The 56,495-nt window shown below is 65.8% G+C and carries 57 protein-coding genes (1 of these 57 running past the window's edge); 13 read left to right on the top strand and 44 right to left on the bottom strand.

Translation table 11 applies throughout. The annotated features are described in order from the left end of the window. From UC32_RS17960 to UC32_RS17905, 12 genes are all read right to left on the bottom strand, one after another. A protein-coding gene (locus UC32_RS17960; protein ID WP_045732543.1) for a tetratricopeptide repeat protein crosses the window boundary here: on the bottom strand, positions 1–189 show its 5' portion. 330 nt of this gene lie to the left of the window's left edge; the window shows 189 of its 519 coding nt (coding positions 1–189); it begins with the start codon at positions 187–189; its stop codon lies beyond the left edge, outside the window. Next, the gene (gene aroB / locus UC32_RS17955; protein WP_045732542.1) at positions 189–1,280 is read right to left on the bottom strand and encodes a 3-dehydroquinate synthase; all 1,092 of its coding nucleotides are present in this window, start codon (positions 1,278–1,280) and stop codon (positions 189–191) included. Before aroB ends, UC32_RS17960 begins: the two co-directional genes overlap by 1 nt. Continuing rightward, positions 1,277–1,786 (bottom strand): shikimate kinase, encoded by a 510-nt coding sequence (locus UC32_RS17950; RefSeq protein WP_045732549.1) that lies wholly within the window; start codon positions 1,784–1,786, stop codon positions 1,277–1,279. The genes aroB and UC32_RS17950 overlap by 4 nt, the downstream gene beginning before the upstream one ends. 59 nt (positions 1,787–1,845) lie before the next feature. Continuing rightward, entirely contained in the window at positions 1,846–3,045 is a 1,200-nt protein-coding gene (gene aroC / locus UC32_RS17945; RefSeq protein ID WP_015937203.1) for a chorismate synthase, read from the bottom strand. A gap of 26 nt (positions 3,046–3,071) precedes the next feature. After that, positions 3,072–3,932 (bottom strand): shikimate dehydrogenase, encoded by an 861-nt coding sequence (locus tag UC32_RS17940; protein ID WP_045732548.1) that lies wholly within the window; start codon positions 3,930–3,932, stop codon positions 3,072–3,074. Continuing rightward, positions 3,929–5,710 (bottom strand): endolytic transglycosylase MltG, encoded by a 1,782-nt coding sequence (gene mltG, locus UC32_RS17935; RefSeq protein WP_045732541.1) that lies wholly within the window; start codon positions 5,708–5,710, stop codon positions 3,929–3,931. The genes UC32_RS17940 and mltG overlap by 4 nt, the downstream gene beginning before the upstream one ends. Further along, on the bottom strand, positions 5,707–6,303 hold the full coding sequence (gene ruvX / locus UC32_RS17930; RefSeq protein ID WP_045732540.1) for a Holliday junction resolvase RuvX: 597 nt from the start codon (positions 6,301–6,303) through the stop codon (positions 5,707–5,709). Before ruvX ends, mltG begins: the two co-directional genes overlap by 4 nt. Before the next feature lies 1 nt (position 6,304). After that, positions 6,305–8,989, bottom strand: coding sequence for an alanine--tRNA ligase (alaS, locus tag UC32_RS17925; RefSeq protein ID WP_045732547.1), 2,685 nt, complete (start codon positions 8,987–8,989; stop codon positions 6,305–6,307). Between the two features lie 112 nt (positions 8,990–9,101). Beyond that, entirely contained in the window at positions 9,102–9,332 is a 231-nt protein-coding gene (locus tag UC32_RS17920; RefSeq protein ID WP_015937208.1) for a DUF6167 family protein, read from the bottom strand. Positions 9,333–9,348: 16 nt separating this feature from the next. After that, on the bottom strand, positions 9,349–9,723 hold the full coding sequence (locus tag UC32_RS17915) for a DUF948 domain-containing protein (protein WP_015937209.1): 375 nt from the start codon (positions 9,721–9,723) through the stop codon (positions 9,349–9,351). 144 nt (positions 9,724–9,867) lie between these two features. Further along, positions 9,868–10,494: a 30S ribosomal protein S4 gene (gene rpsD, locus UC32_RS17910; protein WP_015937210.1), complete on the bottom strand. Its 627-nt coding sequence runs from the start codon at positions 10,492–10,494 to the stop codon at positions 9,868–9,870. 171 nt (positions 10,495–10,665) lie between these two features. After that, positions 10,666–12,066 (bottom strand): replication-associated recombination protein A, encoded by a 1,401-nt coding sequence (locus tag UC32_RS17905; RefSeq protein ID WP_045732539.1) that lies wholly within the window; start codon positions 12,064–12,066, stop codon positions 10,666–10,668. Between the two features lie 67 nt (positions 12,067–12,133). Between UC32_RS17905 and UC32_RS17900 the strand changes: the two genes are divergently transcribed. Next, positions 12,134–12,808, top strand: a complete 675-nt coding sequence (locus UC32_RS17900; protein WP_045732538.1) for an acVLRF1 family peptidyl-tRNA hydrolase — start codon at positions 12,134–12,136, stop codon at positions 12,806–12,808. A 55-nt stretch (positions 12,809–12,863) separates the two neighbouring features. On the opposite strand, the gene UC32_RS17895 is transcribed toward UC32_RS17900, so the two are convergent. From UC32_RS17895 to hisS, 4 genes are all read right to left on the bottom strand, one after another. Continuing rightward, the gene (locus UC32_RS17895; protein WP_327077629.1) at positions 12,864–13,448 is read right to left on the bottom strand and encodes a GNAT family N-acetyltransferase; all 585 of its coding nucleotides are present in this window, start codon (positions 13,446–13,448) and stop codon (positions 12,864–12,866) included. Continuing rightward, positions 13,439–13,681, bottom strand: coding sequence for a GNAT family N-acetyltransferase, cg3035/Rv0428c family (locus tag UC32_RS21125; RefSeq protein WP_327077628.1), 243 nt, complete (start codon positions 13,679–13,681; stop codon positions 13,439–13,441). The genes UC32_RS17895 and UC32_RS21125 overlap by 10 nt, the downstream gene beginning before the upstream one ends. A gap of 84 nt (positions 13,682–13,765) precedes the next feature. Further along, on the bottom strand, positions 13,766–15,565 hold the full coding sequence (gene aspS / locus UC32_RS17890) for an aspartate--tRNA ligase (protein WP_045732537.1): 1,800 nt from the start codon (positions 15,563–15,565) through the stop codon (positions 13,766–13,768). A gap of 146 nt (positions 15,566–15,711) precedes the next feature. Further along, positions 15,712–17,085, bottom strand: a complete 1,374-nt coding sequence (gene hisS / locus UC32_RS17885; RefSeq protein ID WP_045732536.1) for a histidine--tRNA ligase — start codon at positions 17,083–17,085, stop codon at positions 15,712–15,714. Positions 17,086–17,331: 246 nt separating this feature from the next. On the opposite strand from hisS, the gene UC32_RS17880 reads away from it, so the two are divergent. From UC32_RS17880 to UC32_RS20435, 3 genes are all read left to right on the top strand, one after another. Continuing rightward, entirely contained in the window at positions 17,332–18,138 is an 807-nt protein-coding gene (locus UC32_RS17880; RefSeq protein ID WP_045732535.1) for a peptidylprolyl isomerase, read from the top strand. A gap of 67 nt (positions 18,139–18,205) precedes the next feature. Then, complete coding sequence (locus tag UC32_RS17875) at positions 18,206–19,771, top strand: DUF349 domain-containing protein (RefSeq protein ID WP_045732534.1); 1,566 nt, start codon at positions 18,206–18,208, stop codon at positions 19,769–19,771. Positions 19,772–19,872: 101 nt separating this feature from the next. Then, positions 19,873–20,610 carry a type IV toxin-antitoxin system AbiEi family antitoxin gene (locus UC32_RS20435; protein ID WP_152642659.1) on the top strand — a complete coding sequence of 246 codons (738 nt, stop codon included), beginning with the start codon at positions 19,873–19,875 and terminating at the stop codon, positions 20,608–20,610. Here the strand turns inward: UC32_RS20435 and UC32_RS17870 are convergent. The 9 genes from UC32_RS17870 to pdxT form a co-directional block, all read right to left on the bottom strand. Continuing rightward, positions 20,491–22,881, bottom strand: a complete 2,391-nt coding sequence (locus UC32_RS17870; protein ID WP_045732533.1) for a RelA/SpoT family protein — start codon at positions 22,879–22,881, stop codon at positions 20,491–20,493. The genes UC32_RS20435 and UC32_RS17870 overlap by 120 nt on opposite strands. 161 nt (positions 22,882–23,042) lie before the next feature. Continuing rightward, positions 23,043–24,059 carry a protein translocase subunit SecF gene (secF, locus tag UC32_RS17865; protein ID WP_045732532.1) on the bottom strand — a complete coding sequence of 339 codons (1,017 nt, stop codon included), beginning with the start codon at positions 24,057–24,059 and terminating at the stop codon, positions 23,043–23,045. Continuing rightward, a complete protein-coding gene (gene secD, locus UC32_RS17860) occupies positions 24,059–25,816 on the bottom strand; it encodes a protein translocase subunit SecD (protein ID WP_045732531.1) in 1,758 nt (585 codons plus the stop codon). Before secD ends, secF begins: the two co-directional genes overlap by 1 nt. A 93-nt stretch (positions 25,817–25,909) precedes the next feature. After that, the gene (gene yajC, locus UC32_RS17855; protein ID WP_045732530.1) at positions 25,910–26,365 is read right to left on the bottom strand and encodes a preprotein translocase subunit YajC; all 456 of its coding nucleotides are present in this window, start codon (positions 26,363–26,365) and stop codon (positions 25,910–25,912) included. Positions 26,366–26,573: 208 nt separating this feature from the next. Then, positions 26,574–27,659 carry a Holliday junction branch migration DNA helicase RuvB gene (gene ruvB, locus UC32_RS17850; protein WP_045732529.1) on the bottom strand — a complete coding sequence of 362 codons (1,086 nt, stop codon included), beginning with the start codon at positions 27,657–27,659 and terminating at the stop codon, positions 26,574–26,576. After that, positions 27,652–28,293, bottom strand: coding sequence for a Holliday junction branch migration protein RuvA (gene ruvA, locus UC32_RS17845; RefSeq protein ID WP_045732528.1), 642 nt, complete (start codon positions 28,291–28,293; stop codon positions 27,652–27,654). The genes ruvB and ruvA overlap by 8 nt, the downstream gene beginning before the upstream one ends. Positions 28,294–28,393: 100 nt before the next feature. After that, positions 28,394–28,972, bottom strand: a complete 579-nt coding sequence (ruvC, locus tag UC32_RS17840) for a crossover junction endodeoxyribonuclease RuvC (protein WP_045732527.1) — start codon at positions 28,970–28,972, stop codon at positions 28,394–28,396. A 68-nt stretch (positions 28,973–29,040) separates the two neighbouring features. Continuing rightward, a complete protein-coding gene (locus UC32_RS17835; protein ID WP_045732526.1) occupies positions 29,041–29,796 on the bottom strand; it encodes a YebC/PmpR family DNA-binding transcriptional regulator in 756 nt (251 codons plus the stop codon). 3 nt (positions 29,797–29,799) lie between these two features. Then, positions 29,800–30,510 (bottom strand): pyridoxal 5'-phosphate synthase glutaminase subunit PdxT, encoded by a 711-nt coding sequence (pdxT, locus tag UC32_RS17830; RefSeq protein ID WP_045732525.1) that lies wholly within the window; start codon positions 30,508–30,510, stop codon positions 29,800–29,802. 90 nt (positions 30,511–30,600) lie between these two features. Here pdxT and UC32_RS17825 point away from each other — a divergent pair, with 90 nt between their 5' ends. Next, complete coding sequence (locus UC32_RS17825) at positions 30,601–31,893, top strand: Mur ligase family protein (RefSeq protein WP_200896411.1); 1,293 nt, start codon at positions 30,601–30,603, stop codon at positions 31,891–31,893. Further along, positions 31,890–32,654, top strand: coding sequence for a type 1 glutamine amidotransferase (locus UC32_RS17820; RefSeq protein WP_045732523.1), 765 nt, complete (start codon positions 31,890–31,892; stop codon positions 32,652–32,654). Before UC32_RS17825 ends, UC32_RS17820 begins: the two co-directional genes overlap by 4 nt. A 60-nt stretch (positions 32,655–32,714) precedes the next feature. Here UC32_RS17820 and UC32_RS17815 read toward each other — a convergent pair whose 3' ends face one another. Beyond that, positions 32,715–34,040, bottom strand: coding sequence for a CapA family protein (locus UC32_RS17815; RefSeq protein WP_235423697.1), 1,326 nt, complete (start codon positions 34,038–34,040; stop codon positions 32,715–32,717). Positions 34,041–34,124: 84 nt separating this feature from the next. On the opposite strand from UC32_RS17815, the gene UC32_RS17810 reads away from it, so the two are divergent. After that, positions 34,125–36,137: a M3 family metallopeptidase gene (locus UC32_RS17810; RefSeq protein WP_045732521.1), complete on the top strand. Its 2,013-nt coding sequence runs from the start codon at positions 34,125–34,127 to the stop codon at positions 36,135–36,137. A gap of 289 nt (positions 36,138–36,426) precedes the next feature. On the opposite strand, the gene pdxS is transcribed toward UC32_RS17810, so the two are convergent. The 6 genes from pdxS to UC32_RS17780 form a co-directional block, all read right to left on the bottom strand. Then, positions 36,427–37,353, bottom strand: coding sequence for a pyridoxal 5'-phosphate synthase lyase subunit PdxS (pdxS, locus tag UC32_RS17805; protein ID WP_045732520.1), 927 nt, complete (start codon positions 37,351–37,353; stop codon positions 36,427–36,429). Positions 37,354–37,492: 139 nt separating this feature from the next. Continuing rightward, the gene (pgsA, locus tag UC32_RS17800; RefSeq protein WP_045732519.1) at positions 37,493–38,122 is read right to left on the bottom strand and encodes a phosphatidylinositol phosphate synthase; all 630 of its coding nucleotides are present in this window, start codon (positions 38,120–38,122) and stop codon (positions 37,493–37,495) included. Further along, positions 38,112–38,699 carry an HIT family protein gene (locus UC32_RS17795; protein WP_045732518.1) on the bottom strand — a complete coding sequence of 196 codons (588 nt, stop codon included), beginning with the start codon at positions 38,697–38,699 and terminating at the stop codon, positions 38,112–38,114. Before UC32_RS17795 ends, pgsA begins: the two co-directional genes overlap by 11 nt. Positions 38,700–38,715: 16 nt before the next feature. After that, a complete protein-coding gene (thrS, locus tag UC32_RS17790; RefSeq protein ID WP_045732517.1) occupies positions 38,716–40,725 on the bottom strand; it encodes a threonine--tRNA ligase in 2,010 nt (669 codons plus the stop codon). Positions 40,726–40,853: 128 nt separating this feature from the next. Next, entirely contained in the window at positions 40,854–44,339 is a 3,486-nt protein-coding gene (locus tag UC32_RS17785; RefSeq protein ID WP_045732516.1) for a DNA polymerase III subunit alpha, read from the bottom strand. Beyond that, entirely contained in the window at positions 44,336–44,683 is a 348-nt protein-coding gene (locus UC32_RS17780) for a DUF6504 family protein (protein ID WP_045732515.1), read from the bottom strand. Before UC32_RS17780 ends, UC32_RS17785 begins: the two co-directional genes overlap by 4 nt. A gap of 150 nt (positions 44,684–44,833) precedes the next feature. Between UC32_RS17780 and UC32_RS17775 the strand changes: the two genes are divergently transcribed. Further along, complete coding sequence (locus UC32_RS17775) at positions 44,834–45,223, top strand: hypothetical protein (protein ID WP_045732514.1); 390 nt, start codon at positions 44,834–44,836, stop codon at positions 45,221–45,223. 49 nt (positions 45,224–45,272) lie between these two features. On the opposite strand, the gene UC32_RS17770 is transcribed toward UC32_RS17775, so the two are convergent. Beyond that, positions 45,273–45,596 (bottom strand): chorismate mutase, encoded by a 324-nt coding sequence (locus UC32_RS17770; protein ID WP_015937239.1) that lies wholly within the window; start codon positions 45,594–45,596, stop codon positions 45,273–45,275. Positions 45,597–45,615: 19 nt separating this feature from the next. Here UC32_RS17770 and UC32_RS17765 point away from each other — a divergent pair, with 19 nt between their 5' ends. Beyond that, complete coding sequence (locus UC32_RS17765) at positions 45,616–46,038, top strand: VOC family protein (RefSeq protein ID WP_045732513.1); 423 nt, start codon at positions 45,616–45,618, stop codon at positions 46,036–46,038. A 25-nt stretch (positions 46,039–46,063) separates the two neighbouring features. Here UC32_RS17765 and UC32_RS17760 read toward each other — a convergent pair whose 3' ends face one another. Next, the gene (locus UC32_RS17760; protein ID WP_082072209.1) at positions 46,064–46,825 is read right to left on the bottom strand and encodes an SOS response-associated peptidase; all 762 of its coding nucleotides are present in this window, start codon (positions 46,823–46,825) and stop codon (positions 46,064–46,066) included. A 131-nt stretch (positions 46,826–46,956) separates the two neighbouring features. Here UC32_RS17760 and UC32_RS17755 point away from each other — a divergent pair, with 131 nt between their 5' ends. Next, the gene (locus UC32_RS17755) at positions 46,957–47,214 is read left to right on the top strand and encodes a mycoredoxin (RefSeq protein ID WP_015937242.1); all 258 of its coding nucleotides are present in this window, start codon (positions 46,957–46,959) and stop codon (positions 47,212–47,214) included. A gap of 75 nt (positions 47,215–47,289) precedes the next feature. Here UC32_RS17755 and UC32_RS17750 read toward each other — a convergent pair whose 3' ends face one another. From UC32_RS17750 to UC32_RS17735, 4 genes are all read right to left on the bottom strand, one after another. After that, positions 47,290–48,033 (bottom strand): lipoate--protein ligase family protein, encoded by a 744-nt coding sequence (locus UC32_RS17750; RefSeq protein WP_045732511.1) that lies wholly within the window; start codon positions 48,031–48,033, stop codon positions 47,290–47,292. A 126-nt stretch (positions 48,034–48,159) separates the two neighbouring features. Next, positions 48,160–49,872 (bottom strand): ABC1 kinase family protein, encoded by a 1,713-nt coding sequence (locus tag UC32_RS17745; RefSeq protein WP_045732510.1) that lies wholly within the window; start codon positions 49,870–49,872, stop codon positions 48,160–48,162. A 4-nt stretch (positions 49,873–49,876) separates the two neighbouring features. Then, on the bottom strand, positions 49,877–50,419 hold the full coding sequence (locus UC32_RS17740; RefSeq protein WP_045732509.1) for a PadR family transcriptional regulator: 543 nt from the start codon (positions 50,417–50,419) through the stop codon (positions 49,877–49,879). A gap of 87 nt (positions 50,420–50,506) precedes the next feature. After that, positions 50,507–51,310 carry a thioesterase family protein gene (locus tag UC32_RS17735; protein ID WP_045732508.1) on the bottom strand — a complete coding sequence of 268 codons (804 nt, stop codon included), beginning with the start codon at positions 51,308–51,310 and terminating at the stop codon, positions 50,507–50,509. 159 nt (positions 51,311–51,469) lie between these two features. Between UC32_RS17735 and UC32_RS17730 the strand changes: the two genes are divergently transcribed. Continuing rightward, a complete protein-coding gene (locus tag UC32_RS17730) occupies positions 51,470–52,147 on the top strand; it encodes an endonuclease/exonuclease/phosphatase family protein (RefSeq protein WP_045732507.1) in 678 nt (225 codons plus the stop codon). On the opposite strand, the gene UC32_RS17725 is transcribed toward UC32_RS17730, so the two are convergent. Both UC32_RS17725 and UC32_RS17720 read right to left on the bottom strand, forming a co-directional pair. After that, positions 52,144–52,641, bottom strand: a complete 498-nt coding sequence (locus UC32_RS17725; protein ID WP_045732506.1) for an NUDIX domain-containing protein — start codon at positions 52,639–52,641, stop codon at positions 52,144–52,146. The two genes, UC32_RS17730 and UC32_RS17725, sit on opposite strands and share 4 nt — an antisense overlap. Before the next feature lie 47 nt (positions 52,642–52,688). Then, positions 52,689–52,880, bottom strand: a complete 192-nt coding sequence (locus tag UC32_RS17720) for a DUF1918 domain-containing protein (protein WP_045732505.1) — start codon at positions 52,878–52,880, stop codon at positions 52,689–52,691. Between the two features lie 73 nt (positions 52,881–52,953). Between UC32_RS17720 and UC32_RS17715 the strand changes: the two genes are divergently transcribed. Further along, the gene (locus tag UC32_RS17715) at positions 52,954–53,460 is read left to right on the top strand and encodes a metallophosphoesterase family protein (RefSeq protein ID WP_152642658.1); all 507 of its coding nucleotides are present in this window, start codon (positions 52,954–52,956) and stop codon (positions 53,458–53,460) included. A 91-nt stretch (positions 53,461–53,551) separates the two neighbouring features. Further along, entirely contained in the window at positions 53,552–54,445 is an 894-nt protein-coding gene (locus UC32_RS17710; protein ID WP_045732504.1) for a glucose 1-dehydrogenase, read from the top strand. Positions 54,446–54,448: 3 nt separating this feature from the next. On the opposite strand, the gene UC32_RS17705 is transcribed toward UC32_RS17710, so the two are convergent. The 4 genes from UC32_RS17705 to UC32_RS17690 all read right to left on the bottom strand — a co-directional run. Further along, the gene (locus UC32_RS17705; RefSeq protein ID WP_045732503.1) at positions 54,449–54,889 is read right to left on the bottom strand and encodes a DUF1810 domain-containing protein; all 441 of its coding nucleotides are present in this window, start codon (positions 54,887–54,889) and stop codon (positions 54,449–54,451) included. Next, a complete protein-coding gene (locus UC32_RS17700) occupies positions 54,873–55,421 on the bottom strand; it encodes a DNA alkylation repair protein (protein WP_045732502.1) in 549 nt (182 codons plus the stop codon). Before UC32_RS17700 ends, UC32_RS17705 begins: the two co-directional genes overlap by 17 nt. After that, on the bottom strand, positions 55,418–55,774 hold the full coding sequence (locus UC32_RS17695; RefSeq protein ID WP_045732501.1) for a TraR/DksA family transcriptional regulator: 357 nt from the start codon (positions 55,772–55,774) through the stop codon (positions 55,418–55,420). The genes UC32_RS17700 and UC32_RS17695 overlap by 4 nt, the downstream gene beginning before the upstream one ends. A 20-nt stretch (positions 55,775–55,794) precedes the next feature. Beyond that, on the bottom strand, positions 55,795–56,495 hold a 701-nt coding region (locus UC32_RS17690), incomplete at its 5' end, for an aggregation-promoting factor C-terminal-like domain-containing protein (protein ID WP_045732500.1).

Raw genomic sequence — 56,495 nt, 5'->3', positions numbered from 1 at the left:
GGCAGCTTCTGCCCCGTGGCCCTCCACCAGCAGCACGAAGACGTGGTCTGCGGGATCACTGGACGCTGCAAGCGCTTCCCGGCACGCATCATCGTTGACGATTTGGGGCAGCAGGGTTTCAGGGTTGATCCGGATACCCGGGAAACCTGCCTCGGGCCATTCGGCGGTGCCTTCCATGTCGCCCTGCATCAGGAAGCGACTTCCTGGTAGGCGGCGAACAAGAGGGACGTGTCGGGGACGTCCAGGATGCCCGGCTTGGCCACACCGTCCAGCACGACGAACCGCAGCAGGTCGCCGCGGGACTTCTTGTCCCGGCGCATGCCGTCCAGCAGGCCCTGCCAACGGTCCCGCCGGTAGGTGACCGGAAGCCCCAGGCCTTCGAGGATGCTCCGGTGCCTGTCGGCGTCGGCATCGCTCAGCCGGCCCACGCTGCGGGCGAGTTCCGCAGCGAACATCATGCCAACGGATACAGCGGCGCCGTGCCGCCACGAGTAGCGTTCCACCAGTTCGATGGCGTGGCCCAGGGTGTGGCCGTAGTTGAGGATTTCGCGCAGCCCGGATTCCTTCAGGTCTTCCGAAACCACTTTGGCTTTGACGGCGATGGCACGTTCAATGAGCTCGCGGAGCGTCTCTGACCGCGGATCGGTGACGGCTTCAAAGTCCTTCTCGACAAGCTCAAGGATGGCGGGGTCCGCGATGAAGCCGCATTTGACGACTTCGGCCATGCCCGAGATGAGTTCGTTCCTGGGCAGGGTATCCAGGGTGTCCAGGTCCGCCAGGACAGCTGCCGGCGGGTGGAAGGCGCCTACCAGGTTCTTGCCTTCGGCGGTATTGATGCCGGTCTTGCCGCCTACGGACGCGTCCACCATGCCCAGCAGGCTGGTGGGCATGTGGATAACCTTGACGCCGCGGAGCCAGGTGGCGGCCACGAAGCCCGCCAGGTCGGTGACCGCTCCCCCGCCGACAGCCACGATGGCGTCAGACCTGGTGAAGTCGTTCTGGCCCAGGACCTGCCAGCAGAAGGCAGCGACCTGGATGTGCTTGCCTTCTTCGGCGTCCGGGATTTCCGCGGTCAGCGCGGTGAAGCCTGCGGCCTCGAGGTCATCGCGGACAGTGTCGCCGGTGAGGCGCAGGGCCCGTGGGTGGATGACCAGCACGCGCCGCACCCGCTCCCCCAGGATTTCCGGAAGGGTACCAAGCAGGCCCCGCCCCACCACAACGTCGTAGTTGTTGGCGGCGGATTCACCGGTGACCTTGATGACTGTTGATGAGGTGTTCACTTTTCAACTTCCTGTTTGGCAGCTGCGTAGTCGCGCAGTGCTGCTTCCAGCCGGTTGCCGAGCTCGGATATCGAGCCCTGGCGCACGTCCAGGGTGATGTCTGCAAGCCTCTCGTAGACCGGCTTGCGGGTGGCGAACATTTCTGTCCAGCGTCCCATGGCGTCCCCTGCCAGGAGGGGGCGCCCGGAGTTGCGGGCAATGCGGGCAGCGACGGTATTCGCGTCGCATTCGAGGTAGACCACTGTGCAGCGGCCAATCAGCTGCTGCGTTCCCGAGTCCAAGACAGCTCCCCCGCCGAGGGAGATGACCGTGGCTGTGCCTTCGGCCGCTTCAACGGCGGAGGCAACAGCACGGGCCTCAATCTCGCGGAAGGCGCGTTCGCCCCGGCCGGCGAAGATTTCGGCGATGGAGCCGTGGCCCGCCACGATCACGGCGTCCGTGTCAACGAAGGGTGCACCGAGCTGTTGGGCCAGTTGTTGTCCGATGGCGGACTTGCCCACGGCCATGGGGCCGATCAGGACGATCGGCCGGTTACCGGCGGGCCCGGTGGTGCTTTGGGCGGGCACTACTGGCCGATCGAGTCCAGGGACGCCGGAATGTTGTCCAGGTAACCCTTGATGTTGCGGGCGGTCTCCGCCACGGAGTCCCCGCCAAATTTCTCGGTCACGGCTTCGGCCAGGACCAGCGCCACCATGGCTTCGGCAACCACGCCTGCGGCCGGAACGGCACAGACGTCGGAGCGCTGGTGGTGGGCTTTTGCCGGTTCGCCGGTGCTCACGTCAATCGTTTTCAGGGCGCGGGGCACCGTGGCGATCGGCTTCATGGCGGCGCGGACACGCAGGACGTCTCCGATGCTCATGCCGCCTTCGATGCCGCCTGCGCGGTTGCTGGCGCGGACAATCCGGCCGTCTTCATCCCGGACGATTTCGTCGTGGGCCGCAGAGCCGCGGCGTGCGGCAGTCCGGAATCCGTCGCCCACTTCGACGCCCTTGATGGCCTGGATACCCATGAGGGCGGCAGCCAGGCGGGAATCAAGGCGGCGGTCCCAGTGGACGTAGCTGCCCAGTCCGGGCGGCAGGCCGTACGCCAGGACCTCCACTACGCCACCGAGGGTTTCGCCTTCTTTGTGGGCGGCGTCAACCTCGGCGACCATGGCGTCCGAGGTTTCCCGGTCGAAGCAGCGCAGCGGATCAGCGTCCAGGGCGATGACGTCTGCGGGCTCAGGGAGCGGGCGGCCGTCGGGAACGGAAACGCTGGCGATCGACACCGTGTGGCTGACGAGTTCGATGCCGAGGTGCTTGAGGAACTGCGCGGCGACAGTACCCATGGCCACCCGGGTGGCGGTCTCGCGGGCGCTGGCACGTTCCAGCACGGGGCGGGCTTCATCGAAGCCGTATTTCTGCATGCCGGTAAAGTCGGCATGGCCCGGACGCGGGCGTGTCAGGGGCGCGTTGCGCGCCTGGTCGGCGAGGAGTTCCGGATCCACGGGATCCGGCGCCATGATCTGCTCCCACTTGGGCCATTCGGTGTTTCCCACCTGGACAGCCACGGGACCGCCCTGGGTCACACCGTGCCGGACGCCGCCAAGGATGGTGACAACGTCCTGTTCGAACTTCATCCGGGCGCCGCGGCCATATCCGAGGCGGCGGCGGGCCAGGGAGTCTGCGATGTGCCCGCTGGTGATTTCAACACCGGCGGGGACGCCTTCAATAATTCCCATCAGAGCCGGACCATGGGATTCACCGGCAGTCAACCAACGCAACATATCTTCCATCCTGCCACGTAGGGCGGTTACAAAGCCCGTCGGGGAAGGCCGACTGAGGCGCACATCACATCTATGACAGCTGCATTAACGTCATCCCCGCGGCCGGTGAACAGGCGCACCTGTTCCACTGCCTGGTACAGCAGCATCTCCAGTCCGGGGACCACTGTGCCGCCGCCCGCCTGCCACACCGAGGCGATCAGGCTGGGCCAGGGGTCGTAGGCAACATCCAGCAGGACGCCCGGCGTTTCGGTCTTCAGGGCAGCTATTTCGGCAGCCAGGCCGTCTGCCGCCCGGGGGGGCAACGTCGAAATCACGACGTCGGCAGCAGCCGTGGGCCGCACGGCTTCAGCCAGCGTCAGCACGTCGAGGTCGACGCCTGCACCTGCGGCCGCTGCACGGACGTCTGCGGTGCGGGCAGGGTCCCGTACGAAGATCTGCGCGCGGCGGGTTCCCAGCTCCCGCAGTGCGGCCACCGCGGACGCCGCGGTGCCACCTCCGCCGAGGATGACCGCGGAGGGTGCGGCGTTCGCTCCCGCATGCCGGAGGGCGTTAACGATTCCTGCCACGTCTGTGTTGGAGCCGATGGCCCGTGCCCCGTGTTCGTCTTCCTCGAAGGAAACCGTATTGACAACACCGAGGGTCCGGGCGATGCCGCGGACCTCGTCCACATATCCCAGCATGGCGGTCTTCAACGGCATGGTCACCGAAAGTCCGCACCATCCCGCCTGATGGCGGACCTGCCCCATCAGGCCCGGGAGGAGTTGCTCGGTGACGTCGATTGCCGTGTAGCTGATGTCTGCACCCAGCTGCCGGTAGGCAGCCAGGTGCAGGGCCGGGGACTTCGAATGACTGATCGGGTGCCCCAGCACTGCTGCCCGCAGGGTCATGTGCAGCGGCCCACGTTCGCCCGGCACCAGGTGTTGTACTGCTCAACGTAGACATTGTGTTCGGCCAGGGTTTTGGCGAACTTGGTCTCCTTGGTGTCCAGGTTGACCGTCACCCAGAAGAGGTAGTCGTTGGTCTTGGGCCTGGCGGCGGCGTCGATTGCAGTCTTGCCCGGCGAGCCGATGGGTCCCGGTGGAAGCCCGGGGTTCGCATACGTGTTGTACGGGTTGGACTTGTCCTGGCGCTGCTCGTCCGTGAAGTTGTAGCTCTTGGTCCCGAGCCCGTACGTCACTGCCGAGTCGACCTGCAGGAAGCCGCCGGTCTGGTCGTTGGGCTTGAGCCGGTTGTAGATGGCCCCGGCGACATCGCCGTATTCGGCCTGGCCGCCTTCGGCCTGGACGATGCTGGCCACGATCACGGCCTGGTACTGCTTGGCAGGATCGGTGATTCCCTGCGACACCAGCTCGTCCACGGTCACCTTGACCAGGGCTTGCAGGATGTCCTTGGCGGATGTGCCCAGCGGGAAGCGGTGCTCGCCAGGCGCGAGGTAGCCCTCAAGGTTCTTGGCGTTTGCCGGCAGGCCGAACTGTGCCGGATCGTTGCTGAGCGCCTGGAGCTGCTGGATGGATACGCCGGAACCCTCGGAGATGGCCTGGAGGGATTCGTTGACCCGCAGGCCCGCGCTGAGGGCGAAGTAGATCACTTTGCCCTTGTCCTGGCCCAGGAGGACGTCGACTGCGTCCTTGTTCTTCATTTCAGACTTGAAGGTGTAGTCACCCGGGGCCAGCGTGCCGCCAGATGCGCTGAACGCCTGCAGGAACGTGTCAGCGTTGGCCACCACGCCCTTGCTTTCAAGGTCCATGGCCACCGAACGGGTGCCTTCCCCGTTGTCCACCGTTACCTGGACCTGGCCCGAGCCGGGGCCCGGGAAGTCGCTGGCTTTGGTGCTGCCGAGGAGGGGTTTGAGGAACTGTGCGCCAACGGCCACGGCCGTGACGAAAACAGCGAGGGTGAGGAAGAGCGCCAGCAGCCTGCGGCGGCGGCGCACCTTCTTGGAGGGCCTCGCCACTACCTGGGTTGCCGTTGAACCGGCGATGAGGCTGTGCGCTGCGGTATCGGCGTGGTGCACGTCGTCCGGGTGGCCGGTGTGGTGGCCGGAATCCCCGGCGTGCAGGTCGTCGTGGTAGCCGGCATCGCCGTGGACCTGTCCGTAATGGGCGTTGTCATGGTATTCGTGGCCGTCCGGGTATTGGGCCGGGTCCGCATAGTGGGGGTCTCCCGCGTACTCGTGAGCGTCCGTCGCCGGGTGTTCCCCGTCCCTGTGCAGGTCCTGGTGGTCATCGGCCGCGTACACTTCGCCGTGTTGGTGGCCGGTTTCGAGGGGGCCACTGACGTTGTCCGCGACGGGTCCGGGTTGCTCAGGTGCGCCGTGCGCGCCCGGCTCCTGCCATGCGGCACCATGGTGACCTCCGTCGTCGGACGTTCCGCCACTCGGTGCCTTGCTGTCCGTGGCCGCCTCCTGGATGGAAGGGGGCCCGGCCGGTGCGGCCGGCACCGGCGCTGCGGCAGTGGGGCCGGTGGCCGGTTGTGCAGGGACCGCCGGGGGATCTGCAGGCTGCGGGGGCACGTCGGCACCGGTCTCGTAGGCCTGCTCAGGGACAGCACCCTGGCCACCGGTGTCGAGGCTCTTCTCCCGTGCCCGGATCTCCTTGCGCGTCAGCGGCCTCCCGCCCCCGGAGTCCAGGGGCCCTGAGGCGTCGTCAATGTTGGCAGGGCTCACTGTTGCCTTCCATTATCTGAAAATCGGGCCGTTTCCGGGGTGGCGCGGACAGACTCATCCGCGCCGCTGTCCCCCAGGTCCACGGACGGGGATGGCGCTGTCACGCGTGAGCCGACATCCGCTCCCCGGGCTTTCTGCATGTCGATGGCGTGCTGCAGGATGCCTGCCGCCGCGACCTGATCAACTACTTTACGGTGGTTCCTGCTGCTCATGCCAGCTTCGTGCAGGTTGCGGTGCGCCGTGACGCTGCTGAGCCGCTCGTCCACCATGTTGACCGGCACGTCCAGGCCGCGGGCGGCGAGCTCGGCCGCCAGCAGGCCGGCATAGTCGGACGCCATCCTGGCAGAGGCGTGTTCCTCGCCCTTCATGGTGCGGGGCATGCCCACAATGACCTGCACAGCTCCCAGCTCCTCCGCCAGCCTCGCGATCAGGCGAACGTCGGAGTTCTTCTTGGTGTTCCGGTCCAGCGTCTTGTAGGGCGTGGCCAGGATGGAGTCACGGTCACAGATGGCCACCCCCACCCGGACCGTGCCAACGTCTACCCCCAGTTTGACGCCCTGGGGGTAGCCGCCGGCGGTTACGGGATCCGCCATGTCAGGACTGGCGCCGTTCGACGGCGTCCAGGATGGCTGCCAGCGCGGCGCCCACCTTGCCGGCATCGGTGCCGCCGCCCTGTGCGACGTCGTCCTTGCCCCCGCCGCCGCCGCCGAGGACTCCGGCAGCCAGGCGAACCAGGGCTCCTGCCTTCACTCCAGCGTTCCGGGCAGCTTCGTTGGTGGCCACCAGGACCAGCGGACGGTCATTGGCCACGCCGGCGACAGCCACTGCGGCAGGTGCCGAGCCAAGACGGTTGCGGAGGTCCAGCGCCAGCCCGCGGATGTCGTCGGCGCCGCTGACGGAACCGGCGTCATGGGCGATCAGGCTGACGCCCGCCGCGTCCCGGGCACTGTTGACCAGCTGGGCCGCTGAGGCTGCCAGTTGCTCCTTGCGGAGCCGGTCCAGCTCCTTCTCCGTGGCTTTGAGCTTGGCAAGCGTTGCGGAGATCCGGTCGGCCAGCTGACCGGACGGCACCTTCAGGAGGTCGGTCAGCTCGGTGACCAGTGCACGCTCGGCCGCGAGGTGCCGGAAGGCCTCCATGCCCACGAAGGCTTCCACTCGGCGATTTCCCGAACCTACGGACTGTTCGCCCAGCAGGGAAAGGCTGCCGATCAGTGAGGTGTTGGCTACGTGCGTGCCGCCGCACAGCTCGCGGGACCAGGCGCCGTCGATTTCGACGACGCGGACTTCGCTGCCGTAGTTCTCGCCGAAAAGGGCCATGGCGCCCAGGGCCTTGGCCTCCGCAAGGCCCATGACCTTGGTTTCCACCGCGTAGTTGTTGCGGATGGCCAGGTTTGAAACCTCTTCGATTTCTGACCGGGTGGCGGTGCTCAGGCCCTCGCCCCAGGCGAAGTCGAACCGCAGGTAGCCGGCCTTGTTGAAGGACCCGCGCTGGGTGGCTTCCGGGCCAAGGATCTGGTGCAGGGCCGCGTGCACGATGTGCGTGCCGGTGTGCGCCTGCTCGGCGGCATGGCGCCGTTCGCGGTCGACGGCGGCGCGCACCAGCGAGTCCGCGCCGATTTCACCTTCGCGGACAATCGCCTTGTGCACGCTCAGGCCCTTGACGGGACGCTGGACGTCGAGGACCTCGACCACGAAGCCGTCTCCGGTGATGAGGCCGGTATCGGCGGCCTGGCCGCCGGCCTCGGCGTAGAACGGTGTTTCCGACAGGACGAGTTCGATTTCGTCGCCGGTGGCTGCCTGCTGGACCGGACGGCCGCCGGTGAGCAGGCCGCGGACGCGGGATTCGCCGTCGAGCTCGGTGTACCCGGTGAAGACCGTCTCGCCCTGGGCCAGGAGCTCCTGGAAGGCGCTGAGGTCTGCGTGGCCGCCCTTCTTGCCCTTGGCGTCCGCCTGGGCACGCTTGCGCTGTTCCTGCATGAGGCTGCGGAAGGCGGCCTCATCAACCTTCAGCCCGGCTTCCTCGGCCATTTCGAGGGTGAGGTCAATGGGGAACCCGTAGGTGTCGTGGAGGGTGAAGGCGTCTTCGCCGGACAGCTGCTTGTTGGCGGCCTTGGACTCCTTGACGGCGTCCTCGAGCCTCGCCGTGCCGGAAGCAATGGTCCGCAGGAAGGCCTTCTCTTCGGCGTAGGCGATGCGGCTGATCCGGGGGAAGTCCGTTTCGACGACGGGGTAGACGCCCTTCATGGCGTCGCGCGAAGCCGGCAGGAGGTCCGGGAGGCAAGCCTGCTCGACACCGAGGAGGCGCATCGAGCGCACGGCGCGGCGGATGAGGCGGCGCAGGACGTAGCCACGTCCCTCGTTCGAGGGGGTCACGCCGTCGGAAATCAGCATCAGGGCGGACCGGACGTGGTCACCCACGACGCGCATCCGGACATCGTCCGTGTGGTGGGGGTCATCCGGGGTTTCGGCGGAGGTGTATTCCTTGCCGGAAAGTTCGGCGGCCTTGTCGATGACGGGACGGACCTGGTCGGTCTCGTACATGTTCTCGACACCCTGGAGGATCATGGCCAGGCGCTCCATGCCCAGGCCGGTGTCGATGTTCTTCTTGGGCAGCTCCCCCACGATGTCGAAGTCGTCCTTGGAGCGGACGTTGTCGATCTGGTACTGCATGAACACCAGGTTCCAGATTTCGATGTACCGGGTCTCGTCAGCTAGCGGGCCGCCTTCGATGCCGTAGGCGGGCCCACGGTCGTAGTAGATCTCGGAGCAGGGGCCGGCAGGGCCGGGCTGGCCGGTGTTCCAGTAGTTGTCGGCTTTGCCCATCTTCTGGATGCGTTCGGCGGGCACGCCGGTGTTCTTCAGCCACAGTTCCTTGGCTTCATCGTCTTCTTCGTAGACCGTCACCCACAGGAGCTCGGGCGGCAGGCCGTACCCGCCGTCGTCAACGCTGGTGGTCAGCAGCTCCCAGGCGAACTTGATGGCGTCTTCCTTGAAGTAGTCGCCAAAGGAGAAGTTGCCGCACATCTGGAAAAAGGTGCCGTGCCGGGCGGTCTTGCCCACTTCCTCGATGTCGCCGGTGCGGATGCACTTCTGGACGCTCGTGGCCCGGCTATAGGGTGCCTCTTCGCGGGCCGTGAGGTAGGGGATGAAAGGCACCATGCCAGCCACAGTGAACAGCAGCGACGGGTCGCTGGACACCAGCGATGCGGAGGGAACCGCCGTGTGGCCCTTGCTGACAAAAAAGTCCACCCAGCGCTTGGTGATCTCCTGCGATTTCATGAGCTGTTTCATACCCTTCTTGGTCCGCGGTTGACGACGCGGAAAGTTCGTTCAGGCGGCAGGGCCTGGTCGGGTTCCCTGCCGGTTATTGCGGGCTGACGGCCCGGGGCCGTCAGCTGCGGACCAGGTCCGCGGTTTCGACGCCGAGCGCACTCCGCAGGTCGGTTTCGCGCTCCTGCATTCCGGCGCGCACGGCGTCAGCGAAGTCGTAGACGCCGTCGGCCAGCCTGCCAACAGCCCTGTTGAGGCCTTCCGGGCCCAAAGCGGACTGGGCCTCAGTGACCTTGCGGAAGGCGATGACGCCGATGGCCACGCCGATTCCCATCCAGACAAGTCGTTTCATGGTGTACTTTCGGGGCTTAGCGGCTGCGGCGGCCGGTGGAGGGCTTCTTGCGGTTGGAGAGCGCACTGCGGACGCCGTAGCTGAACGCGGCCACCTTGATCAGCGGCGAACCTACGGTGGCGGCCACCAGGGACGACAGTGCCGAAAGGTTGGCGGAAGCATCAGAGACGTTGGACGAAATGCCGTCCACCTTCTTCAGCTGCTGGTTGGTGGTGGTCACGGTGGCCGTGACCTCATCCATCAGGGGCGTCGCACCGTCGCTCAGTGACCGGATGGACGTCCGCACCTCATCCAACACCTTGCCCAGCTTGAGGATGGGCACGGCGAGCAGCAGCACCAGGAGTGCAAACACTCCGGCAGCGACCAGGCCGGCGATATCGCCACCAGTCATAGACGTTCATCTCCTTGAAATTCTGTGGTCCGGAACCATCCTGCGCACCCCGCGAACCGCGTTGGGCAGATGTCCCCCAAGTACCTTACATACAAAGAAGCCCGTGGCGCTTGCCACGGGCTTCTTTGGATACGCTGCTGGGATTTAGCGTGCGTAGAATTCGACGACGAGCTGCTCTTCGCAGGTCACCGGGATTTCGGAGCGCTTGGGGCGGCGGACCAGGCGGGCCTGCAGTGCCTCAAGCTTGACGTCCAGGTAAGCCGGGACGGCAGGCAGGACATCGCGGTGCGCGCCGGCTGCAGCAACCTGGAGCGGAACCATGGTTTCGCTACGGCTGTGGACGTGGACCAGCTGGCCCTCGCCGACGCGGAACGACGGACGGTCAACGCGGATGCCGTCAACCAGGATGTGGCGGTGCACAACCAGCTGGCGGGCCTGGGCGATGGTGCGGGCGAAGCCGGCACGCAGGACCAGGGCGTCAAGACGCATTTCGAGCAGTTCGATGAGGTTCTCACCGGTCAGGCCCTTGGTGCGGCGGGCTTCCTCGAAGGCACGGGTCATCTGTGCTTCGCGGATGCCGTACTGGGCGCGCAGGCGCTGCTTTTCGCGCAGGCGTACGGCGTAGTCGGAGTCCTGCTTCTTGCGGGCACGGCCATGCTCACCGGGGCCGTACGGGCGGCGCTCCATGTACTTGGCGGCCTTGGGGGTCAGAGCAATGCCGAGGGACCGCGAGAGGCGGGCCTGACGGCGAGCACGAGTGTTGTTAGCCACTTGTGTCCTTCCAATATCTGCGGTGTGTCAGTGTTACTGGCCTCCTTGATGGAGAGCATCGGCCAACCGCTGCCTTTTGCTACTGGGCGCAGGGCACAGCTCCATCAAACAAAAATTCGGTGGATTGTGCGTCCGTGCCTTGCCAGACAAACATCTACCTTAGCACGGCGGCTACTTGCCCCTGACAATCTTCCGCAGCCGCTCGAGCCTGGCGGCGATGTCGCGTTCCGCGCCGTTGCCGGTGGGCTGGTAGTAGTCCCGGCCTACCAGGTCGTCCGGTGGATACTGTTGCGCAGCCACGGCGTGCGGTGCGTCATGGGCGTATTTATAGCCCTTTCCGTGCCCCAGCTGTTTGGAGCCCGGGTAGTGCGAGTCCCTCAGGTGGGGCGGGATGCCGTTCCCCATGCCGGCGCGTACGTCGGCGATGGCCTTGTTGATGCCCATGTAGGCGGCGTTGGATTTTGGCGCAGTAGCAAGGTGTACCACGGCCTCGGCCAGGATGATCCGCCCTTCCGGCATGCCGATCAGCTGCACCGCCTGGGCCGCGGCTACGGCTGTCTGCAACGCGGTGGGATCCGCCATGCCCACGTCCTCGGCGGCCGAGATGACGATGCGGCGGGCCACGAACCGCGGATCCTCGCCAGCTTCGAGCATGCGCGCCAGGTAGTGGAGGGCGGCGTCGACGTCGGAGCCGCGGATGGATTTAATGAAGGCGCTGGCGACGTCATAGTGCTGGTCGCCCGCGCGGTCGTAGCGGACGGCCGCCACGTCGAGCGCGCGTTCGGTGTGCTTGAGTTCCACGGTGACCGGCCCGGGTTCGGCGTCGTCGGCGTCACCAAATGCCACACCGGCCGCGGCTTCCAGGGCGGTGAGGGCACGGCGGGCGTCGCCGCCGGACAGCCGGACCAGGTGCGCGAGGGCTTCGGGGTCCAGTTCCGCCTTGCCGTTCAGTCCCCGCGGGTCCGCTACGGCACGGCTGAGCAGTCCCTCAATGTCGGTGTCGGTGAGCGGCTTCAGGGTCAGCAGCAGGGACCGGGAAAGAAGCGGCGACACCACAGAAAAGGACGGGTTTTCGGTGGTGGCGGCCACCAGCACCACCCAGCGGTTTTCGACGCCCGGCAGGAGTGCGTCCTGCTGGGCCTTGTTGAATCGGTGGATCTCGTCCAGGAACAGCACAGTGGTGGTCTTGTACAGGTCGCGTGCGGTCAGGGCGTCGTCCATGACGCGGCGGACGTCCTTGACACCTGCAGTGATCGCCGAAAGTTCCACGAACTTGCGGCCAGGACCGCGGGCGATCACATGCGCCAGCGTCGTTTTGCCTGTCCCGGGGGGGCCCCACAGGATCAGCGAACTTGGCCCGGCCGGTCCGGCAGCGTCTGCGCCGGCGGCCAGCTGGCGCAGCGGCGACCCCTGGCCCAGCAGGTGCTGCTGGCCCACCACGTCGTCGAGGGTGCGTGGCCGCATGCGGACGGCCAGCGGACTGCGTGGTGAGGAGCTGGCGGTTGCGCTGCCCGCGGCGGCCGAATCGCCGTCGTCGTCATTGCCTTGCCCCGGCCCAAAGAGATCATCCACATAGATAGGCTACTTCCAGTCGCCCGGCGATCCCGCCACAGCTATCCGGAAGGAACCCGAACCCGCCATGACCACCCATGCTGCCGCCGGCAGCGGCCGCTCCCCCTCGGTCCGGACGGCCTTTGTTTCCGGTTCCCGGCTGGCCGGCTGGACCGGGCGGTTCGCCGGCAGCCACGACGGTTTCGTCACGCGGGAGGACGACGACGGCGTGCGGCTCCTCGCTGGTGACGGTGCCGAAGCGCTCCTCGAAGCTCCCTGGCCCGCCCATGGGCGGCCCGGACGGGGAGCCGGGCCGCTGGACCGCCTCGCATCCTTGGCCGTGCAGCCACGCCGGTGCGGCCTGCTCCTGGTCAGGCGCGGCGGCTATGGCGTCGGCATTGCCGCCGAGGGCCGCTTGCTCGCATCCAAGGCGGGCACCAGGTACGTCCAGTCCCGCACCGCGGCCGGCGGGCAGTCACAGCAACGGTTTGCCCGGCGCCGCTCCAACCAGGCCGATGCCCTCGTGGACGCCGTGGCATTGCAGGCCGCCCAGGTGTTCGCGGCCGAATCGTTTGAATATATCGTCCCGGGTGGCGACAGAACCCTCGCCGAAGCGGTCCTGGGGCACCCGGCCCTGGCAAAGTGGGCCGGGCTGCACCGCCTCGCGTACCTGGATGTACCTGAGCCGCGGGCCGCCGTCGTGAAGAAGGCCGCCTCCGACGCCTGCTCCATCCGGATCACCGTCACCGACGCGCCCGGGTAAGGGACTTTCCGTTCCCTGAGGGTTGCCCGCCGGGCGATGTCCGGGCGGTTTTTGCTCAGCAGCCGGTCAGGTGCCGCTTTGGCCGCTCCTGCCGGTAGACGTAGCGGCCGGATTCGCGGAAGCCGGCGCCCCTGTACAGCGCCTGGGCACCGTGATTCGCTGCGGTGACGAGCAGCCAGTAGCCGGCAAGGTCCCGCTCCGCTCCGGCCGTGAGCAGCGCATCCAGGACGGCAGTCCCGTAACCGCGTCGGCGCGCTTCAGGGCTGGTCGCCATGGAGTACAGGCCGCCCCGCGCCCCGGGCCCGGCGTCCGGAAGGGCAAGGCGTCCGACGGCGGCGGGTTGGCCCGCGCTGTCCCGGGCAAGGGCGTAAACGGCGGGGCAGCCCTCGAGGATGGTGCGGGCGATGGCAAGGGCGTCGTTACCGCCCCTCCCGTCCACCGTCCACCAGACGCCGAGCCATTCGGCAGAAGGGGCTGACGCGAGCTCAACCGCAGGGCGCGGCTTCGCAACCGGGTCCTGGCGCCATGGCCCCCGGGTCATGATCAGGGTTTCGGACTGCGTGGTGAAGCCCTCCGCGTCCAGGAAGGTATTGAGGGCAGCCGCTTCCGCGGTGGCGGTGACTTGGAAGATCAGGGGCAACCTGCGGCTGCGGTACCAGAGCGGGCATCCCGTAACAGGCCGGCAAGCTCCGAACCCTCTGCACCGTGGGCCTGCGTGGGCCAGATCGAGTTTGCCCGCTGGGTCACGCCCTCCGCGGCGCGAAGGACCCAGGGTCCAAGGACGTGGCGCTCCGGTGCCGGCCACGCCGCATCCATGGCGGCTTCGATGCCAGGGAAACCTGGGATGGCGTCGGCAAGGGCGGTGGTGGACACGGCGTTCTCCTCCAAGGTGGGTTAAGCAGCGGCAGGAGGCGCCCCGGCGAATCCGGGAAACCTCCTGCCGCTCAGCACGGTGCGTTACTTGACCGCTTCGGCTTTCCTGGCCTCGACAGGCTTGACTGCCTCAGGCTTGAAATCGACGCCGGCTTCCTTGCGCTGCTGCGCCGTGATGGGAGCCGGTGCAGCAGTCAGCGGATCGAAACCGCCGCCTGACTTCGGGAACGCGATGACGTCGCGGATGGACTCGACACCGGCCAGCAGCGAAACCACGCGGTCCCAGCCGAATGCGATACCGCCGTGCGGCGGCGCACCGTACTTAAAGCCTTCGAGGAGGAAGCCGAACTTAGTCTGGGCGTCTTCCTTGTCCAGCCCCATCAGTTCAAAGACGCGTTCCTGCACGTCACGCTGGTGGATACGGATGGAGCCGCCGCCGATCTCGTTGCCGTTGCAGACGATGTCATAGGCGTAGGACAGCGCAGACTCGGGGTCCTTGTCGAACGTGTCGAGGAACTCCGGCTTGGGCGAGGTGAAAGCGTGGTGCACAGCGGTCCACTGGCCTGCACCCACTGCGACGTCGCCGGAAGCCACAGCCGCGGCAGCCGGTTCGAACATCGGCGCGTCGACAACCCAGCAGAAAGCCCAGTCCGTGGGATCGATCAGGCCGGTGCGGTGGCCGATTTCCACGCGGGCGGCACCCAGCAGGGCACGGGACGGGGTCTTCTCGCCGGCAGCGAAGAAGATGCAGTCGCCCGGCTTGGCGCCGACGGCGTCGGCCAGGCCGGCACGTTCGGTATCAGTGAGGTTCTTGGCGACCGGACCGGCGAGTTCGCCGTCTTCCTTGTACAGGACGTACGCCAGGCCCTTGGCGCCACGCTGTTTGGCCCATTCCTGCCAGGCATCAAGGGCACGGCGCGCCTGGGATGCTCCGCCGGGCATGACGACGGCCCCAACGTAGGGCGCCTTGAAGACGCCGAAGTTGGTGTCCTTGAAGAACTCCGTGAGCTCGGTCAGTTCCTGGCCAAAGCGAAGATCGGGCTTGTCCGAACCGTAGCGGGCCATGGCGTCCGCGTAGGTGATGCGCTGGATCGGCGTGGGGATCTCCACGTCGATGAGCTTCCAGACGGCCTTGACGATGTTCTCGCCGAGCAAGATGACGTCGTCCTGGTCCACGAAGCTGGCCTCAATGTCCAGCTGGGTGAATTCCGGCTGCCGGTCGGCGCGGAAGTCCTCGTCGCGGTAGCAGCGGGCAATCTGGTAGTACTTCTCGAAACCGCCCACCTGCAGCAGCTGCTTGAAGAGTTGCGGGGACTGCGGCAGGGCGTACCAGGAGCCCGGTGCCAGGCGGGCCGGAACCAGGAAGTCGCGGGCACCTTCGGGCGTGGAACGGGTCAACGTGGGCGTCTCGATCTCCACGTAGCCTTCGTCGTGGAGCAGTTCCCGGGCCACCCGGTTGGCCTCGGACCGGAGCCGGATGTTGCGGCTGGGGCCGGGGCGGCGGAGATCAAGGTAGCGGTGCTTCAGGCGGGCTTCCTCGCCGACTTCCACGTGCTCGTCGATCTGGAACGGCAGCGGATCGGAGGTGTTGAGCACCGTCACGTCCTCGGCGATGACCTCGATCTCACCTGTACCCAGCGCAGGGTTCTCGTTGCCCTCGGGGCGCTTGGAGACGGTGCCGGTGACCTGCAGGACGTACTCATTGCGCAGCCCGTGGAACACTTCCTCTTCGCGGACCACGATCTGTGCCACGCCGGACGCATCACGCAGGTCCACGAAGGCCACACCACCGTGATCACGGCGGCGGCCCACCCAGCCGGCCAGGGTTACGGTTTGTCCAATGTGCTCGGAACGAAGGGATCCGAGGTCATGTGTGCGGAGCACAACACACCTTTCTTGAGGAAACAGCGGGAAAACTTAGGGAATAGGTCTCGATCATTGCGGGACCGGTCCCGTCCGAGTTTACCCGTAGGACCGAAGCCGGCGTCCACGGGCAAAGCTTCGACAGGCCGAGCAGCAAGGAGACCTGCTCAGGAGACCTGGGCAGGAACGGCGCCGGCGGTGGCCACCTGCACCACGAGGTCCGCGGCCGGCGGCATCCATGTCTCGGGGGCGGCCACTACCTGTTCACCGGACCGGATGTCCTTGACCTGGTGAGTGCCGTCGTCGTCCGTGAACCATACGAACGGGATGCCCCGGCGGTCGGCGAACTTGATCTGCTTCCCGAACTTGTCCGCTTTAGCGGCAACCTCGGTGGGGATTCCCCGGCTGCGCAACTGGGCAGCGACGTCCTGGGCAGCGCCCCAGCTGTCATCGTGTGCGAGGGCCACCAGCACCGCTGTGGGAACGGATCGGGAGGCCTTGGCCAGGTCCTGGCTGAGGATTCGCGAGACCAGGCGGGTTACGCCGATGGACAGGCCTACGCCGGGGAACTTCCGGTTGCCCTTGGAGGCCAGGGCGTCGTACCGGCCGCCGGAGCAAATGGAACCCAGCTGTTCGTGTCCTACCAGGACCGTCTCCACCACGGTGCCCGTGTAGTAGTCCAGGCCGCGGGCAATGCTGAGGTCGGCCAGCACCTTGCCGGGTGCGCGCTGGACGGCGGCCTCGATGACCTGCTCCAGCTCGCTCATTCCCTCGTCGAGCAGGTCGTTGCTGACGCCGAGGGCACGGACCTGCGCCACGAAGGACGTGTCACCGGTGCGGATACCGGCAAGCTGCAGGGCCTTCTGTGCCTGCTCATCGGTGGCGCCAAGTTCGGATTTCAGGAGTTCGGCAACCTTAGCCGGACCGATTTTTTCCAGTTTGTCGATGCTGCGCAGGACCCCCGCAGTGTCCGTCAGGCCGATGCCGCGGTAGAAGCCCTCGGCCAGTTTGCGGTTGTTGACACGCAGCTGGAAGTCCGGGATGGGAAGCGCGCTGAGTGCCTCGGCGATGACCAGCGCGATTTCAACGTCGTAGCGGAACGGCAGCTCGCCATCGCCGACAACGTCGATATCCGCCTGGGTAAATTCACGGGCGCGGCCTTCCTGCGGGCGTTCGCCGCGCCAGACCTTCTGGATTTGGTACCGCCGGAACGGGAAGGCCAGGTAGCCGGCATTTTCGACGACGTAGCGGGCGAAGGGAACTGTGAGGTCAAAGTGCAGGGCAAGCGCGTGCGGGTCCGCTTTGCCGCCCTTGACAGGGTTGTCGCTGTCGTCCTCCTGAAGGCGGCTGAGCCCGTACACTTCCTTGTCGATCTCGCCCTTGCGCAGCAGCTGTCCAACGGTTTCCACCGAACGCGTCTCAATTGAGGCGAAGCCGTGCAGCTCAAAGACGCGCCGCAGGGTATCCAGGACGTGAATCTCCACCAGCCGTTCCTCGGGAAGCCACTCGGGGAATCCGGACAGGGAGGCGGTGCGTGCCATGGAAGTTCTCTCCTCTTAAGGTGCCGGACGCCGGCCGCGTCCGGCCCGTCGCGGGCGCCCTGCGGCGGCTGTCCAGCCAGTCATGCATAAACTATGTGCGGCAGTCAGTTTATGCGTCATCAGTGTGCATCTCTAATGCGCCGGACCTGCAGGGCCTGGCAGTCACAGGACCGTACCCGGTGCCGCAACGGCCCCTGGCGCAATCACGCAGTACAGAGACAACACAGCCAGACCTAAGGAGGAGCCTTGGCGGCCAGTTCACGCAGTGCCCGCGAAGCAAAACGGCGTATCCATCAGATGGAGGCCAAACGCGAGCTGAGGCGGGACCAGGAACAGCGTCGCAAACGCGACAACCTGATCGCCGCCGGCGCCGGAACCGCCGCCGTGGTGCTCGCCGTCGTGCTCCAACTGACGGCCTTCGCAGGCAACCCCACCGAGGATGAGTTTGCTGCCGCCGAGGCCGGCCTCACCAACCCGTCGGCGTCGGCCACTCCGTCAGCCCCGGCGACGAACGGTCCCAACATTCCGGCCGCCGACACCGCGGCGGGGAAGACGTTCACCGGTGACCTCGTGCTGAACGGCAAGCCGCTTGGTGTTGAACTCAATGGAACCACCGCGCCGCAGGCGGCCGCCGTCTTCAAGTCCCTCAGCGACGAAGGCTTCTATAACGGCAAGAGCTGCCACCGCCTCACCACCTCGGATGCCTTCGGGGTAGTGCAGTGCGGCTCTGCGAACGGCGACGGGCAGGGCGACCCCAACTACACATGGGGCCCCCTGGAAAACACCCCGGCTGACAACACGTACCCCGCCGGAACCATTGCCGTGGCACGCAGCGGCAACAACGCCTACGGCAACGGAACCCAGTTCTTCATCGTCTACAAGGACACGAACATTCCGGCGGACTCGGCCGGCGGCTACACCGTGGTAGGCAAGGTGACCTCGGGCCTCGACGTGGTGACCGGCATCGCTGCCGCAGGAATCACTCCGGGCAGCAGCGACACAGACGGCGCGCCCGTTCAAGCAGTCACGATAGACTCGTTTTCTCTGAAGTAGGAAGCCCGGCCCTGGCGGCCGCGGTGCAGGACGTGAGCAGTTCCCTCCAAGCGAAAGACTTTTAGCGGTGACAGACAGTCAGAAATCCGACGAAACAGCAGCAGACGTGACCGACGCGGCGGCTCCCGCCACGGACGCCGAACCTGCGGCAACCAGCGCAACGGCCGTGGAGGCCGCTACCGAAGGTGTGGAAGAGGCAGGCGCACAGGCGGAACAGCCCGCCGAATCCCCTGCCCCGAACGCAGAACAGGCAGCTCCGGCTCCGTCTCCGGCACCGGGACCCCGGCCTTCGGCCCCGTCCCCCGCAGCCTTCGCGTCACGTCCCAAGCCCGCGGCTGCTGCCCCTGCCGCTGCCGTGGCACCCGCCGCTCCCGCCACCTCGCCCGCCGAGGCGGCCAAATGGGGACGCGTGGAAGGCGATGGCCATGTCTTCCTGACGATCGACGGCGGAGAACACGCCGTCGGGCAGTACCCGGGCGTCAGCGATGACGAAGCGCTGGCCTACTTCGCGCGGAAATACGACGACGTCGTGGCCCAGATCGTGCTCCTCGAACAGCGTGTGAGCTCCAAGGCCCCCAGCACGGACATGCAAAAGACCGTCACCCACCTGCACGAACAGCTTGCGGAACGCAACATGGTGGGCGACCTCCGGGCAGCCGAAGCCCGGTTGGACACCCTGGCAACCCACATCGCCGAGCTTGAGAAGACGGAAAAGGCAGAGCACGACGCCGTCCGGGCGGCCGAACTTGCAGCCCGCGAAGCCATTGTGGCCGAGGCCGAGGAGATTTCGGGGCAGGACCCGGCACAGACCCAGTGGAAGACCTCGAGCGCCCGGATGAACGAGCTGTTCGAAAACTGGAAGGCTGCACAGAAGAGCGGCGTCCGGCTGGGCCGCAGCAACGAAGACGCTCTTTGGAAGCGCTTCCGGGCCGCCCGTACCGTTTTTGACCGTCATCGCCGGGCCTACTTCTCGCAGCTGGACAGCAACAATTCCGCTGCCAAGAGCGCCAAGGAAAAACTGATCTCCGAGGCAGAGGCCCTCTCCAGTTCCACCGACTGGGGCTACGCCGCGGGCGAGTACCGCCGCCTTATGGACCAGTGGAAGGCATCTCCGCGCGCCAGCCGCAAGGACGATGACGCGCTGTGGGCGCGTTTCCGTGCCGCGCAGGACGTCTTCTTCACATCCCGGCAGGCCGCCAACGACGAGATCGACCAGGAGTACGCCGCCAACCTGACGGTCAAGGAAGCCCTCCTGGCCGAAGCCAACACGATTCTCCCGATCAAGGACCTGGCCAGTGCCAAGAAGGCCCTGCAGTCCGTCCGCGACCGGTGGGAAGAAGCCGGAAAGGTCCCGCGCGCCGACATGGGCCGGATCGAAGCCGGCCTTCGCAAGGTTGAGGACGCCGTCCGGCAGGCCGAAGAGGAGCAGTGGCAGCGTTCAAACCCCGAACGCAAGGCGCGCACCAACAGTGCCCTGTCTCAGCTTGAGAGTGCCATTGCAGGCCTGCAGGATGACCTGGCCAAGGCGGAGCAGAGTGGTGACGAGCGCAAGATCAAGGCAGCCAGGGAAGCCCTCGAGGCACGCCAGGCCTGGCTTGACCAGATCCAGCGGTCAGCCAGCGAACTGAGCTGACGCCTCTTTCCTGTTTGACGACGCCACAGGCCCGGTTCCGGTTATCCACATAACCTGAACCGGGCCTGCGTTTATCAGGACCTCCTTGGCAGGATGGAGGGATGGCCTCACCATCTGACTCCCCGCCGGCCGGAGCGGGAATGGAGCACCCCCCGCAGCAGGCGGCTCCGTCGCGTTTCCCGGAACTCTACGCACCCGGGCGGCCTTTCGCGTGGCCGGAACTCCAGTCCCTGGCTGCCGACGGGATCCTGGCCCGATTCCATCAACATGGCTATACGCTCCCCGGGTCTGCCGCGTCCGCCCAGTTGCGCGCCCGTGCCGCAGCCGGGTCCGTGCCGCCCCAGGTCCGGCAGCGCGTCGTGGCGGGGCGGATGACTGCCGCCTGGATCTACGGCTGTGCTGACGAGCCGGACCGCCTGGCGCTCCTGGTGGACGCCAAGCGCCGCGTTTCGAGTCTGCGGAACACCCGGGGCTGCACGCTGCACGAGGTGAGGCTGGGGCCCTTCGACGTGGTCAGCATGGGCGGGCTCATGGTGTCCAGCCCCCTGCGGACCGCGCTGGATATCGCCCTGCACGTGGACGCCGAGCGTGCCGTTCCCACGCTGGCTAATCTGCTGGCCCGTCCCGAGAAGGACGTGCGGTTGCGGCTGCTGGTACTCGCTATCGAGGCAACCCCGCGCGTGCCGCACAAAAAGGCGGCACTGGAGAAACTTTCCCGCCTAGCTCCGGCGCTTGTTCCCGGTGGTGCGGTAAACATCAAAGACCCCGTCGATCCGGCGGACGGCGCTGAGGACGTGACTGAGGTACTTGGGGTCCCCCATCTCGAAAGCAAACTTTGAAATGGCAACCCTGTCGGTGGAAGTGTGAACGCTGGCAGCCAGGATGTTCACATGGTTTTCCGACAGGATCCGCGTCACGTCCGAGAGCAGCGACTTGCGGTCGAGCGCCTCAACCTGGATCTCCACCAGGAACACGCTGGACTGGGTGGGTGCCCAATCCACGTCGACAATCCTGTCCGGCTGATCCTTGAGGTCCGAGATGTTGGTGCAGTCCGTGCGGTGTACAGACACCCCTGATCCCCGTGTGACGAAGCCGAGGATGGGGTCCGGCGGCACGGGGGTGCAGCAACGTGCCAGTTTGACCCACACGTCCCCCACACCGCGGACCACAACGCCGGAATCGGAGAAACGGGCCTTGGTGACCTGGGTGGGAATGCTGACTTCGCTGATGTCGTCGTCAGCGTTTTCGGTACCGCCGAGGCTTTCGACAAGCTTCTCCATGACGGACTGCGCGGAGGTGTGGCCGTCTCCCACACCGGCGTACAGGCCGGAAATGTCCACGTACTTGAATTCTTCGGCGACAGCGGCCAGGGCCTCGTGCGTCATCAGCCGCTGCAGCGGAAGGTTTTGCTTCCGCATGGCACGGGTCAGCAGTTCCTTGCCGCGGTCAATGGCTTCTTCGCGACGTTCCTTGCTGAACCACTGGCGGATCTTGTTCCGTGCCCGGGCGCTCTTGACGAAGTGTTGCCAGTCCTGGCTGGGCCCTGCACCTTCAGCCTTGGAGGTGAAGATTTCCACCCAGTCGCCATGGTTGAGTTCGCTGTTGAGGGGAACGAGTTTCCCGTTAACGCGGGCACCGATGGTGCGGTGCCCCACTTCCGTATGGACTGCGTAGGCGAAGTCCACCGGTGTGGACCCGGCAGGCAGGGCCATGACCTCGCCCTTGGGCGTAAAGACGAAGACTTCACGGGCGTTGATTTCGAATCGGAGCGAATCGAGGAATTCGCCCGGATCGGAGGTCTCCTGCTGCCAGTCAACCAAGGAGCGCAGCCACCCCATATCGCCGTCCCGGGGGCTTCCCGGTCCCACGGCTGTACGGTTGGGCTGGTCCTTGTACTTCCAGTGTGCTGCCACACCATACTCCGCGCGGCGGTGCATTTCATGGGTGCGGATCTGGATTTCCACAGGCTTGCCGCCGGGGCCGATGACCGTGGTGTGCAGGGACTGGTACATGTTGAACTTGGGCATCGCGATGTAATCCTTGAACCTGCCGGGCAGCGGGTTCCAGCGCGAGTGCATGGTGCCGAGTGCGGCGTAACAGTCCCGGACGGAGTCAACGAGGACCCGGACACCCATGAGGTCGTTGATGTCGTCGAAGTCCTTGTCCCTGACGATCATCTTCTGGTAAATCGAGTAATAATGCTTGGGACGGCCCGTGATGGTCGCCTTGATTTTGGCCGTGCGGAGGTCGTCCGTGATCTGGTCGCGGATGACGCCGAGGCTCTTCTCACGCTCCGGGGTCCTGTCCCCCACCATCCGGACAATCTCTTCGTAGACCTTCGGATACAGCGCTGCGAAGGACAGGTCTTCGAGTTCCCACTTGATGGTGTTCATGCCCAGGCGGTGTGCCAGCGGCGCAAAGATTTCGAGTGTCTCGCGGGCCTTGCGGGCGGATGATTCAGCGGAGACGAACCGCCAGGTCCTGGCGTTATGCAACCGGTCCGCGAGCTTGATCATGAGCACCCGGATGTCCTTGGCCATGGCCACGACCATTTTGCGGACGGTCTCGGACTGTGCCGCTTCGCCGAAACTGACCTTGTCCAGCTTGGTTACGCCGTCCACCAGCATGGCTACCTCGGCACCAAAGTCACGCTTCAGGTCCGCCAGGGTGTAAGGGGTGTCCTCAACGGTGTCGTGCAGGAGGGCTGCCGCGAGAGTGGTGCCGCTCAAACCGAGTTCGGCGAGAATGGTGGCAACCGCCACGGGGTGGGTGATGTAAGGGTCGCCGCTCTTGCGTTTCTGGCCACGGTGGCTGCGTTCAGCAACGTCGAATGCGCGCTGGATGAGGTCGAAGTCCTCTTTGGGGTTGTTCGCCCGGACTGTCCGCAGCAGAGGCTCAAGGATGGGCGAATAGGTGGCGGCCCCGCGCCCGGTCAGGCGGGCCAGCCTCGAGCGGGTGCGCTCCCTGCGGCCGGGGAACGTAGCGCGGGTGCCGGAGTTGTCTACCGGCACCAGGGATCCGGGGCGCGCCGATGCAGCCACCCCGGTATGGCCACCGGTGGAATTGTTTTCTCCCTGAGCCGTTGGCGCCGACGCCGAACGTTCTTCCAATGAAGCACCCCTCACCACCGTCTTAATTACCTCAGTCTATTCCCCAGAACGCAGAGATTTATAACCGGCACCCTTAAACGACCGCGGGCCGGACAGCTTGGTTTCCACGCCGCCCGGCCCGCGGCCGAAAGCACCGGAAGGACCGGCGCACATTGTGCCTATCAGGCTTGGGCAGGCTCCGCTGAAGCGCTGCGCTCGGCAGTGTTGCTGCGGCGCTGCTCCACGCGCCGGGCCTGCTTTACCAGGTCCGGTTCGTTCTGCCGCAGCCAGGCGTACATCGGCGCCGCTACGAAGATGGTGGCCGCCGTGCCGATCAGGATTCCCACGAACAGTGCCAGCGAGAGGTCGCGCAGGGTTCCTGCGCCGAGCAGGCCGGCGCCGATGAACAGAATGGCCCCCACCGGGAGGATTGCCACCATCATGGTGTTGATGGAACGGACCAGCGTCTGGTTCACGGCGAGGTTGACTTCCTCGGCGAAGGTGCGTCGGGTTGAGGAGTCAATTTCCGCCGTGTTCTCGCGGATCTTGTCGAAGACCACCACTGTGTCGTAAAGGGAGTAGCTGAGCACCGTCAGGAACCCGATGATTGCTGAGGGTGTCACCTCAAAGTCGCTCAGGGCGTAGACCCCGGCGGTGATGAACATGGTGACGAGCATGCCGGCGAGGGCCGAGACGGACATCTTCCACGTGCGGAAGTACAGGGCCATCAGCACGGCGGCGAGCAGCACGAACACCACCAGGCCGATCAACGCCTGCTTGGTGACGTCAGCGCCCCAGGTTGGCCCCACGAACGTGGAAGTCACTTCGTTCTCGGTGACACCGTACGCGGTGTGCAGGCCCTCCTTGATGCGCAGCGTCTCGTCGTCCGTGAGCTTGTCCGTCTGGATGCGCATGGTGGTTCCGGCCACGTTGGCCACCCGCGGAACACTGCCGGCCACAACGTCCGTGACGGCCTTCTCCCCCACTGTGGCGTCCGTGGTCTTCACGTTCGAGACCGTGAATTCAGAGCCGCCCCGGAACTCGATGCCCAGGTTGAACCCGCCCTTGGCCACCGGGATGATGATGGACAGCGCCACGCCCACCAGCGCGATCAGGAACCAGATCTTCTTGGATCCCACGAATTCGTAGGAACGCTTCCCGGTGTAGAGCTCATTGCCGAAATTGGCGAAGCCTGACATTACTTGTTCTCCTTCGCAGCGGTCTTTGAGGAACCTGCGAGCTGTTCCTGCTTTTCCGCCAGCCGCCGTTCGGCAATGGTCATCCTGCGTTCAGCCTCCGCGGCGGCTCCCGCGTTCTTTGCACGGACATTGGCGGGACGGTCTTCAGGGGTACGGACGCGGCCGGCACCGCGGTAGAGCGGTACGGCGCCGAGGCGCTTGGGGTCCAGCCCGGAGAACCGGTGGCCTTCGCCGAAGAACCGCGTCCGCGCCAACAGCTGCAACGTGGGGTGGGTGAACATGAAGACCACGATAAGGTCGGCGATGGCGGTCAGGCCGAGCGTGAACGCGAAGCCCCGCACGTTGCCCACGGCGACAAAGTAGAGGACCAGCGCCGCGAGCAGATTGACGGCCTTGGAGGCGAGCACGGTGCGCTTGGCCCGCTTCCAGCCGTTCTCGACGGCGGAGACCAGGCCACGGCCTTCACGGAGCTCATCGCGGATACGTTCGAAGTAGACGATGAACGAGTCAGCGGTCTGGCCGATGGCCACGATGATGCCCGCCACGCCGGCCAGGGACAGGCGATAGTTTTCCGTCCAGCCCAGGATGGCGATGGCCAGGTAGGTCAGGACGCCTGCCACCACCAGCGAGGCGATGGTCACGAAGCCCAGTGCCCGGTACTGGAAGAGCGAATAGACCACCACCAGGAGAAGCCCGATGAGGCCGGCCAGCAAGCCCATGCGCAACTGCTCGCCGCCAAGGGTCGCCGAAATCTGCTGTTCGCTTTGGATTTCGAAGCTGATGGGCAGGGCGCCGAAGCGCAGTTGGTCTGACAGCGCCTTGGCCGTCTGCTCGGTGAATCCGCCCGTGATCTGGGGACGGCCGTCCGTGATGACAGCCAGTGAACGTGGAGCGGAAATGACCTGGTCGTCGAGGACGATGGCGAACTGGGCCTTCGGGTCGTTGCCCGACTCGCCGCCGGCGGCCACGTAGAACTGGTTGAGGCGCTCGGTGACCTCCTTGAACTTCGCCGTGCCTTCCTCATTGAACTGGATGTTGACGGCCCAGTCGTTGGTGACGGCTCCCTGTGCGCCCTGCTGCAGCTGGAAGGAGGAAGTGACGATGTTGCTGCCCTTGACCTCGACCGGTCCAAGGATGTACTTGATGGCAGGGCTGGTGTCCGTCGCGGGTTCACACGTGACCAGCGGCTTGGTCGGATCCGAACGCTCGGCCTTCTCAGCTGAGGCGTTGTCGCAGTCCAGGGCCTCGAACTCGCGGTAGATTTCCGGCGTGATCCAGTTGATGTCGCTGCTGTTGGCGGGTGCCGCGGTCGGCTTGGGCAGCTGATCCTCGGGTGCCCGGGACTCCTCCGGAACAGCAGCTCCGGCTCCGTTCAACAGCACGGGCCGGAAGTTCATGTCCGCGGAGGCCTGGATGAGGTCGCGGGTGGCAGTGGACGGCGTGCCCGGGAGGCTAACCACCACGTTGCGGCCCGACTGCGTGCTGATTTCGGCTTCGGCCACGCCGGAACCGTCAACGCGCTGGCGGATGATCGCCACGGCCTGGTTCAGCTGTTCTTCATTGATGTCAGAACCGCCCTCGACCTTCGGCGCCAGGATCATCTGGGTACCGCCTTCAAGGTCAAGTGCCAGCTTGGGCGACCAGCTTGCCTGCCCGGCGACGGTACCGCCGGCCAGGACGGCGGTCAACGCGGCGATGATTACGCCCAGCCAGACCAGGACCCTGAGGCCGGGCTTCTTGGGGCCAGTTCGTGCCATTGTCGATCTTTCTCTTATTCACGGAGGAACCGCCGGTGCGCATGTGCACCGGCGGTTGTCCGCAGCGGTAGAGGGGTTAAGGTGCCGGAAGGACTAGCTGTCCTTCTTGCCCTCATCGTTGAGGCGCTTCAGGGTTTCGTCCGGGGTTTCGGCCGGGAACGCAGTGGACTCAGCGGCCGTGGCGGGCGCAGCAGTGGTCTCAGCGGCAGTGGCCGGCGCAGCAGTGGTGCCGGCCGCCTCCGTAGAGGTCAGGGACGAAGCATCGTCCGGCACGGCGGGAGCAGCTTCCGGCGCAACAGCCGGCTCCATCACCTTGGTGACGGCCTGGCGGTGGACCGTGGCCAGGTTGCCCGGGGAGAGTTCCAGGGTGACCTTGTTTTCAGCCTCGTCGATGTCCACGATCCGGCCGAAAAGGCCGAAGCTGGTCATGACATCGACGCCCGGGCCGAACTTCGACTGGAGCTCCGCCTGCTGCTGCTGCGTCTTCTTGTTGCGGCGGAACATCATGAAGATGAACACGCCGAGCATGACGAACAGGAGAATTGACATTGGATCCAAGGGGAATTCCGTCCTTTGTGGTACCTGGCTGGTTTTCCGGCAGCGCCGGACTTTGTCTGCGCCGGGAGGAACAGTCATGGAAGCCGATCCCTGACGGACCTCCTGCACCGGCAGCGCGGCCGGAAGGCCATGCGCACAACAAAGACCCGAACGTGCCGAGCGTCATACCAGTCTAAGGGGAAAAGCTGGAGGGAGCCTGTTATTGGCTCTCCGGGGCCCAGTCCCCTGTGACCTCGGCACCCGTTTCGCGGTCAAAAAGGTCCAGCTGCTCCTGGCCGAACACGCCGGCAGGGATGGCGTAGCCCAGGTGGGTCCAGGCCGGGGCCATGGCGATGCGGCCACGCGGGGTGCGGCCCAGGAGCCCTTCGCGGACAAGGAAGGGTTCCGCGACCGTCTCCACGGTTTCCGTTTCTTCGCCAACGGCGATCGCAAGGGTAGAGAGCCCTACAGGCCCCCCGCCGAACTTGGTGATCAGTGCCTCGAGGACGGAACGGTCCAGCCGGTCCAGCCCCTTTTTGTCCACCTCATACATGTCCAGCGCCGCCGATGCGGACCTGGCATCGATCTGGTCAACGCCGTGTACCAGCGCCCAGTCGCGCACTCGGCGCAGCAGCCGGTTGGCGATGCGGGGCGTGCCCCGGGACCGGCCCGCGATCTCACTGAAGCCCGCGGAGTTGACCTTCAAGTCCAGCAGGCCGGCAGAGCGCCGCAGGACAAGTTCGAGTTCCGGAACGGAGTAGAACTCCAAGTGGCCGGTGAAACCGAAGCGGTCCCGCAATGGACCGGGAAGCAGCCCGGCCCTGGTGGTGGCCCCCACCAGCGTGAAGGGCGGCAGTTCCAACGGGATGGCGGTGGCACCCGCGCCCTTGCCCACCACGATGTCCACGCGGAAATCCTCCATGGCCATGTAGAGCATTTCTTCGGCCGGCCTGGACATGCGGTGGATTTCGTCAAGGAAGAGGACTTCGCCCTCGGACAGCGAGGACAGGATGGCGGCGAGGTCTCCGGCATGCTGGATGGCAGGACCGCTGCTGATGCGCAGCGGTGCGTTCATTTCCGCAGCCACGATCATGGCAAGGGTGGTCTTGCCCAGGCCCGGCGGACCCGAAAACAGCACATGGTCGGCGCTGCGGCCGCGCATGCGTGAGGCTTTGAGGACCAGGGACAGCTGTTTCCGGACGCGGTGCTGGCCGACGAAGTCGTCCAGGTTCTTGGGGCGGAGGGCAGCTTCAATGGCGCGTTCCTCGGGCTCCTCCCCCGCTGCCACCAGTGACGGTTCAGCCACGGCTGCCTACCCGGTTGCCCGCCCGGGCGCCGTCCTGGCCGAGCCAGCGGAGGGTGGTCCGGAGGATTTCCGGGACGTTGCCGCGGAACGAAACTTCGGGCTCGTCCGCCAGTGCTTTGTCGATGCTCGCCGATGCATCCTTTTCCGACCAGCCCAAACTGGTCATGGCGGCAACCACCTGCGGTTTCCAGCTGGCCTCCGCCGCCGTGGTGGCGGCAGCAGGCGCCGTTCCGTGCGGAACGAGCTTGCCGGCCAACTCAAGGACGATCCGTCCGGCCACCTTCGGTCCGATTCCAGGGACCTTGGTGAAAGTCTTGTTGTCGCCCGTATGGGCTGCAACGCGGATCGCTTCCGGTTCGTGGACCGCCAAAACGGCCAGGGCGAGGCGCGGACCTACCCCGCTCACACTGAGCAGGACCTCGAAAACTTCCCGTTCGTCGTCGTCCGCAAAACCAAACAGCGTCATCGAATCTTCGCGGACGATCAGGGAGGTGAACACCTTCCCCTCTTCGCCCACGTGGAGCCTGCTGAGCGTCAGCGGGGTGGCGTAGACGCTCATGCCCGCACCGTTCAAGTCGATGACGGCCGTGGACAGGCCTACGTGCGCTACGGTTCCGCGGAGGAAACTGATCAAGGCCTGGCTCCTGCTTGTGCTGCCGGCCCGCCGCCTGGCAAGAGGCGGAGCCCGGTTATCCGAACATATCTACGAATACCCTAGCAAGCTGCAGGGACATTCAGCGTGCGCGGCGCGCCTTCGCCTCGGCCTCGGCCCACGCCCGCTGGGCCGGCGTGAGCGACGAACTGCCCGGACCGGTCGTGGCAACAGCGGCCCCGCTCCCGGCGCGCCAGGCGTGCGTGATGGCCAATGCAAGGGCGTCCGCGGCGTCGGCCGGACGGGGCGGCGCGTCGAGGCGGAGGATCTTGGTGACCAGTTTGGTCACAGCGTCCTTGTTCGACGAGCCGCTGCCCGTTACAGCGGCCTTGACCTCCGACGGCGTGTGGAGCGCCACCGGGATCCCCCGGCGCGCTGCTGCGGCAATCACCACTCCGGACGCCTGCGCCACGCCCATCACGGTGCTGACATTCAGTTGCGAGAAGACGCGTTCGACGGCGAGCACCTGGGGCTCGTAGCGGTCCAGCCATTCGTCGATGGCTGTGGCGATGACGAGCAGCCGCTGGTCCAGGGATTCGTCAGGCGAGGTTCCAACGACGCCGACGGCCACCATGGTGGCCCGGCGGTTCCGTTCAACGTCCACCACGCCAATGCCGCAGCGCGTCAGGCCGGGGTCCACGCCCAGGACACGGAGCGTCATGGGGACGGACTATGGCGCGACGGGCGGTGCTGCGGGAGCGGGCGCAGGTCAGCTGGCAAGGCCGCCGGTCACTCCGATTCCAGGGCGGCCTGGACTTCGTCGCTGAAATCGGCGTTGCTGTAGACGTTCTGGACGTCGTCGAGCTCTTCGAGGGCATCTGCCAGCTTCATGAACTTCCGCGCGCCCTCGACGTCCAGCTCCACCTGCATGGACGGAACGAACTCCACCTCATCGGTGTCGTATTCAATGCCGGCGTCCTTCAGGGCTTCGCGGATGGCCGGAAGGTCACCCGGCTCGGAGTGGATCTCAAAGGATTCGCCGTTGTCCTTGACCTCTTCGGCGCCGGCGTCCAGGACGGCCATGAGGACGTCATCTTCACCCAGGCCGTTCTTGGGCAGGTTCACCACGCCCTTGCGGTTGAACAGGTAGCTCACGGATCCGGGATCGGCGATGGTGCCGCCATTGCGGGAGATGGCAAGGCGGACCTCGGAAGCCGCGCGGTTCTTGTTGTCCGTAAGGCACTCGATCAGCAGGGCGGAACCCTGCGGGCCACGGGCTTCGTACATGATTTCGGTGTAATCCACCACTTCGCCGGTAAGCCCGGCGCCGCGCTTGATGGCGCGGTCGATGTTGTCGTTGGGGACCGAGGTCTTTTTCGCCTTGGTGACCGCCAGTTCAAGGCCGGGGTTGCCGGCCAGGTCCGGTCCGCCCATGCGGGCGGCAACTTCGATGTTCTTGATCAGCTTGGCGAAGGACTTTGCGCGGCGGCTGTCGATGATCGCCTTTTTGTGCTTGGTCGTCGCCCATTTGGAGTGGCCTGACATGCTTTACGCTTCTCCTCTGATCATGCGGATAAAAAGTTCATGTACGCGTTTCTCCCCGGTCACTTCCGGATGGAAGGAGGTGGCCAGCAGCCGGCCGGAACGCACAGCGACAATTCTAGCGGCCCCGGGCAATTCCGCGGTGTGGGACGCATGCTCCGGATCGGCCGGTTCCACCTGGGCCAGGATTTCCACCCCCGGACCTACACGCTCCACCCACGGTCCGCGGATGAACACGGCATGGACCGGGGCCACGCCCGCGTCGGTGGCGCTGAAGTCCAGGCCCTTGAAGTCAAGGTCCGTCTCAAAGGACTCGCGCTGGCGTCCGAAGGCGTTGCGGCGCACGGTCATGTCCAGCCCGCCGAATGTCTGCTGGGGAGCACCCGAAAGGTCAGTGGCGGGATCTGCAATGTCCGAGGCCAGCAGGATCATGCCTGCGCAGGAACCGTAAACCGGCAAGCCGCCGGCGATGCGCTCACGCAGCGGTTCAGCCAGTTCGAAGGCGCGCGCGAGCTTGTCAATTGCCGTGGACTCGCCGCCGGGAATGATGAGCCCATCCAGGCCCTCCAGTTCCTGGGGACGCCGGACGCTGACCCCCTCGGCGCCGGACTCCGCGGCCGCACGGAGGTGCTCACGGAAGTCGCCTTGGAGCGCCAGGACGCCGATCCGAAGGCCCGAGCCCACGCGTGCGGGATCGGCGGAAAGGGAATTTGTCATCGTCCCAGCATACGGGCCCGCCGGTGTCCGCCGGGCCGGGGCGGGTCACACTCCGGCAGTTCCATGCCGGGGCTGGGATATATTCGAATAATGCCCTTTTACACTGTTCCGCTTGGCAAACTGGTGCGCCGGGCATCCCGGCTTCGAGGCGGCGGGTCCGCGCTGCCGGGGCTCGTCGTCGAAAAGATCGACCCCGGTTTCATGCGGCGGACACTCAGTACCCTCCCGCACGGAGTGGCCGTGGTCAGCGGCACGAACGGGAAGACCACCACCACCAAGATGGTGGTGGAGTTGCTCGAAAGCCAGGGCCTGAAGGTCTTCACGAACCGCACCGGCAGCAATTTCACCCGCGGCGTCGCCGCTGCCCTGCTCGGCGAGGTGGACTGGCGCGGCCGGCTGGACGCCGACGTCGCCGTCCTGGAACTCGACGAAGCACACGCCGTGCACTTCGTGAACAGCGTGCCGCCCAAGTACTGCCTGCTGCTGAACGTCCTCCGGGATCAGCTTGACCGGTTCGGCGAGATCGACAAGACAGCCCAGCTCCTGCAGCACATCGCCGCGAAAACCACCGGGACCGTGGTGCTGAACCGCGAAGATCCACGGGTAGCCAGGATTGCTGAAACGCTCACCGGCCAGGAGGTCCGGTACTTCGGCCTGGACGACTCATTGCTTGGCACCTTCCCCAACGACGACGATATGCGCGCCGCTCCCGGCAGCCCCGCACCGGCGGGTCTCCCGGAGAAGCCCTCGGCCGACGTCGTGCTCCGCAAAGTTGGCGCGGACACCGCCGAGTTCGAGTACGACGGCGGGACCGTCAGTACCGCGATGAAGCTCCGCGGGGTCTACAACATCTTCAACGCGGCCGCCGCGCTGACTCTGGCGCGGGGCATTTGCGGCGGTGCCGCCGCTGACACCAACCATGAGACCCTGCTGGAGGCGCTGTCCCAGGTGGCGCCCGCTTTCGGCCGCGGCGAGAGCCTCACGGTGGAAGGCCAGCCGCTGGACCTGGTACTGGTGAAGAACCCCAGCGGTTTCCGCCTTGGCCTGAAGTCATTCCCGGCAGGCGGTTACGCCACGATGATCGCCATCAACGACAACTACGCCGACGGCCGGGATATGTCCTGGCTGTGGGATGTTGAGTTCGATTCGCTCCGGGCCGGAGGCGTAGACCAGCTGACAGGTTCCCGTGCCTACGACATGGCGCTGCGCCTGCAGTATGACGACGTCCGCATCGGTGCTGTGGAACCTGACATCGCGCCGGCCCTCGCCGCGTTCATCCGGGGCGCGAAGGGCCAGCCCAAGCGCATTTTCTGTACCTATACGGCCATGCTCGCCATCCGGCGCGAACTGTCGAAGATCACCACTGTGGAGGTTGTCTCTTGAGCCAGGAAACTCCGGGCGCATCCGGTCCGTCAGCCGCCGGGGGCAAGGGCATCCTGCGTGTGGTCCAGCTTTACCCGCGCGATATGAACATCTACGGTGACTGGGGCAACGCCCTGGTCCTGCAGCAGCGGATCCGGTGGCACGGGTACACACCTGAACTGCTGGAATACAACGTGGGTGACCCGTTCCCTGACGATGCGGACATCATTGTGGGCGGCGGTGGCCAGGACAGCGGGCAGCTGGTAATCCAGGACGATTTGCAGGCCCGGGCGGATTCCCTCAAGGAGCTCGCCGAAGACGGCACGCCGATGCTGGTGATCTGCGGTCTCTACCAGCTCTTCGGCCGGTTTTTCAAAACCCGGACAGGCTCGGTGATTCCGGGCATCGGCATCCTCGACGTCGAAACGCATGGCACCGATGAGCGCCTGATTGGCAACGTCAAGGTCACCACCTCCGAGTTTGGTGAGGTGCTGGGTTACGAAAACCACAGCGGCCAGACCACCTTGGGGGACGGGGTCCGCCCGCTCGGCACCGTGGCGAAGGGAACCGGCAACAACAGCAGCGACGGCCACGAAGGCGCCCGCTACCGCAACATTGTGGCCAGTTACCTCCATGGCTCGCTGCTTCCGAAGAACCCGGCCATCGCTGATTTCCTGATCCGCACGGCCGCTGAACGCAAGTTCGGAGCCTTCGAGCCCGGCCTCCCGGACGACCGGTACGCGGAACTCGCGCGGGAGCACGCGGCACGCAGACCGCGCTGATCCGCCGGGATTAGGAGCTTTCCCTCGAGCTTCACGGCGTCCGCCGTTTGAAGACGGCCGTCAGGGTTCGAGGGTGATGAGGAGTTCATGCGCGCCGGAAGCTGCGGCGCCCATGGAGTTCACCACTCCAATGGTCCGCTGCCGCGTTGCATCGTCAGCCGCCGTCCCGGCGCACGGCCCCTGTGGTGCATCGGCGGCCACCGGACACCATCGGTAGGGGTTCCCGACCATGACGGTGGGCGTCCACGCCAGGTCTGTAACGGTCCAGCTTCCGTTGGCGTCCCGGCCGAACTGCGCGCGTACCAGCAGGCCCTCATTCATGGCCGGATGTTGTGGGGAAACTTCCGTGATCCCGTTGCCCAATCCGTAAGCAATCCAGGTGCCCTTGTAATTCTCGAGGGGCAGCACCGACTGGGAATGGCCATAGACCAGGTTGAACTGCCCGCTGTCTGCCAGGGCACGGGCTGCCTTCGTTTGCAGGGCGCCCGGGATACCTGCGTGCACGTCTCCGCCGTATCCGTTTCCTGCGTACATGGCACCAATCACGACGTCGGCGCCCAGGCTCCGCGCCTTCTCGGCCTTGGCAATCATGGCGCTGGGGTCAAGTGTGTCCACCTGCCAGGGATATTCCGGCGTATTTCCGTTGAGGCCGAAGGTCGCCTCGATGACAGCCACCTTCGCCGCCGGGGTCTGCAGGATGAGGATCTGTTGTGACTCCGTGGCAGTGCGGTAGGAGCCGGTGTGCTTCAGGCCGGCCGCATCCAGGGCATCCACGGTCCGCAGGAGTCCGTCGGTAGCGCGGTCCAGGATGTGGTCACCCGCGGTGGTGCAGGCCTGGTAGCCCACGTCCTTCGCAGCGTTGACGATGTGCGGCGGGGCGTTGAACGAGGGGGCGCCGGAAAACGGTCCGTCCGGTTTTGCCACGGGGGTACCCTGGTGGCAGATGGCGAGATCGCTCCTCTCCAGGTAGCGCCGCTGCGCCTCCAGCACCGGCAGGAAGTCCAGGCCGGGTTTCCCGGCAGCTGCGGCTTCCTCCTGTGCCTCCTCCCAGATCCCGTGGTGGACCAGCATGCCACCGGTAACCACCACCGACGCGCAGCGCAGCACCGGGCACCGCGGGCCCTTGCCTGGTATAGCGGAAGGTGCGGGGGTTGGCGCGGCACCGGAAGCCGCGGCTGTGGCGGAGGGCATTCCCGGGTGTTCGCTCTGGGTGGCCCCGGTGCCGCCGGCAGCCTCACCAGGGGCGGGCCCTTGCGCCACAAGCCCGCACCCGGCGAGCGGACCGCCCGCGAACAGGAGGCCTGCGACCAACACAGCGCGCATCCACTGCTGCAGCCTGGCACCCGTGCGGGCGCGCGCAGGAGCCCTCCCGGTACGTTTCCCCATACCGCCAAGTCTAGAAATGGCCAGCCTCCGGCACGGGCATTTGGCCGCGTTGAGAAGCGTGCCTCCATGTGAAAGGTTTTCATCATGACTAACCCCCTGCTGGCTTCCAGCCCCCTGCCGTACGGCCTCCCGCCCTTCGCCCGCATCGAAGCCGCCCATTACGCCGAGGCCATCGACGCGGGCCTGTCTGAGCACCTGGCTGAAATAGACCGCATTGTGCAGAATCCGGAGGCGCCAACCTTCGAGAACACCGCTGTGGCGATGGAGCAGTCTGGTCAGTTGCTGGACCGCGCAGCAGCCTCCTTCTTCACCCTGGTCTCGGCGGATGCTTCGCCGGAGATCAGGGAACTGGAAACGAAGTTCTCACCCCGGTTTTCGGCCCACCAGGATGAGCTCTTCCTGAACCATGCACTGTATGAGCGCTTCGAGGGAATCGATACCTCCGCACGGGATCCCGAGTCGGTCCGGCTGGTGGACGAGTACCTGAAGGAGTTCCGGCAAACGGGTATCCAGCTCGATCCCGCCGGGCAGGACCGGCTCAGGGCCGTTAACGCGGAGCTCGCGCGGCTGGGCACGGAGTTCGGACAGCGCGTGAAGGAAGGGATGAAGTCCGCGGCGCTCCTCGTCGATGATGCGGAGGAACTCGCGGGCCTGCCCGCCGACGACGTCGCCGCAGCAGCTGAAGCGGCCCGGGTGGCAGGCCATGAGGGGCAGTTCCTGCTGGGGCTTATCCAGCCAAGCAACCAGCCGGCCCTTGCCTCACTCACGGACCGGTCCGTCCGCCGTCGGCTGTTCGAAGCGTCTGTTGCCCGGGGCAGCAGCGGCGGCCCCTTGGATGTCCTGGACTTGGCCAAATCCATGGCCAGGCTGCGTGCGGAGAAGGCCGCGCTGCTGGGTTTTGCGAACTACGCGGAACTGGTGGCAGACCGCCAGACGGCGCCCGACTTCGGGGCCGTGCAGTCCATGCTGAACCGCATGGCTCCCGCCGCCGTCCGCAACGCGGACCGTGAAGCGGCCGCCCTTGCCGAATCCGCCGGGCACCACCTGGAACCGTGGGATTGGGCCTACTACTCGGCGAAAGTCCGCCGGGAGAGATACAGCGTGGACGAGCAGGCCCTCCGCCCGTATTTCGAGTTGGAGCGCGTGCTGCGGGACGGCGTCTTTTTCGCGGCCGGGTCCCTGTACGGGATCAGCTTCCATGAGCGGGAGGACCTTGCGGGCTATCATCCCGACGTGCGGGTCTGGGAAGTCAGGGATTCCGACGGCGGCGGGCTGGGGCTGTTCCTGGGTGACTACTATTCCCGCGAATCCAAGCGGGGCGGTGCCTGGATGAACTCGCTGGTAGACCAGAACGCCTTACTGGGTACCAGGCCCGTAGTCATGAACACACTCAACATCCCGAAACCGGCGCCGGGTGAACCGACCCTGCTGACGCTTGACGAGGTGCGGACGGTCTTCCACGAGTTCGGCCACGCCCTGCACGGGCTCTTTTCCAACGTCACCTACCCGCGGTTTTCCGGGACGGCTGTCCCCCGCGACTTCGTCGAATTCCCTTCGCAGGTCAACGAAATGTGGATCATGTGGCCGGAGGTCCTGGCGAACTACGCCCGCCACCACGCCACCGGCGAGCCGTTGCCGCAGGATGTTGCAGACCGGCTGGAGGAGTCCAGGTTGTGGGGCGAAGGGTTTGCCACCACTGAATACCTGGGAGCGGCGTTGCTGGACCTGGCGTGGCACGTGCTCGAAGAGGAGGCCGTCCCGGACGACGCCCTCGCGTTTGAGGCGAAGTCCCTGGCGGCGGCGGGAATCACGCACGCCCTGATCCCGCCGCGGTACCGGACCGGTTACTTCCAGCACATTTTCGCCGGCGCGGGCTACGCCGCCGGCTACTACTCCTATATCTGGAGCGAGGTCCTGGACGCCGAGACGGTGGACTGGTTCACGGAGAACGGCGGCCTGACCAGGGCCAACGGCGACCGGTTCCGGCAGGAGCTGCTATCGCGGGGCAACAGCCGCGACCCCCTTGAGTCCTTCCGGATTCTGAGGGGCCGCGACGCCAAACTGGAACCCCTGCTGAAACGCCGCGGCCTCGACTAACCCCACCAACCCCAAGAGTTTTTGGACAGATACCACGACTTACGGGGCGTTTAAGTCACGGTACGTGTCCAAAAACTCTATAGAAAGGAACGACGCCGGTCCCCCACCAGGAGAAGGTGAGGAACCGGCGTCGTACAAACGAACTAAAGCGAGCCGAGGCGACGGGCGACGCGGTCCGGCAGCGTGCGTAAAAGGGGCCCCGCCCTGAACCACCGCCAGAATGGCGGCAGCGGGAGGCAGGGAATAGCACGCAGAGGACCGCGCCGTTCGTTGCTCCTGCGGATGCTGACTACCAGCCGCGCTCAGCCAGGCGGTGCGGCTGGGGGATCTCGTCGACGTTGATGCCCACCATGGCTTCGCCGAGGCCGCGGGAGGCCTTGGCGATGACGTCGGGGTCATCGAAGAAGGTGGTGGCCTTCACGACGGCGGCCGCGCGCTGGGCGGGGTTGCCGGACTTGAAGATGCCCGAGCCAACGAACACGCCGTCGGCGCCGAGCTGCATCATCATGGCGGCGTCGGCCGGGGTGGCGATGCCGCCGGCGGTGAACAGCACCACCGGGAGCTTGCCGGCAGCGGCAACTTCCTTGACCAGTTCGTACGGAGCCTGCAGTTCCTTGGCCGCGACGTAGAGCTCGTCCTCGGGCAGGGCGGAGAGCTTGGCGATCTCGGCGCGGATCTGGCGCATGTGGCCGGTGGCGTTGGAGACGTCGCCGGTGCCGGCTTCACCCTTGGACCGGATCATCGCCGCGCCTTCGTTGATGCGGCGCAGGGCCTCACCGAGGTTGGTGGCGCCACAGACGAAGGGAACCTTGAAGTTCCACTTGTCGATGTGGTTGATGTAGTCGGCCGGGGTGAGGACCTCGGACTCGTCAATGTAGTCCACGCCGAGGGACTGCAGGACCTGGGCTTCGACGAAGTGGCCGATGCGGGCCTTCGCCATGACCGGAATGGACACGGCGTCGATGATGGCGTCGATCATGTCCGGATCGGACATGCGGGAGACACCGCCCTGGGCGCGGATATCGGCCGGAACGCGTTCCAGGGCCATGACTGCAACAGCACCGGCGTCTTCGGCGATGCGGGCCTGTTCAACGTTGACGACGTCCATGATGACGCCGCCCTTGAGCATCTCAGCCATGCCGCGCTTCACGCGGCTGCTGCCCGTGACGCTGTTCGCGGACGAACCGGCCTCGTTGCTTACATCTGGTGTAGACACAAAAACCCCTATGGGTAGATAGACGATCTTCGCCGGGTGTGCAGGCGGGCATGCTGATGCCGGACTTTACACACACGGATTGCCGGGTCCATTGACCGGGCAATCCTTATAGTAGTCCCCCGGCGGCCAGCCGCGGCAATTACGTTTCGTCCGCGGGAAGCGGCTGTGCCAGGGCCTGCCGGCGGACTGAGGAAACACGCTGGACGATCGTCATGAAGCTCGCCAGCGCCAGCAGCACCAGCGTCACGAGGAGCACCACCGGCGGCAGTCCCAGGCCGGTGAGCCCGGTGATTACCAGGACGGAGACGAGCCGCTCGGCCCGCTCCGCGATGCCCACATTTGCTGTGTATCCGAGGGATTCGGCCTTGGCCCGGGCATACGAAACCACCATGCCCAGGACCAGGCAGACCATGGCGGCCACGGCAATGGCAGCATTTTGGCCGCCAAGGAAGAACCACACCGCCAGCCCGGCGAAGAGTGCACCGTCCGCGACGCGGTCCAGGGTGGAGTCCAGGAAGTTGCCCCAGCGGCTCTTGACGTCCTGCATGCGGGCCATGATGCCGTCCAGGACATCGGAAAAGATGAACGCCGTGATGAAGACCGTGCCCCAGAACAGTTGCCCCAGCGGATAAAACACCAGTGCGCCCAGCGCGACGCCTGCGGTTCCGATGACCGTTACGGCGTCGGGCGAGACGCCCAGGCGCAGGAGCCATCGGGCCAGCGGGGTAAAAAGCGCGGTAAAGAACCCCCGGGCATGCCTATTCAGCATCAGTCTCCCCGGGCCAGGCGTCGGCCACCATCTGCCGGACCTCATCGAGGGTCTGCGTGATGGCCTTGGTCTGGGCAATGATGGGGAAGAAGTTCCCGTCGCCGCCCCAGCGAGGAACGACGTGCTGGTGCAGGTGGGCGGCGATACCGGCACCGCCCACCACACCCTGGTTCATGCCCAGGTTGAATCCGCCCGGGTTGGACACCTTGCGCAGGACACGCATCGCCGTCTGGGTGAGGTCTGCGAATTCGGCAGTTTCTTCCACCGTCAGGTCCGTGTAGTCCGGGACGTGCCGGTAAGGGCAGACCAGCAGGTGCCCCGGGTTGTAGGGAAAGAGGTTCAGCACCACGTAGCAGGATTTCCCCCGGTACACGATGAGGGCGTCCTCGTCGGTGCGGCCCGGGCCTACGCAGAACGGGCAGTCATTCTCGTTCTTGAACTGGTGCTGCCCGCCCTTGATGTAGGCCATCCGGTGCGGAGTCCACAGGCGCTGGAAAGCGTCCGGGACACCGGCCAGGGCAAAGTCGTCGGTTACACCGGCATCCCCTGGATACCCGGCGCCTGTGTTCTCCTCCACGGTGCTGTTCCGTTCGCTAGCTGGTCCGGTTACGTACGGCTTCGGTGATCCGCTTGACTGCCTCTGCCACCGGCACGCCGTTGTCCTGGCTGCCGTCCCGGAACCGGAAGGAAACCGCGCCGGCTTCGGCGTCGTCTCCGCCGGCGATCAGCACGAACGGAATTTTGTCCTTGCTGGCGGTGCGGATCTTCTTCGGGAACCGGTCCGAGGAGGTGTCCACCTCGGCGCGGATACCGGCCGCCTTCAGCTGGTCGACGACGTCGAACATGTACTCGTTGAAGGTTTCGGCCACCGGGATGCCCACCACCTGGACGGGCGCCAGCCATGCCGGGAAGGCACCTGCGTAGTGTTCGGTGAGGACGCCCATGAACCTCTCCACCGAGCCGAAAAGCGCACGGTGGATCATCACGGGACGCTGCCGGCTGCCGTCGGCCGCCTGGAATTCCAGTTCGAAGCGCTCGGGCAGGTTGAAGTCCAGCTGGATGGTGGACATCTGCCAGGTGCGGCCCAGGGCGTCCTTGGCCTGTACGGAGATCTTGGGGCCGTAGAACGCGGCTCCACCCGGATCGGGCACGAGTTCCAGTCCCGATTCCTGGGCCACTTCGGCCAGGGTGCGGGTGGCTTCCTCCCACGCAGCGTCCTCACCGACATACTTTTCCGGGTCCTTGGTGGACAGTTCCAGATAGAAGTCGTTGAGGCCGTAGTCCTTGAGCAGGTCCAGGACAAAGGTGAGCGTCTTGGTGAGCTCGTCCTTCATCTGCTCGCGGGTGCAGTATATGTGGGCATCGTCCTGTGTCATCCCTCGGACACGGGTCAGGCCGTGGACCACGCCGGACTTCTCGTACCGGTAGACGGAGCCGAATTCAAACAGGCGCAGCGGAAGTTCGCGGTACGAGCGGCCGCGCGAGCGGAAGATCAGGTTATGCATGGGGCAGTTCATCGGCTTCAGGTAATAGTCCTGGCCGGGCTTGCGGACAGTGCCGTCCTCATTGAGCTCGGCGTCGACATGCATCGCCGGGAACATGCCCTCCTTGTACCAGTCCAGGTGACCGGAAACCTCGTACAGGTGGCCCTTGGTGATGTGCGGGGTGTAGACGAACTCGTAGCCGGCCTCCACGTGCCGCTGGCGGGAGTAGTCCTCCATCTCCTTGCGGATGATGCCGCCCTTGGGGTGGAATACGGGGAGGCCCGAGCCCAGCTCATCGGGGAACGAGAACAGGTCAAGCTCGGAACCAAGCTTGCGGTGGTCACGCCGTTCGGCCTCGGCGATCCGTTCCTGGTAGGCCTTGAGGGCGTCCTTGGTGGGCCAGGCAGTGCCGTAGATGCGCTGCAGCTGCTGGTTCTTCTGGTTGCCCAGCCAGTAGGCGGACGAGGAACGGGTCAGGGCGAAGGCGTTGGAGATGAGCTTGGTGTTGGGCAGGTGCGGGCCGCGGCAAAGGTCACACCAGACAATGGTGCCTTCCTTGCGCTCCACATTGTCGTAGATGGTGATGTCGCCGGCGCCGACCTCGACGTTCACGCCTTCGCCGGCCTCGGCGGCTTCGTTTTTCTTGCCCAGCAGTTCGAGCTTGTAGGGCTCGTTCTTCATGGCTTCGCGGGCTTGGTCTTCGCTGACAACGCGGCGGACGAACTTCTGGTTCTGGTTGATGATCTTCTGCATCATCTTCTCGAGGGTCTTGAGGTCCTCGGGGGTGAAGGGCTCAGCGACATCGAAGTCGAAGTAGAAGCCATCGGTGATGTAGGGGCCGATGCCGAGCTTGGCGTCGGGGCGCAGCTGCTGGACAGCCTGGGCCATGACGTGGGCGGTGGAGTGGCGCAGGACGTTCAGTCCGTCAGGGGATTCGATGGTGACGCCTTCCACCTCGGCACCTTCGGGCAGTTCCTGGTCCAGGTCCTTGAGTTCGCCGTTAACGCGGGCCACGACAACATCGCGGCGCTCAAAGAAGAGTTCCGCACCGGTTGTCCCGGTAGTCACCTTGGTCTCTTCGCCATCGACGAGAAGGGTGATCTGCTGGGCATCTGACACGGGTGTCTCCTATTCAAAGTTGAGGCTTCATAGCTTGCGGCGTACGGGGACCACAGCCAGCCACCGTCAATGCTATCGGTTCGGCGGAGGGCCGACCAACGCGGCACACTGCAGCTGCGAAGCCGAAGTCAGCCGTTGAAACCGGTGATGGCAAGGCTCCTGGTAATGCCATCAAGCGGGTGCGCAACGTCCTGGAAGGAAGGTTCCGACGGCGGGAACGGCAGCGTTTCGGGCCTGCCGAGGTCCCAGGCCATGCTGGCGCTCAGGCTGATTCCCCGTGGGCCGGTCCTCCGTGTGGTGCCCCGGATCAGCAGCATCCTGGTGCCAAAAAGGAGCGGCCCGGCGCTTTCCTGGGCTTCGTGGAAGAACACTGAATCGACGCAGCCGGTACCGTCGTCGATGCTGATGAACACCACCCGCCTGCCCCCACGCATCGGCGGCGTTTGGGTGGCGACCCGGACGCCTGCCACCAGCACTTCGGTTCCGTTCCGCAATCCCAACAGCCTGTCAGCCGTGGTGACGCCCAGCCTTTCCAGGACGGGGCGGTGGCTGTCCATCAGGTGGGTGCTGACATCCACAGCCATCAGGTCAAGTTCGGCCCGGACTGTTTCCACCAGGGTCGGTGTGGGCAGCCCTGGCTTGACGTTGCGCAACTCAATGTCGCCCAGCGGGAAAGACAGCTGGCCTTCCAGCACGTCGGTGCCCTTCCGGCTTCCCGAGGCCTGAAGCTGTTGCAGATGCTGGACGAGGTCGGCACGGTTGGCAGTTCCTCCTGCTTCCCGGTGGAGGGAGTCGAACGCACCAAGCTGGGCAAGCCTCTTGATGCTGGGCTTGCTGATCCTGGAACGCGACCGAAGGTCCGCGAGAGAGTCAAAGGGCTGCCCGGCGACGAGCCGCTTCAGTTCAGTTCCCGAAAGCCCGTAGATGCCTTTCAGGCTGAGCCGGATCCCCAGCTTTCCGGAATCGGGTCCGGACAGGATCCGTTCCACCCGGTATTCGTCCTTGCTCCGGTTGATGTCCAGCGGAAGGATGGGGATGCCAAGGCGCCGTGCTTCAGAGACCAGCAACCGTTTGGGGTACATGCCTGGATCGTGTTCCCACAGTCCCGCCAGGAATGCTTCCGGGTGGTGCGCCTTTAGCCACGCGGACTGGTACGTGGGAACCGCAAAGGCGGCGCCGTGTGCTTTGCAGAACCCGAAACTGCCGAAGGCCTTCAGGGTTCCCCAGACTTTGTCCACCACATCAGGGGTGTAACCCTTTGCCCGGGCTTCCCTGCGGAAGAACTCCTCCACAGCGGGTTCGCGATGTTCATTGCCCAGGGCGCGGCGGAACTCGTCGGCACGGGCAAGACCGCAGTGAGTCATGACGTCGAAGGTCTTAAGGATCTGCTCATGGAACACAGTGACCCCATGGGTCTCAGCGAGGACAGGCTTGAGGTCAGGGTGGGGGTATACCTCAGGGGCGAAGCCGTGCCGGTGCTCCAGGAAGGGCCGGACCATGTCCGATTTCATTGGCCCCGGCCGGAACAGGGAAATGTCGATGATGAGGTCGTTGAATTCCCGGGGTGCCATTTTGCCGATCAGTTCCCGCTGGCCGGGGGACTCGATCTGGAAACAACCCAGCGTGTGGGTACTCCTGATGAGTTCGAACGTTGCTTCGTCGTCCAGCGGAACGGCATTGAGGTCGATGTGCCCGTTATCTGCGATGTAGTCCGGGCCGGTCCCCTGAAGACCGCGGGTGTGGTTCCCGGCAGCCACAACCTCCGCCTTGGAGGGGTGGAGCCTGATGACCTCACGGACGGCAAACGCCATGGCGCTTTGCATCCTGACGCCCAGGACATCAAGTTTCAGCATTCCCATGGGGTCCATGTCGTGTTTGTCGAACTGGCTCATGGGCAGCCCCAACCCGCTGGGCTGCACCGGGGTGCGGTCCAGCAGGGTGGCGTCACCCAGGATCACTCCGCAGGGGTGCATGGAGATGTGGCGGGGCAGCCGGTCAAGGCGCTCGGTCAGGTCCACCAGGAGATCCAGTTGCTGGTTGCCGTCCGTGTCCCGCTGTTCCACCCGTCCTGCAAAATCGCGCAGCTCAGGTTTTTCCTGGAGCGCTTCCCGGAATTTACCTGCGGAAAAGCGCCACAGCTGCTTAGCGATCTCCCCCACTTCGTCGCCGTCCATGCCCAGGGCGAGGCCGGCGTCGCGTACTGCTCCCCTGGCCCTGTATCCGTTTTGCATGCTCATCAGCGTGACCCGTTCAGCCCCGAACCGTTCGAAGATCCTGCGGTAGACGTTGTGGCGTTCTGCGCTTTCGACGTCGATGTCGATATCCGGAAGGGTGGCCCTGTCCTGGGACAGGAAACGCTCAAAGATCAGGTCATGCTGCAGCGGATTTACCTGGCTGACGTCAATCAGGTAGTTGACCAGGCTGGAAGCACCTGATCCCCGGGCTGCGGCGCGGACTCCCATGTCCTGGATCATCCGGGAAACTTCTGCCACGGTCAGGAAGTAGGAGGAGAAGTTGAGGTTGCGGATGATGTTCAGCTCATGTTCGAGCCTGGTGAGCATGGTTTGTTCCGCGGTGCCGGTAATCCCGGGGAAGCGCCTGGCAATTCCGGCGTGGCACCGCTGGACCAGTTCCAGTGCAGGGTCCTGGTTGATCCCGATGATGGACGCCTCCGGAACAACAGGCTGCTTCCACCCCATGTCACTGGCAGGATCGATCCTGCAGGCATCGGCGAGCGCCTCGGTCTGCGCAAGGAGCTGGGTGAGGTCGGCGTTGCCGTAACCGGCTGCGGAAATGACTTCCCGGGCAAGCCGGCGCATATGGTCCGAGGTTTTCAGCCATCCCTGCCCGGTGGGCTGCAGGAGGGGTTCGCCGGCCAGTTCGGGCAGTGATTTGAGCGTGCGTGCTGAGTCAAGGACATCAGCGGTGGGTGCTCCGTCCGCTCCGCAGTACCTGACGGCATTGGTGAGGACCGCGGGAACACGGTGCTCTTCGGCCAGGCGGAGCATCCTTACCGCATGGGCGGTGCTCAGGGGTGACCCGGGGGCGCTGAGCTGGGAAACAATCTCTGCCACCACTGTCCCTGCCGGCATGGCATCGAGCCATTGCTTGAACAGGGTGCGGGGACGCAGGTACCGCCTTCCGCCCATGGCACGCCCCACATCGGAGTCCGGCCCAATGAGGACCACCAGGACTGGTTTGAGTGTTTGGGGGTCCAGGGTCCTTGAAGCCAGCTCTGCACGGGTAACGGCCACTGGTACCGTTCCTCCCGCCCGGCCGGACGTCCTGGCGTGGGCGTCTGAGATCAGCCGGCACAGCGCCCTGTAACCGGCACCGTTGTTGTGCCCCTTGGCGAGCACAACAACCCGTCCGGACACCTCGGTGCGGCGATCGCCGTCGTCGTCAAGCACCGCAAGGTCAACCCCAACGATGGGGTCGAGGCCGGCGGCCATGCAGGCCTTGAGGTGCTTGATGGTGCCGTACAGCCCGTCGCGGTCGGTGCAGGCGAGCGCTGAGGCGCCGTCGTCAGCGGCGGCTTGGGCCAATTCCTCCGGCCAGGAGACTCCGTAATGCGCGCTGAAGGCGGTGGAGACATGCAGGTGCGTAAAACTCATGCTGTTCTGGGTCGAAGGGCGTCGTGGATGCGCAGCAGCCGCCACCTGCCACTGCGGATGTGCCGGGTGAGATCAAGCGTGAGAGGTTCCATGGGCTGGATTTCCGTACCGGGGCGGCGTCCTGGTGAAACCTGTGGCACGACCTGGATCCGCCAGATTTCGTGGTCCACCATCCCGGGCCCGCTTCCCAGGGGCACCCGGCTTTCCTCAGCCCACCATTGGCGGCGTTCGTACCAGCGGAGGGGTTCGGCGCAGATGTCATAGCTACGCCCGGCCCAGACAAGGCTCTGGGGAAGGCCGTCGGGGGTGCAGGCGACATCAACTGATTCGCTGAACATGCCCATGGCGCCTCCGGGACTGGCTGGTACTGCAAACTGGGAAAAGTATTCGAATATGTGTTCGAACAACTCCAGTCTACGCCCGGCTCCACCCAATGCATAGAATCGCGGTTTAAGGGGGTGGACTGACAGTTCTGCAGGGAGCAGGATGGGTGCATGAGCACCTCTGACGCACTCCTCAAACAAGTCAGCATCAAGGCACAGGACTCCACACTTGTGGCCACGTTCGATATAGACGGCAACATTCCCGGTTCCGGCGCCTATGTGGTGGGTCTTGTGGCGGCGAGTCCGGACTACTCATCCCAGCGCCGGCTGGGCATCGAATTCATAAACGGGGAGGCCATAGCCTTCTTTTCGTTTAACCACGAACAGAACTGTGAGGAAAACTACGACCTGGGCGGCGTCAGCCATTCAGGCAGCACCATCACAGGGAACTTCCCCATGGCAGCAATCAATGGCCTCGGCAAAGGCCATGTGATGACAGGCTTCAGCGAAGCTGACGGCAGGGACTTCCAGTCCGGCGTGAAGGTGGACGAAAACCTCTAGGCCCCGCAGCATGGCAGCTGCAGGTTAGGCAGGGGTGACCAGTGGCTGGTCAGCCGTTGTCTTCGTGGTGGACCCGGAGTTCAAGTTCAATGAACCCGGAAATCATGGCCCGGTACGTCGCTTCCACGATGTCCGGGTCGATGTCCTTCTTCTCGGCTGCGGAGCGGACATGCTGGATGATCTTCTCCACGCGGTCAGGGGCACGGACTTCGGCGTCGTCACCCTTGAGGGTGCCGGCGATCCTGATCAGGCGTTCGCGGCGCGCAATGAGGGTGACGATTTGATCGTCCACCTCATCCACGGCAATTCGGACTGCGGCGAGCTGTTCCTTGTCGGCCAGTGCATCCCGGTCGTTTCCTTGAATTGTTGCCATCTTCTGACAGTATCGAAGCATGCAACCCAGAGTCGACTTCATCTCGCTAGGTGTCCGCAGTGTTCCGGCCTCCCGGGCCTTCTATGTCGACGGACTCGGGTGGCCCGTTCACCGGGAGGTCCCCGGCGAAGTGGTTTTCATCCAGGCCAACCACGGGCTTGTGCTTTCCCTCTGGGATGCGGGCCAGATGCGCGCTGAGGCCGGGGTCGACGCTCCCGGGCCGGTCCCCTGCATCACCCTGAGCCATAACGTGAGTGGCACCGACGAGGTGGACCGGGTCCTGGACGAGGCGAAAGCCGCCGGGGCTACAGTCACCGGCGAACCTGTCACCCAGCCTTGGGGCGGATACACGGGGTACTTCTCCGATCCGGACGGTTTCCGCTGGGAAGTTGCGTACAACCCCACCTGGGCAGTGGACGACGACGGTACGGTTACCGTCTGAGTTTCCGTCCCGCCGCTCCGGACTGCTAGAAGAGGGCCTCCACGGGCCGGATGAGTTCAGGTCCGTTATTGCGCACATTGCCCACGTCTTTGCCCACGGACTCCACGTGCCAGTCAGCGGCCACATCCTTGACCCCGGACCGCACCATGTCCACCAGGGCGGCGGCGTCGTCAGCCTGCGGATCAAGCCAGGCCTGCATGGTGTCCCGGTCCATGGGAAGGGGCACCCGGTCATGGAGAGCGGTCAGTTTCCCGAACACCGTCGATTCGGAGCCCGGCGGCGGGGTGTCCGCCGTCAGGATGGACGTGGAAAGCAGCCACTGGCCCGGCTCGCCGGCCGGCACCGACGGATCGCGCCACCACTCGTAGAGGCCGGCGAAAGCCAGGCCCCCGCCCGCGCCGGGATGCACATAGTACGGCTGCTTGGACTTCCCGGGGCCCTGCTTCCACTCGTAGTAGCCATCGGCAGGTACAGCGCAGCGCCGTGACTTGATCGCCTTCCGGAATGCGGGCTTCTCCAGCACCGATTCGCTGCGGGCGTTGATCATCTTGGACCCGACGCCCGGATCCTTGGCCCAGGAAGGAACCAGGCCCCAGCGTGCGACGTGCAGTTGGCGGACCTGCCGGGCATCCGGGCCGTCGTCAACCAGCCGCTCGAGGACGATGGGGACGGCATCGGTGGGGGCTACATTCCACGACGGCGGAATGCTCACCTCGTCCTCCAGTTCGGCGTCGAATTCTGCCAGGAGGTCCCCCACGGCGCGTGCCATTACGTAGCGTCCACACATGGCTCCAGCATGCCATCGCCGCCACATACTGTCATCCGGGCAGGGCCGGGACGGCCGGACGCCGGGGAATACGGGCGGGCACGCTACCGTTGTCCCGAACGAATCCTTCATTTCAACCAGAGGAGAACCCTGTGGATTTCACTCCCGAAACCGGCACCATCACCATGTTTTCCACCACCTGGTGCGGCTACTGCAACCGGCTGAAGAAGCAGCTCGACGCACAGGGCATCGGCTACACGGAAATCAACATCGAGGAAGTGGAAGGCACCGCCGAACTCGTGGAGCAAATCAACGGCGGCAACCGGACCGTACCCACCGTCCTGTTCCCGGACGGCACCGCGGCCACCAACCCGTCCGCAGCAGAGGTCAAGAACCGCCTCGCGGCTTAGCCAAGGACGGTGCGGCCTCATCGGCCATGACTCCGGGCCGCCACACCCAGACACTGGTGATCCAGGAGACGCGGGTCATGCCCCCAGGCTGCCGAACGGCGCTGAAGCCAGGGTGGCATGGCCCGCGTACGTTTCGAGCAGGGCGTCGGTGACTGCCTCCACCGTCAGGCCCGGGACAAGGTCGTCCGCGGCGCCGGCCGTGGCCGGGTCCCAGTCGAGGCCCAGCGCGGCGTAGCTGCCGGTCAGGACCCTACGGATAGGTGCGGAGTCCTCCACTACTATGACCGAGCTGAACAGCCAGCCGCCGGCCACCACCCGCTGCGCTGTCCCTACGAGTTTGATGCGGGACCCGTCCGCCGCGTCCGTGCCGTGGACGCTGTATTCCCCGGGACAGTATTCCCCCGGGATCTCCCCTACGGCTGCGTGCACACCCACCCTGCGCAGGGCGTCGGCGAAGAGCTCCCCGAAATAGCCGAAGCGGCTTTTGGAACCGGCGATGGCATCGTCATCGGGCTCAATGTGATCCACCACCAGGGTGCCCTGGTGGTAGGCGGCCGCGCGGCCACCGGCGCGGCGGACCAGGGGTTCAAAGCCGTCGTCCCGGCACGCCTGGGCTGCGGCCTCAAACCCGGGAAGCCGGGTGTCGCGCTGGCCGAATGCCACCGTTGGGGCGGGGCGGTACAGCCGAAGGGTGGGACCCATGCTCCCGGTGCGCGCCCTGGCGAGCAGCTCGAGGCCCAACTCAAGGTCCCGGGCGGCACCGAGTGAGACGTCCTGCCTGACCACTGTCAGGGTTCCGGAGTCAGGGTGGTGGGCCATGGCGCTGGGCTCCCTTGGTCGTCATGATGCTGTTCCTGGCCCTGCCGCGGCGGTGCGGGACGGCCCAACCTAGGGTACGCCGTCGTGCGCCCTGCCAGCTGCCCGACCCACCGGCCGGGCGCCGGGCTACCGTCCCCTCCGGCCAACCCAGGCGCCGTGGAGCAGCGGAACCACGGACGAGGCCATCAGTGCGGTGCCGAGTACGGCGTCGTCGGCGCGGACCACGGCCCCGGCGATGAGCAGCGCCGCGAAGACCACTGCCGACGCCGTCCGGCGGGCCGTGCGGTCCAGCCTGGCCACCTGCCGCTCCAGCCGGGGGTTGGCAACGGCCACGCTCCCTTCACCGATCCGGGTGACCAGCTCATCCACCCTCTGCGGCAGCCGAAGCGCAAGTCCCGCGGCCCCGGCCACCTGCCGGGCGGCGTCCTGGACAATGTTCCCGCCCTCTTCCCGCAGCAGCCGGGCGGCATAGGGTTCTACCGAGTCCCACAGGTTGAAGCGCTCATCCAGCGAACTGCATACCCCGGATGTGAGGGACATTGCCCGGATGATCAGCAGGAAGTTCTCGGGAAGCTGGAACGGCAGGGACCGGACCACTTCGCCGAATTCCTCGGCAAAGTCGCGGAATTCGCGCGGATCCACCTCGCGGAGCTCGGCGAAACCCATCCCGCCAAACCGTGCGAATAAATGCGTCATGGCCCGTTCCAGCTCCACCGTGTCCGCCGACGGCACCAACACGCCGACGTCGCGGATGGCGGCAACCAGTCCTTTGCCGTCGCGGGCCGCCGCCGCGATCAGCAGCTTGCGCAAGCCGCTGCGGGTGGAGGGAGTTACCTCGCCCATCATGCCGAAGTCGATGAAGGTCAGTTTCCAGGGCTGGCGGCCGGCACCAGGCCGGGTGGGCGTGACGAAGATATTGCCCGGGTGCGGGTCGGCGTGGAAGAAGCCGTTGGTGAACAACTGGTCGAACATGACCGAGGCGAACACCGGCGCCACTTCTGCGGGGTCGATGCCGGCCCTGCGGAGCGCATCCGTGTCCGTGATCTTGATGGCTGTGACATCCTCCAGGGTGAGCACGCGGCGGGTGCACCGCTCCCAGGCGGGCACCGGCACGTGGACCCGACCGTCCCCGGCGAAGTCCGCCGCGAACCGCTCGGCACTGGCAGCCTCGTGGAGGTAGTCGATCTCCTCCAGGCTGGTCTGCGCAAATTCCTCCACCAGGGAGGGCATGTCGGCGCGGTCGGCCACGATCCGGAAGTGGCTGAGCCAGCCGCCCACCTTCCGCAGGGCTGCGAGGTCGACGGCGACAATCGCCTCAATGCCCGGACGCTGCACCTTGACCACCACGTCCTTGACCCCGGCCGCCTCCGCGTCGGAGGGCCGCAGCCGCGCCCGGTGCGCCTGGCCCAGGGAGGCCGCGGCCAGGGGCTCCTCCTCGAACGCGGCAAACACCTCGTCAAGGGGAAAGCCCAGCTCGGCGGAGGCAAGGGCCCGGATGGCCGGGAACGCAACAGGCGGCACCTCATCCTGCAGGCCCTGGAGTTCCTCCGTGATTTCCGGAGGCAGGACATCAAGCCTGGATGACAGGAACTGGCCTACCTTGATCATGAGTCCGCCGAGCTCCACAGCCAGTGCGTGGAAACGGCGCGCGAACCGCTGCATCCTGGCCGAACGGGTCCGCTCGGCAACCCTGGCCAGCCCTATCCGGGGCAGCAGAAGCTCATACCACCACACTGCGGCCAGGTGCCGTGCGGCAAAGCGCAGGATGCGGCGGTAGCGGGAACGGACGTGGCCCGGGAGTGCATCCTGGCCCACCTGCCGGCGGGGGCCGGAAACCACCCCGTCAGTCCTGGGCGAGGATCGAGTACATCCGCCGGCGTGCCTCGTCCAGCACTGCCACCGCCTGCTTCACCTGCTCCGGGGTGCCGGTCCGTCCCACCTGCGCGGCGGCCTGGGCCAGTTCAACGCCTGCCTTGGGAAGGGCAGCGAATCCGGTTGTGGACTGCGGCCCTGCCCCGGCCCAGGGAGTCCCTGCGGCGCTCCCGGCCGCCTCGTCCCGGCCGGCTTCGGTCAGGGAGTAGATTTTGCGGCCGTTGGACTCCTCGGCCCGGATCACACCCTCATCGGCGAGCAACTGCAGGGTGGGGTAGACAGAACCGGCGCTGGGCTTCCAACTGCCGCCGCTGCGTTCCTCGATCTCGCGGATGATCTGGTAGCCGTGCATGGGCCGCTCTGCCAGCAGGGCAAGGACCGCAGCCCGCACTTCACCTTTACCGGCCCGGGTGCCTTCCGGCTTTTCGAAGCGGGAACGGAAGTCCTCGATAGCCTGCCAGAGGCCATCGATGTTGTTGCTGCCGAATCCGTATCCCTGGTATGAGCCACGCATGGGGATCTCCTCTGAAGATCGTGAACGATATACAACGACACAGTTAACGATACGTCTGGAAGGGCGCGGCAGCTATGGGGTTGACGTTCAGGTTTGGCGCAGGGTGAGGATCTGTTCGGCCCTGCCGAACGGGCCCTGGAGATCATGCAGGACCGTTGACGTCAGGCCAATGCCGTCCCGGCCGAACGAGACGGCATTGTCCAGCCCAAGCCACTCCCCCTCGGGCCGGCGGTACATGTGGACCTGCAGGTCCAGGTTGGGGAAAGCGTAGCTCTCCGGTCCCGGCGGAACCCGCGCGGCAATGCCGTTGGCGGTGTCCACCAGCCCCATGAGTCGGGCAAGGTCTCCGCTGTCTTCGCGGTCGGTCAGCGGATGCGCTGTGCGAAGCCAGACCTTGCCTGCGCCGGGACGGTGCCCTTCCGCCACCCGCATCTCCAGTGACCGGATGTAGCCGCCGGGCCAGATGGCGGACCCGTCGTAGGGTTTGCAGTCTTCCGGGCCGGGGATGGCGGCGTCTTCGACGGCGGCCACCGCTGATGTGTCGCTGGTGACCATCCGCCAGGCGGTGGCACGGATGGCAGTCCTGCCCCGGGCCACGAGTTCGGCCTGGAGCAACTCGATGGTCTTGCCGGGCCGCAGCACCGAGGCCTCGATGTGGAAGTCACCGCCGGGGATCAGTCCCAGGATCTCGTAGCTCAGCCGCGCCATTCTCATCCCGGTGCGCGGCTCGAGGCGCTCGAGGGCGTCAGCCAGCAATCCGGAGGCCGGGGCCATGTGCTGCTCGTGCGCGTTCCAGGCGCCTTGGGCGTGAATGGTGGAGCGGAAATGACCGCCGCCAAGTGCCTGGTAGTAGGCGTTGCCTTCGGCCAGTTCGGGGAGTTCGTCAGTCAACGGTGGCCTTTCAGGAAATCCCAGTGAATTGCCACTAACTCTAACCGGATGCCGCAGAATCGTGGCCAGCGGGTCGCGGCGAAATGTTTGAGCGGAGGGTCCGGCCGCGGACTAGACTCAGGAACTGGTCCTGTCAGCAACCCTCGGAAGAGGTGTTTCATGCGCGTCATCAGCTACAACCTCCGCAAGCACGCAGCGAGCGGCGAACTGCTTGCCCTCGCCCGGAACCATGACATCGATGCGCTGTGCCTGCAGGAAGTTGATGCGGCGGACCTACCGGAAACCCTGGGCCCGCTCCATCTGGCGGACGCCACCAAGGGGAACCGGCTGGGGCTGGCCATCTATTACCGGACCAGCCGCTTCACGGCCCTGGACACCCAGTCCTTCGCACTGCAGAAATCGATGCACGACCGGGTTCTGGCGCCCGCCCATGAGCGGCTGATTGGGACGCGTGTGATGGACAACGAAACGCAGCACGAGCTGGTCATCGGGTCCTTCCACGCCGCCCCGCTGACGGCGTCGAATTCGTTGCGCCGCAAGCAGATCCACGCGGCCCACGCCGAATTGCTGAGCATGGGCAAGGGCCTGATGACGCTGATGGTGGGAGATTTCAACTACCCGTTCTTCACCAAGAACCTGCATCTGCACATGAAGAATTCCGGTTATGCCCTGTCCCTCAGCAACCGGCGGACCTACACCCGCTACAAGGTCTTCAAGGGCCACTTCGATTTCGCCACGTCCCTGGGACTGGACATCACCAGCGTCGAAACGCTGCCCCGGGGCAAATCGGACCACCTGCCCATCCTGGTCCACGCCGAATACGGCAAGGACTTCTAGGCCAGCTGCTCCCGGAGGCCGGGCCACGCCGCGCCGAATCCGGGATGCAGGTCCTTGTCCGCGACCTCGGGCAGCGGCACCCAGAGCAGTTCTATGCTTTCGGGGTCGCTGATCACGGGCTCGAAAGGCTCACGGACCTTGACCACCACGGTGGTGTAGGACCAGTAGCCCAGGTCCAGGACCGACGTGAACAGCACGTCCACGTGCCCGGCCGGGACGGCAGCCTCCTCATGGGCTTCGCGTAGCGCCCCGGATACCGCATCCTCGCCCTCGTGCAGGGCGCCGCCGGGCAGACCCCAGGTTCCCCCGTTGTGGCTCCAGACCGCCCGGTGCTGCAGCAGCACACCCCGGGCAGGGTCCCAGGCCAGGACGCCGGCGGCGCCGAAACGGCCCCAGAAGCGGCCGCGGTCCCCCTCCACCCAGGCATCGCCCGGATTGCGGGGGCCGGTGCGGACAGGCGGAATCGATGATGCGGCGACGGATGCGTGGTCCATTGTCCCAGTCTGACAGGTCCGCGGCGCCGGAGGGCGGCCGGCGGAGCTCAGGTGGCGTGTCCGTGGTCGACGGCGAAATCACCGCCGGGGTACATGACGGTTTCGTGGCCGTCGTCGAAGCGGACCACATACGGCGGTGCTCCGCCTTCGCCCCGGACTTCAAGGATCACTCCGTGACGGTCAGTGGCCCCCACAGTCCTTCCGTGCACAACGATGCGGTCGCCCTGCGCAGCCTCCATGGCACTCACCTCCAAGCCCCCAGATTACGACTTCGGAGAGGGCCCGGACAGGTCTCCGTGGCAGGATTTCCCCATGCCGCTGAACATCCTCCTGATCGCCGATACCCACGTCCCCAAACGCGCGCGGGAACTGCCCACCCAGGTGTGGTCCGCCGTCGAACGCGCCGACGTGGTGTTCCACGCCGGAGACTGGGTGGAGGCCCCGCTGCTCGATGAATTCGAGCGGCGGGCACGGCAGCTGGTGGGCGTTTATGGCAATAACGACGGCCTGGAGCTCCGCGCCCGGCTGCCCGAAACGGCGGCCGTCACCCTGGACGGCGTCCGTTTTGCGATGGTGCACGAGACCGGCCAGGCCAGGGGCCGTGAACTGCGATGCGAGGCGCTCTACCCGGATGCGGATGTCCTGGTCTTCGGGCACAGCCACATCCCATGGGACACCACGTCGCCGCAGGGGTTGCGGCTGCTGAACCCGGGCTCCCCCACGGACCGCCGGAGGCAGCCAATGTGCACCTACATGACGGCCTTGGTTGACGGCAGCCGCCTTGCCGGGGTGCAGCTGGTGGAGGTACAGCGCGGGTAGCCCGGCTTGGCAGCGGGCCTTCGGGTGCCTAGGCTGGAAATGTAAGCATGCTTAGCTTTGAGGAATCCAGCCGTACCAGCAGGAGGAAACCATGACAGACCAGTACACATTCCGCGATCCGGTCACCGCCTACGAACACATTTCCCCTCCCAAGCAGCACCAGCCAGAACCCGGCCTGGACGCCGAGCTGACGCCCAAGGCCGACCTCGGCGAGGAAACCTACCGCGGCACGGGGCGGCTCGAAGGCCGCAAAGCGATCGTCACCGGGGCCGATTCCGGCATCGGCGCGGCAACAGCCATCGCCTTCGCCCGTGAGGGTGCCGACGTTGTCTTGTCCTACCTCCCGCAGGAGGAAGAGGACGCGGCCAGGATTGCGGGGATCATCGAGGCAGCCGGACGCAAGGCCATCAAGGTGCCGGGCGACCTCAAGGATCCTGCGGTCTGCCGCGAAGTGGTGGAGACCGCCGTGGCCGTCCTGGGCAGCGTGGATATCCTGGTGAACAACGCCGGAAAGCAGGTGGCCCAAAAGGACCTGGCGGACATCACCGACGAACAGTTCGACCACACGCTGAAGACCAACGTCTACGCCATGTTCTGGCTGACCAAAGCGGCCCTTGCCCACATGCCGGCGGGTTCAACCATTATCAACACCACCTCCATCCAGGCGTACAGCCCGTCGCCCACGCTGGTGGACTACGCCACCACCAAGGCCAGCATCAACAACTTCACCAAGGGCCTGGCCCAACAGCTGGCGCCCAAGGGCATCAGGGTCAACGCCGTTGCGCCGGGACCCATCTGGACGCCGCTGCAGGTGAGCAGCGGACAGCCCAAGGAGGAACTGCCGGAATTCGGCCAGTCCACTCCCCTGGGCCGTGCCGGGCAGCCGGCCGAACTGGCACCGGCGTACGTGTTCCTCGCATCACCGGAATCCAGCTACGTGGTGGGCGAGACCCTGAACGTCAACGGCGGCAGCCCCACGCCATAGCGGCTATTCCCCGTCCCGGTCAGCGAGCAGCGAGTCGGTAGACCCGTCCGGCTGGCCGTCGAAAAACTGGGCAAGGACCGTCTTGAACACCGTCTCGCCGGGCGCGGCGCGGAGGAACAGGGTCATGGACGACTGCAGCTTGCGGGCGTCGATGCCACCCAGGATGTCCTCTGCGGAGCGCCCGGCGTGGTGGGTCAGCGCCTGCGCGGACTCGAGCAGCCGCGGGCCCAGCACGTCATGGTCCAGATAGGCCCGCGCCTCCGCCAAAGAATCAATGGCGTACTTGCGGGAAGTTGCGCTCTGCCCCAGGCCTGCGATCTGGGGAAAGATGAACCACATCCAGTGGCCTGACTTGTTCCCGAGCTGGAGTTCCGCCAGCGCCGCATCGTATGTTCCGCCGTCCTGGGCTGCTATAAAACGCTCAAGGTTAAAGGGATCGTCCATCATCATTCTCCTTTTGGTGGGACAGTGTTGCTGCTGCCGCCCTCAGGCGGGCGTCGGGGTCGGCACTCCAGCGGGCCAGCACGGTTTCTGCGCGTTGCCGGTTGCGGTGCTCCAGCCTGTCCAGGAGCGGTCGCAAAACGTCGGTGACGAGCGGATCGGCAAGTTCGGGTGCGTGCGCAGACCGAAGGAAACCCTCAACACGGGTCAGATCCGAATGCCGCAGCAGGGCAACCCTTGTCTGGAGCAGCACCACCGCGGCCTGGCGGCGCTCGAACACCGGCCGGGCGCCCGGCTTCGGCTGGCTCCACAGTGCCGAGGCCAGCTGAACCACGGCATCGTGGTCAAGGTCCTTGAACTTGCGGAGGGCGTCACGGATGGTTCCGCGGACCGCGCCCATTGATGAACCATAGGAGCCGAGGGCGCCGCCAAACCTGCTGCCGACGTCGTCGGCGCGGTACCACGCGCCCTCGTTCTGCAGCGTGCGGTCGATGAAACCGGCCGCCTCGGCGACGGCGTCCGGGCCGGTGGTCACGAGCGCCCCGCGGCTGCGTGGTCGATGCAGTACGGGGTCCAGGGCCGGGCCTCAAGCCTGCCTTCGGCGATGGGACGTCCGCAGACGGCGCAACTGCCATATGTTCCGGCGGCGATCCGGGCCAGGGCTGCTTCCACCTGGTCCAGGCTGGCCGAGCTCTGGTTCAGCAGAGCCGAGGCCTGGGACAATTCGAAGGCAATGGTGGCACCCTCGGGATCGTGCTCGTCGTCCACGTTGGCGCCTTGCCGGGCGGAGTTGGCTGCGGCGATGTCCGCCCGCAACGCCGGAAGCAGCGCCAGCTTCAGCTGCCGCTCCTCCTCGAGCAGCAGCCGGAAGCGTTCGAAGTCAGCCATGGGAAAAGCCTAGTACTGCGTCAGTACCAGTTGTTCGCCATCGAGTGGCTCCAGGCTCCGCAGGGCGAGCCGTACCTGTCGCGGATGTATCCCAGCCCCCACTCAACCTGCGTCCGGTAGTTGGTCAGCCAGTCACTGCCGGCGCTGGCGTACTTCCCGGGCGGCAGTGCCTGGGGGATCCCGTAGGCGCCCGAGTAGGGGTTGGTGGCCGTGGTCTGCCAGTTCCATTCCTTGGTCCACAGCTGCGCCAGGCACAGGAACTGGTCCTGGCCCCAGCCGTAGGCGCCCAGGCGTCCGGCGGCATAGCTCTTCGCTCCGCCAGGATCATTGACGGCACCACCGGGAACGGAGGGTACGACGACGGGCGGCGGCACCGGCTGGGCCGGCGGCACGGGTGCCGGGGCCGGGGCCGGGTCCGCCGGGGCGGGCTTCACCGGATCCGGGTTCGCCGGAGCGGGACCGGCAGCTCCCGGCGGCGCCCCAGGCGCGGGCGGTGGCACCTCCACTCGGGCGTCCGCTGCGGCTTTCGCCGCCCGATCGGACTCCCGTTGGGCCAGTTCCCGGGCGGCGGCCCGCTTCGCTGCCTGCGAGGCTTCATAAGCGGCGAGGGCGGCTTGGCCCTGCCGGAACTCCCCCTCAACGGCCGCGGTTGTTCCCTTGAGCGAGGCCAGCTGTGCCGTGAGTTCCCCGCCGTGCTGCTGCTCTTCACTGATATGGCGGG

The sequence above is a fragment of the Pseudarthrobacter chlorophenolicus genome (assembly GCF_000962805.1).
GTDB classification, from domain to species: domain Bacteria; phylum Actinomycetota; class Actinomycetes; order Actinomycetales; family Micrococcaceae; genus Arthrobacter; species Arthrobacter chlorophenolicus_A.
Note: the sequence above shows the minus strand (reverse complement) of the source record. Positions and strands in the feature narration are given on the sequence as shown.

Excerpts from the sequence above, each read along its gene's own strand:
- UC32_RS17915 (WP_015937209.1), bottom strand. The coding sequence starts at position 9,723 with ATGACTGGTGGCGATATCGCCGGCCTGGTCGCTGCCGGAGTGTTTGCA.
- UC32_RS17950 (WP_045732549.1), bottom strand. The coding sequence starts at position 1,786 with ATGGCCGTGGGCAAGTCCGCCATCGGACAACAACTGGCCCAACAGCTC.
- UC32_RS17770 (WP_015937239.1), bottom strand. The coding sequence starts at position 45,596 with ATGGCAACAATTCAAGGAAACGACCGGGATGCACTGGCCGACAAGGAA.
- UC32_RS17815 (WP_235423697.1), bottom strand. The coding sequence starts at position 34,040 with ATGGGGAAACGTACCGGGAGGGCTCCTGCGCGCGCCCGCACGGGTGCC.
- UC32_RS17765 (WP_045732513.1), top strand. The coding sequence starts at position 45,616 with ATGCAACCCAGAGTCGACTTCATCTCGCTAGGTGTCCGCAGTGTTCCG.
- UC32_RS17780 (WP_045732515.1), bottom strand. The coding sequence starts at position 44,683 with ATGGGCATGTTCAGCGAATCAGTTGATGTCGCCTGCACCCCCGACGGC.
- hisS (WP_045732536.1), bottom strand. The coding sequence starts at position 17,085 with ATGGCACGCACCGCCTCCCTGTCCGGATTCCCCGAGTGGCTTCCCGAG.
- UC32_RS17710 (WP_045732504.1), top strand. The coding sequence starts at position 53,552 with ATGACAGACCAGTACACATTCCGCGATCCGGTCACCGCCTACGAACAC.
- UC32_RS17760 (WP_082072209.1), bottom strand. The coding sequence starts at position 46,825 with ATGTGTGGACGCTACGTAATGGCACGCGCCGTGGGGGACCTCCTGGCA.
- UC32_RS17720 (WP_045732505.1), bottom strand. The coding sequence starts at position 52,880 with ATGGAGGCTGCGCAGGGCGACCGCATCGTTGTGCACGGAAGGACTGTG.
- secD (WP_045732531.1), bottom strand. The coding sequence starts at position 25,816 with ATGGCACGAACTGGCCCCAAGAAGCCCGGCCTCAGGGTCCTGGTCTGG.
- UC32_RS17900 (WP_045732538.1), top strand. The coding sequence starts at position 12,134 with ATGACCACCCATGCTGCCGCCGGCAGCGGCCGCTCCCCCTCGGTCCGG.
- UC32_RS17785 (WP_045732516.1), bottom strand. The coding sequence starts at position 44,339 with ATGAGTTTTACGCACCTGCATGTCTCCACCGCCTTCAGCGCGCATTAC.
- UC32_RS17750 (WP_045732511.1), bottom strand. The coding sequence starts at position 48,033 with ATGGCCCACCACCCTGACTCCGGAACCCTGACAGTGGTCAGGCAGGAC.
- UC32_RS17940 (WP_045732548.1), bottom strand. The coding sequence starts at position 3,932 with ATGACCCTGCGGGCAGCAGTGCTGGGGCACCCGATCAGTCATTCGAAG.
- UC32_RS17740 (WP_045732509.1), bottom strand. The coding sequence starts at position 50,419 with ATGCGTGGCTCATACCAGGGATACGGATTCGGCAGCAACAACATCGAT.
- UC32_RS17810 (WP_045732521.1), top strand. The coding sequence starts at position 34,125 with ATGACTAACCCCCTGCTGGCTTCCAGCCCCCTGCCGTACGGCCTCCCG.
- pgsA (WP_045732519.1), bottom strand. The coding sequence starts at position 38,122 with ATGCTGAATAGGCATGCCCGGGGGTTCTTTACCGCGCTTTTTACCCCG.
- UC32_RS17695 (WP_045732501.1), bottom strand. The coding sequence starts at position 55,774 with ATGGCTGACTTCGAACGCTTCCGGCTGCTGCTCGAGGAGGAGCGGCAG.
- UC32_RS20435 (WP_152642659.1), top strand. The coding sequence starts at position 19,873 with ATGGCCTCACCATCTGACTCCCCGCCGGCCGGAGCGGGAATGGAGCAC.
- pdxT (WP_045732525.1), bottom strand. The coding sequence starts at position 30,510 with ATGACAAATTCCCTTTCCGCCGATCCCGCACGCGTGGGCTCGGGCCTT.
- yajC (WP_045732530.1), bottom strand. The coding sequence starts at position 26,365 with ATGTCAATTCTCCTGTTCGTCATGCTCGGCGTGTTCATCTTCATGATG.
- UC32_RS17715 (WP_152642658.1), top strand. The coding sequence starts at position 52,954 with ATGCCGCTGAACATCCTCCTGATCGCCGATACCCACGTCCCCAAACGC.
- UC32_RS17775 (WP_045732514.1), top strand. The coding sequence starts at position 44,834 with ATGAGCACCTCTGACGCACTCCTCAAACAAGTCAGCATCAAGGCACAG.
- UC32_RS17825 (WP_200896411.1), top strand. The coding sequence starts at position 30,601 with ATGCCCTTTTACACTGTTCCGCTTGGCAAACTGGTGCGCCGGGCATCC.
- UC32_RS17835 (WP_045732526.1), bottom strand. The coding sequence starts at position 29,796 with ATGTCAGGCCACTCCAAATGGGCGACGACCAAGCACAAAAAGGCGATC.
- secF (WP_045732532.1), bottom strand. The coding sequence starts at position 24,059 with ATGTCAGGCTTCGCCAATTTCGGCAATGAGCTCTACACCGGGAAGCGT.
- UC32_RS17725 (WP_045732506.1), bottom strand. The coding sequence starts at position 52,641 with ATGGACCACGCATCCGTCGCCGCATCATCGATTCCGCCTGTCCGCACC.
- ruvX (WP_045732540.1), bottom strand. The coding sequence starts at position 6,303 with ATGGCGGATCCCGTAACCGCCGGCGGCTACCCCCAGGGCGTCAAACTG.
- UC32_RS17730 (WP_045732507.1), top strand. The coding sequence starts at position 51,470 with ATGCGCGTCATCAGCTACAACCTCCGCAAGCACGCAGCGAGCGGCGAA.
- alaS (WP_045732547.1), bottom strand. The coding sequence starts at position 8,989 with ATGAAATCGCAGGAGATCACCAAGCGCTGGGTGGACTTTTTTGTCAGC.
- aroC (WP_015937203.1), bottom strand. The coding sequence starts at position 3,045 with ATGTTGCGTTGGTTGACTGCCGGTGAATCCCATGGTCCGGCTCTGATG.
- UC32_RS17920 (WP_015937208.1), bottom strand. The coding sequence starts at position 9,332 with ATGAAACGACTTGTCTGGATGGGAATCGGCGTGGCCATCGGCGTCATC.
- UC32_RS17705 (WP_045732503.1), bottom strand. The coding sequence starts at position 54,889 with ATGGACGATCCCTTTAACCTTGAGCGTTTTATAGCAGCCCAGGACGGC.
- ruvC (WP_045732527.1), bottom strand. The coding sequence starts at position 28,972 with ATGACGCTCCGTGTCCTGGGCGTGGACCCCGGCCTGACGCGCTGCGGC.